The organism is Salinarimonas soli (genome assembly GCF_008386575.1).
Lineage (GTDB): Bacteria > Pseudomonadota > Alphaproteobacteria > Rhizobiales > Beijerinckiaceae > Salinarimonas_A > Salinarimonas_A soli.
In genome coordinates this window covers 1-55,809 of record NZ_VUOA01000020.1, presented here as the reverse complement: position 1 = coordinate 55,809, position 55,809 = coordinate 1, and the positions used below count along the sequence as shown (strand labels likewise).

Genomic DNA, 55,809 nt, shown 5'->3' with positions numbered 1-55,809 from the left:
GCGCCGCCGGCGGCGAGATCGACATCGCGGCGATCGAGCGCCCCATTGAGGCGGCCCTCCTCGCCCTCCTGCGCGGCCTCGCCGAGTCCGACGGCTACAACAGGCTGGTGCTGGAGGCGGGCCTAGGGTGGCGCGACGTCGCCATGGTGCGGGCGCTCGGCCTCTATCTGCGCCAGATCCGCGTTCCCTACGGCCAGGACTACATCGCCGCGACGCTCGCCCGCCATCCGGCCATCGCGACCCGCATCGTGGCCCTGTTCTATGCCCGCTTCGACCCGCGCGCCGAGGACCACGGCCCCCGCGCCCCGGGCGAGGCCGCCGTGCGGGCCGAGATCGAGACCCTGCTCGCCGCCGTCACGAGCCTCGACGACGACCGCATCCTGCGCCACCTCGTGAATCTCATCGAGGCGGCGGTGCGCACCAACTTCTTCCAGATCGACGACAACGGCCTGCCGCGCACCACCATCGCCTTCAAGCTCGAGTGCGCCCGCGTGGAGAAGATGCCGCTGCCGCGGCCGCTCTACGAGATCTTCGTCTACAGCCCCCGGGTCGAGGGCGTGCACCTGCGCTTCGGCAAGGTGGCGCGCGGGGGCCTGCGCTGGTCCGACCGGCCGCAGGATTTCCGCACCGAGGTGCTGGGCCTCGTGAAGGCGCAGCAGGTGAAGAACGCCGTCATCGTGCCGGTGGGCGCCAAGGGCGGCTTCGTGCCAAAGCGCCTGCCCCCGGCCTCCGACCGGGCCGCCTGGATGGCGGAGGGCACGGAGAGCTACCGCATCTTCATCCGCACGCTCCTCCAGCTCACCGACAACATCGTGGGCGAGCACATCGTCCCGCCCGCCGACACCGTGCGCCACGACGGCGAGGACGCCTATCTCGTGGTGGCGGCCGACAAGGGTACCGCCACCTTCTCCGACACGGCGAACGCCATCTCGATCGAGAAGGGCCACTGGCTCGGCGACGCCTTCGCCTCCGGCGGCTCGCAGGGCTACGACCACAAGGCCATGGGCATCACGGCGCGCGGCGCCTGGGAGGCCGTGAAGCGCCATTTCCGCGAGATGGACGTCGACATCCAGACCACGCCCTTCACGGTGGCGGGGGTGGGCGACATGTCGGGCGACGTGTTCGGCAACGGGATGCTGCTCTCGCCTGGCATCCGCCTCGTCGCCGCCTTCGACCACCGCGACATCTTCCTCGATCCCGATCCGGACCCCGCCCGCTCGCTCGCCGAGCGCACGCGGCTCTTCGCCCTGCCCCGCTCCAGCTGGGCGGACTATGACGGGAGCCTGATCTCGGCGGGCGGCGGCGTGTTCTCGCGCTCGGCGAAATCCATCCCCCTGTCGGCTCCGGCGCGGGCGCTGCTCGGCCTCGACAAGGCCGAGGCGACGCCGGCCGAGGTGATGAACGCGATCCTGAAGGCGCCCGTGGACCTCCTATGGTTCGGCGGCATCGGCACCTATGTCCGCGCCACCTCCGAGACCGACGAGGCCGCGGGCGACCGGGCCAACGACGCCATCCGCGTCACGGGCGCCGAGATCCGCGCCCGGGTCATCGGCGAAGGCGCCAATCTCGGTCTCACCCAGCTCGGGCGCATCGAGGCGGCGCGTGCGGGCGTCCGCCTCAACACGGACGCGATCGACAACTCGGCGGGCGTGAACACCTCCGACGTCGAGGTGAATATCAAGATCGGCCTGAGCGTCCCTGAGCGCGACGGCCGCCTCGACGAGACCGCCCGCAACAGCCTGCTCGCCGAGATGACCGACGAGGTCGGCCGCCTGGTGCTGCGCAACAACTACCTCCAGAGCCTCGCCCTTTCGCTGTCCGAGGTGAAGGGCGCGGGCGATCTCGGCTTCGTCCAGCGCCTGATGCAGGGGCTGGAGCGCGAGGGACGCCTCGACCGCGACGTGGAGTTCCTGCCCAGCGACGCCGCGCTTGCGGAGCGCGGGCGCCAGGGGGTCGGCCTCACCCGGCCGGAGCTCGCGGTGCTGCTGGCCTATGCCAAACTCTCGCTCTACGACCGGCTCCTGGAGAGCACGGTGCCCGACGATCCCTATCTCGGCCGGGAGCTGGAGCGCTACTTCCCCGACGAGATGCGCAGGCGCTTCCCGGACGCCATCGCGGGCCACCGCCTGCGCCGCGAGATCATCGCGACCCAGCTCTCCAACGCCATCGTCAACCGGGGCGGGCCGACCATCATCAGCCGGCTCGCGGATCAGACCGGCGCCGACGCCCCCACCATCGCGGCCGCCTATGCCGCGACCCGGGACGCCTTCGGCCTCGTGGAGCTCAACGGCGCGGTCGACGCCCTCGACGCCCGGGTGGCGGGCGCCGTGCAGCTGCGGCTCTACGGCGAGCTGCAGGACCTCCTCATGAACCGGATCGTCTGGTTCATCCGCAACGTCGACTTCACGGCCGCTCCCCTCGACGACGTGGTGGGCCGCTACCGGGACGGCATCGCGGCGCTCGCGGGCGGCCTCGACCTGGCCTTGAGCGCACCCGCAAGGGCCGCCCTCGACGCCCGCGCCGGGGCGCTCGCCGCGCAAGGCGCGCCCGCGGATCTCGCCCGCCGCATCGCCGCCCTGCCGATCCTCGTGGCGGGGCCGGACGTGGTGCTCGTCGCCACCCGCACGGGCCATCCCATCGCCGAGATCGCCTCGACGCATTTCGCCGTCGACGACGCCTTCCGCCTCGGCGCGCTCGCGGAGGCCGCGCGCGGGGTGGTGGTGACGGACTACTTCGACCGCCTGGCCCTGGACCGGGCGGTGGACGCCATCGCGGCCGCCCATCGCCGCCTCACCGCCGAGGTGGTGGCCCATGGCGGGCACGGCCCCGACGCGGTGGCGGCCTGGAGCGCCGCCCGCGGCGCCGACGTCGCCCGCATCCGGGCCGGGGTCGAAGGCATCGTGGCCTCGGGGCTGACCCTGTCGAAGCTCACGGTGGCCTCGAGCCTGCTCGGCGACCTGGCGCGCGGATGAGCGCCACGCCCCCGAGCCCAGGCCCCGCGGCCGCCGACCCCGTCTCGTACCCGCCGCGGCGCGCCATCGCGGGGTGGGCCCTGTTCGACTGGGCCTGCCAGCCGTTCTTCACCCTCGTCACCACCTTCGTCTTCGCCCCGTTCTTCGCCGCCGCGCTCACCCCCGATCCGGTGGAGGGCCAGGCGCTCTGGGGCTACGCGACGGCGGCGGCGGGCCTGTGCCTGGCCCTGCTCTCGCCGGTGCTCGGCAGCGTCGCGGATGCCGCCGGTCCCCGCAAACCCTGGATCGCGGCCTGCGGCGCCGTGCTGAGCGTCGCCTGCGCGGCCCTGTGGTTCGCAGCACCCGGGGCCGCCTTCGCGGTGCCCATCGCCCTCGTGGCCTTCGCCTTCGCCACGATCGCGGCCGAGGTCGCGGCCGTGTTCAACAATGCCATGATGCCTTTCCTCGTGCCCCCTGAGCGCCTGGGGCGCCTGTCGGGCCTGGGCTGGGCGCTGGGATATGCCGGAGGGCTCCTCTCCCTCGTCATCGTGCTGGGCTTCCTCGCCGCGACGCCCGAGACGGGGCGCACCTATTTCGGCATCGAGCCCCTGTTCGGCCTCGACCCCGCGGTGCGCGAGGGCGACCGGATCGTGGGGCCGCTCTCGGCCGCCTGGTTCCTGGTCTTCGTCATCCCGATGTTCCTCTTCACGCCCGACGTCCCCCGCACCGGCCGGCGCTGGCGCGAGGCGGCGTCGGAGGGGGTCGCGCGCCTGCGCGACACCATCGTGGAGGCGCGCCGCGACGGCGGGATCATCCGGTTCCTCGCCGCCAACATGGTCTACCAGGACGGCCTCGTGGCGCTCTTCGCCTTCGGCGGCATCTACGGCGCGGGCGTGTTCGGCTGGGGCGCGACGGAGCTTGGCGTGTTCGGGATCCTGCTCACGATCACGGGCACGATCGGGGCGCTGATCGGCGGGCGGCTCGACGACCGGCTGGGGCCGAAGCGCGTGATCCTCGGGGGACTCGCGCTGCTGGCGCTGGTCTGCGTCGGCATCCTGTCGCTCGGGCGCGACCATGTGGGCTTCGTCGTCGCCACCGCGCCGCCAGCGCCGGGCGACGGGCTCTATGGCAGCCTGCCGGAGAAGTGCTTCGTCGCGCTCGGCCTCGTCATCGGCGCGGTGGCGGGCCCCGTCCAGGCGGGCTCGCGCAGCCTGCTTGCCCGCATCGTGCCGCCAGGGGACGCGGGCCGCTATTTCGGGCTCCTCGCGCTCTCGGGCAAGGTCACCTCCTTCATGGCGCCGCTCTGCGTCGCCCTCGCTACCGACCTCGCCGGCAGCCAGTCGGCAGGCTTGGCCGTGCTGATCGCCTTCTTCGCCGCAGGCGCGGTCCTGCTCGCGCCCGTGCCGGTGCGGCGCGCCTCAGCCTAGGGTGACGGCGGTGCCCGAGGCGGTCACCATCATCATGCTCTCGTTCGAGCCGACGGCCCCATAGTCGAGATCGACCCCGATCACAGCGTTGGCGCCAAGCCGCTGCGCCTCGTCCATCATCTCGCGAAGCGCCGTGTCACGCCCGCCGCGCAGCACCTTCTCGTAGGAGCCCGAGCGCCCGCCCACCACGTCGCGGATCGAGGCGAAGAAGTCGCGGAACACGTTGGCGCCGAAGATCGCCTCGCCCGTGACGATCCCGTGATAGGCGACGACCCGGCGGCCCTCGACGTTGTTGGTCGTGGTGACGATCATGACGGCTCCTCCTGTTGGCCTCCCTCAGATGGGCGCGGGGACAGCCCTTGCCAAGCTTGAGGCCTTAGGCGGTCGCCGCCTGCGGGTGGCGTTCGACGAGGGCGCGGCGGAGCTTCTCCAGGGCGCGGTTCTCGATCTGGCGCACGCGCTCCTTCGAGATGCCGAGCTTGTCGCCGAGGCTCTCCAGGGTCGCCTGCTCCTCCGAGAGGCGCCGCTCGCGCACGATGCGCAGCTCCCGCTCGTTGAGCACGGAGAGCGCGCCGCGCAGCCAGCGCAGGCGCCGGTCCCCGTCGATGGACTCGCTCACGGTCTCGTCGGGCAGGGGCGCGGTGCAGACGAGGAAGTCCATGCGCTCGGCCGAGGAGCCCGCCTCGCCCTCCAGCACGGGGGCGTTGAGCGAGGCGTCGGGCCCGGAGAGCCGGGCGTCCATGACCGCGACGTCCTCGCGCGAGACGCCGATCGCCTCTGCGATCTCGCCGTAGAAGCGGTCGGCGACCCGCTCCTCGCCGCCGCGGGTGAGCTTGGCGCGCAGGCGCCGCAGGTTGAAGAACAGGGCCTTCTGGGCCGACGACGTGCCCCCGCGCACGATCGACCAGTTGCGCAGGATGTAGTCCTGGATCGAGGCGCGGATCCACCAGGTCGCGTAGGTCGAGAAGCGCACCTCCCGCTCCGGCTCGAAGCGCGCGGCCGCCTCCAGGAGCCCGACATGCCCCTCCTGGACGAGATCGCCCATGGGCAGGCCGTAATGGCGGTAGCGCGCCGCGATGGCGATCACGAGACGCATGTGGGAGGCGGCGAGCCGGTGCAGCGCGGACTGGTCGTGGGTCTCGCGCCAGCGCACGGCCAGACCCCGCTCCTCCTCGCGTTCGAGGAACGGCGCGTCCATGGCGGCGCGTACGAAGCGTCGACGGATCCCGGCACTGTCCCCCATGGGGTCCTCCCTGCGCGTTTATACGCAGTTCTACGGAGGACCCGCGGATTTGGATCACCGCCCGAATCAATCGTGGCGAAATAAATCAGGGAGGCGTCGCGGCAAGGGTTCAGGCTGGAGATGCCCCAGACGGATTTGCATGGCTGCCATGCAGGCGTCGCGACAGGGCTCGTTACCACACGACCAGACAGGCGCAAAGAAAAACCCGGCCGAAGCCGGGTTTTTGAACCTGAAGAATGAGACGGGCGTGTTTACGCCGCCTCCTCCTGCATGTCGTCCGTGTCGGCCTCCACCTCGGCCTCAGCCTCGGCGCCCTTCACGCGGCGCGGCGACTTGGCGAGGCTGCCCTCGATGAGCTTGAGGGCCTCGGTCTCGGTGATGCGGTTCACCGTCGAGATCTCGCGCACGACCCGGTCGAGGGCGGATTCGTAGAGCTGGCGCTCGCTGTAGGACTGCTCGGGCTGGGCCTCGGAGCGGTGCAGGTCGCGCACGACCTCGGTGATGGCGAGCAGGTCGCCCGAATTGATCTTCGCCTCGTATTCCTGGGCGCGGCGCGACCACATGGTGCGCTTCACCCGGGCGCGGCCGGTGAGGGTGTCGAGGGCCTTCTGCACCAGGTCCGGCTCGGCGAGCTTGCGCATGCCGACGGTCGCGGCCTTGGCGGTGGGAACGCGCAGGACCATCTTGTCCTTCTCGAAGCTGACGACGTACAGCTCAAGCTTGAAGCCGGCGATCTCTTGCTCTTCGATCGCGGTGATGTGCCCGACGCCGTGGGCCGGATACACGATCGCTTCGCCAGCTTTGAACGCTTGACGCGGTGCAGTCTTCTTGACGGTCGTCATGCGAGGAAGGCCTCCTGCTGCATGTCCGTGGCTCGATCCACGAACGTCTCGCCGCGCGGGGATGCGTCGGCGCAAAACTCATCAAGCGGCGGTCCGGCGAAGGAATCCGCCCCTTGTCCCCAGACTTGGGCCAAAACGACAAAAGCCCTGAGCCCTTCGTCAGGATAGGATCTATCCATGGCGGGGGCCGCGTCGACCTCTCTTCGGCGGTGGTGGTGCTCTGTGCGGCGTGACGCGTCGGGGCTCAATCGACGGCAGATGTGAAAAGTACCACACATCGACGCAAAAATCAAAAGGTTGCAGCGCGGCATTGACGGGAAAATCGCCGATCCGCGGGATTTGCGTCGAATCGCCCCCTCGCAGGGGGCCTAAAGGCGCAGCCAAGCTCGAACGTGACGGCGCGCGCCGGAGCGGCGCGTCAATCGCCCTCGCCGGGATTGGCGGAGAAGTACTTGTCGTACTTGCCGGGCTGGCCGTCGAAGGACTTGGCGTCGGCGGGCGCGTCCTTCTTCTGGGTGATGTTGGGCCAGCTCTTGGCGAGATCGGCGTTGATCTTCAGCCACTGCTCCAGGCCCGGCTCCGTGTCGGGCTTGATGGCCTCGGCGGGGCACTCGGGCTCGCAGACCCCGCAATCGATGCACTCGTCGGGGTGGATGACGAGCATGTTCTCGCCCTCGTAGAAGCAGTCCACCGGGCAGACCTCGACGCAGTCCATGTACTTGCACTTGATGCAGTTCTCGGTGACGACGTAGGTCATGCCCTTGGGGTCCTCTGGTACGCGGGACGGATCTGGCGCGATCCTAACGGGACGCGCCGGGCCCGGCGAGGGCGCATCGTGCCACGGCCGGGGTGAAAAAGGCGTCTAGCGGCTGCGATTTTGCGGCGCAAGCCCGCGGGCCGGCTTACGACGAAGCGGCATCCTCGTAGAGCTCACGCGCCTGCGTCGCCGATCCCCGGCGCTCGCCGAGATCGATGACCCGCACCGCCGCCGTGCCATGCGGGGCCGCCACCGTGACCACGTCGCCCACGGCCAGGGCCTTGGCGGCGTTCTCGCAGCGCTGGCCGTTCACCCGCACATAGCCGTCGGTCACGAGGCGGGCCGCCATGGAGCGGGTGCGCGCGAAGCGAGCGTACCAGAGCCACTTGTCGAGCCGCTGCCGGTCCTCGCGCACGCCCAGCCTCGCTTAGCGCTTGTCCCGCTCCAGCTGCGCCTTGAGCTCGAGGAGCTTGGCGAAGGGGGAGTTCGGATCGGGCTGGCGCTCGCGCCGCTCCGGGCGCGGGCCCTCGGGGCGACGATCCTCACGGGGGGGACCGCGCCGGTCGTCGGGGCGCCCGCCGCGAGGCGGCCGGTTGTCCGGGCGACCGCCCTCGGGGCGGCTCCCTTCAGCGCGGCGCTCCTCGCGCGGCGGGCGGTCGCCCTGCGGACGATCGCCACCGGGCCGGTTCTGGGGCGGACGGTCGGGACGGGGGCTGCGATCGTGCCGGGGCCGCTCGCCCCGGGGCGCGCCGGAGCGCTCGCCACCCTCGGGGCGCGCGCCCGGTCGGCGCTCGCCGCGGGCGGGGCGGCGGTTGTCGTCGCGTTGATGGCGGTGCTGGCGCCAGACCTCAATGAGCACGGGCTCGGCGGGCGTGTCCGGCTGAGGCTCGGCGGCGGCCTCGACGGGCGCGGCCGCAGGCTCGCCGATGGCTTCCGGGGCCGGCGCGGCCTCTGCGGGCGGGGCTTCGGCGGCGGACGCGGTCTCGTCCTGCGGGGCGGCTTCCACGGGAGCCTCGTCCAAGGGCGCGCTCTCCTCGGGCGTGCTCTCCCCGGGGGCCGCGGTCTCGGCGGGCGAGCCTTCGGCCTCGACAGGCGCCGCCACCTCGCCCGCCGACAGGTCGGGGCTCGGGGGCATGTCGGGGGGCACGTCGGACGACGCCGCCTCGGCGGTCTCGGCAGGCTCCGGCGCCGCCTCGGCGGCCGGCGCGGCCGCGTCCGGGCGCGTCACGGGGGTGGTCGGGGCGGCGGGGATGATCGCCACGGTGATGGCGGGGCCCGGACGGCGGTCCACCACGTAGCCGAGCGACTTCAGGATGGACGCGAAGTCCTCGCCCGAGCAGCCCACCAGCGAGGTCATGCCGACGGTGGGCACGAAGCCCTCCCCGTCGGCCGCGCCCGCGGGCGGCTCCCCGGCCGTCACGCCGGGACGATAGGCGATGGCCGGGCGGATGAGGTCGGCGAGCCGCTCCAGGATGTCGACCCGCACGGCGCGCGCGCCGCAGACCCGGAAGCCCGCGGCCCGGTAGAGGCCCTTGGCGATGGCGGTGTCCACGGGGATCGAGGTGCGGCCGGAGCTCGCCAGATGGGCGATGTCGTCGAGCCCCTTCTGGTCGAGGCCGCCGTTCTGGAGCGCCCAGAGCTGGGCCGCGAGCAGGCGCGGCGCGGGCTTCAGGAGCGCCGGGAGATAGATGTGGTAGGCGCCGAAGCGGATGCCCTTGTTGCGCAGGATGCCCCGGTCCTCCTGGGACAGGGAGCGCACCTCCTGCTGCACGCGCGAGCGCTCCAGCACGCCGAGCGCCTCGGCGACCTGGAAGGCGATGCCGCGGGCGATGCCCTGGATCTCGGCCGAGCTCTCCAGCTCCAGCACGGGCCCGAGCACCCGCACGATATGGGCCTTGAGCCAGGCCCGCAGGCGCGTCTCGACCTTCTCGCGGGCCGGGCCCGTGAGCTGCTCGTCGGCGAGGATGCGGATCTTGGGGTCGAACAGCTTGTCGCCGGGCTCCAGCTTCGCGACCGGATCGCCCGTCCAGCGGATCGTGCCGTCGTTCGACAGGACGAGGGCGGTGTCGGCGGCGCTGGAGAACCGCTCGGCCCGCGTCTCGATCTCCCCCGCCAGCGCCTTCGAGGCGGCGTTGCGCAAGGTCTTGGTCTCGGCGTTGTCGGCCTGGGGATCGGGCACGAACTGGAAGCCGTGCAGGTGGCCGACATGCTGACCCTCGACCGTCACGTCCCCGGCCGCCGAGATTTCCGCTTCGAGCATCGTGTTCTCTCTCAACCGTCGCATGAGGACGCTGGTCCGCCGGTCGACGAAGCGGCTGGCAAGGCGCTCATGCAACGCGTCCGACAGCTTGTCCTCTACCCCACGGGTCACCGCCTGCCAATGCTCCGGATCGCGAAGCCAGTCCGGACGGTTCGCCACGAAGCTCCAGGTGCGCACCTGAGCGATGCGGTTCGACAGGGTGTCGATGTCCCCGTCCGTCCGGTCGAGCATGCTGAGCTGGCGCTGGAACCAGTCCGGCGGGATGGCGCCCTCGCGCATGATGAAGCGGTAGAGCGTGGAGACGAGGTCCGCGTGGCTCGCCTGCGCCACCTTGCGGTAGTCGGGCACCTGGCAGACCTCCCACAGGCGCTCCACCGCCTTGCGGCCCCGCGCGAGATCGCGCACCTCGGGCTCGCGGGCCACCACCTCGAGGGCCGCCACGTCCTCGCCCGTGGGGGCGCGAATGAGCCCCTGTTCCCGGGGCTGCTCGGCCAGGCTCTCCTGGAGGGCGGCGAGCGTCGCGAAGTCGAGGTCGGGGTTGCGCCATTGCAGGATGCGCAGGGGCTCGAAGGCGTGGGCCTCCACCTGCTGGACGAGCTCGGGCTCGAAGGGCTCGCAGCGCCCCGTGGTGCCGAACGTGCCGTCGCGCAGGTGGCGCCCGGCGCGGCCCGCGATCTGGCCGATCTCGGCGGGGTTGAGGGCCCGGAACTGGAAGCCGTCGAACTTGCGGCTCGCCGCGAAGGCGACATGGTCGACGTCGAGGTTGAGCCCCATGCCCACCGCGTCGGTGGCCACGAGATAGTCCACGTCGCCGGCCTGGTAGAGGTCGACCTGCGCGTTGCGGGTGCGGGGCGAGAGCGCGCCGAGCACCACCGCCGCGCCGCCGCGCTGGCGCCGGATCAGCTCGGCGATGGCGTAGACCTCCTCCGCCGAGAAGGCGACGATGGCGGTGCGCGAGGGCAGGCGGGAGAGCTTCTTCTCGCCCGCGAAGGTGAGCTGGGAGAGACGCGGGCGCGTCACCACGTTGACGCCGGGGATCAGCGCCTCGACCAGCGGGCGCATGGTGCCGGAGCCGATGAGGAGCGTCTCCTCGCGGCCGCGCTGGTTGAGGAGCCGGTCGGTGAAGACGTGGCCGCGGTCGAGGTCGGCGGCGAGCTGGATCTCGTCCACCGCCACGAAGGCGACGTCGAGGTCGCGGGGCATCGCCTCGACGGTGGAGACCCAGTAGCGCGGGTTCTGCGGCTTGATCTTCTCCTCGCCCGTGACGAGGGCCACCGCGTCCTTGCCGGCCCGCTCCACGAGGCGGCCATAGACCTCGCGCGCCAGCAGGCGCAGCGGCAGCCCGATGATGCCCGACGAATGCGCCAGCATCCGCTCGATGGCGAGGTGGGTCTTGCCCGTGTTGGTGGGGCCGAGCACCGCGGTCACGCCGCGGGCGCGCACCTGCGGCGGGAGCGATCGGCGGGCGAGCGAATGGAGTTGGAGCAAAAGATCGGTCCAAGACCGCCGGGCAGGGCCGCGGGGGCGGGCCTGCTGCGTGAAATAGGCGTCCCGGCGGGCGGCGCATCGGGAGCGGTGGTCGTGTCCCCTGATATGGGGTCTGCCGCCACAATCGCCAGCGCGGCCGGGCGGTTCCGTCGAGGCGAGGGGTGCGGGCGGATCAGTTCTTGGCCCGCACCGGGCGGCGCACCGAAGCTGTGGAGGCGGGCGACAGCTCCCAGCGGGAGGCCTCGACCACGCTCATGCCCACCATGGTCTCCACCGCGATCCGCAGCGGCGCGAGCACGCGGGTGCCCTCCAGCGGCGCGAGCCAGACGGACATGTTGCGGTTCTCGGCCATGAACTTCACGGCCGCCTTGTCCGGGCGGTGGCCCGCGATCGGCACCCAGCGCACCTTGCACACGAGCACGTCGCCCTTGAAGCCCGGCTTCTCGACCGCCCGCGTGCCCTCGTAGGACAGGACGATGTTGAAGCGCGAGGCGCCGTCGAAGACGGGGATCGTGCGGGCGCACTGGGCGGGGCTCAGGGGCTCGCCGGCGGCCATGGGCATGATGAGCGCGCTCACCGGATCGACGATGCCGCGCCGGTGAGCATCCACCACCGGGACCCGGTCCTCCTTGACGTCGAGGGGCGGGGTGATGTCCACCGCCGCCACGTTGCCGGACGACAGGCCCATGCGCACGGTGCGGCTCTCGGAGGAGTTGCGCGAGGTCACGGCGAAGGACGCCGGCATCACCCGGCCGTTCGACACCGAGCCCGTCGAGGTGGCCGCGCCCCGTCCGTTGACGAAGAGGCCCACGAGGCCCGTGAGCTTGGCGTTCACGTCGAGCTTATAGCGGTCGCCCTCGATCGTGCTCGCCACGTCGGCCTCGCCGATGGGCAGGCCCGCGAGATAGATGCCGTAATCGGCCGAGAAGGTGGCGGCGGTCGCCGGGGCGAAGGCGGTCGCCCCGAGGGCGAGCAAGACGGCGGCAAGACGCGCAGATGACCGCATCGGGCGGAGGTCCTCATCGGGATCAGGCGCTGGTTTCGCGCGCGAATCGGGTGAAATCGTGACACGGATGGTTTGCAAAATCCTAATGCGCACCCTGCGGCGCTTGGGCGCCGGGGCCTGCGGCGCTTGGGGCGCCAGGGAACGGGGCTTGCCGGGACGTGGGGCCTCGGCCGGCGGCGCATCCGGCCTTGACGCGATGGGGCGATCCGCCTATAGCGGGCGCCTTCCAGGGACTTTCGGTGTCCGGCTGGCCGGCCTTGCGTGCGCGTGAGGGCGGGATCATCCATCGGCCGCACCGTCGAGCAATAGGACGAGAACCATGTCGCGCCGCTGCGAGCTGACGGGCAAGGCCGTTCAGGTCGGCCACCTCGTGAGCCACTCCAACCGCAAGACCAAGCGCCGTTTCCTGCCCAACCTCGTGAACGTGACGCTGCAGTCCGACGCGCTGGGCCGGCGGGTGCGCCTGCGCATCGCCGCCGCCTCGCTGCGCTCGGTCGAGCACCGCGGCGGGCTCGACGCCTTCCTCATGAAGGCCAAGGCCGACGAGCTCTCGACCAACGCGCTGACGCTCAAGCGCGAGCTCGAGAAGAAGCTCGCCGCGCAGTAAGCGCGTTATCCCAGCCATCGACGCTGTGGGGCGGCCGTCGGGCCGCCCTTTTCGTTTTGGGAGCCCTTCGATGAAGTCGCGCGACACCCTCGTCGCCGTCGGCGCCATGGCGCTGGTGGTGCTCGCCTCGAACATCCTGGTCCAGTACCCCGTGGCGGGCCTGGGAGACTATCTCACCTGGGGTGCGTTCAGCTATCCCGTGGCCTTCCTGGTGACGGACCTGTCGAACCGGCGCTTCGGGCCGGCCGGCGCGCGCCGGGTGGTCTATGCGGGCTTCGTGGCGGCGGTGGCGCTCTCTATCGCGTTCGCCACGCCGCGCATCGCGCTCGCCTCCGGGGCGGCCTTCCTGTCGGCGCAGCTTCTCGACATCGCGATCTTCCAGCGCCTGCGCCACCGCGCCTGGTGGATGCCGCCTTTCGTATCCTCGGTGGTGTCCTCGGCCCTCGACACAGGGATCTTCTTCTCGCTCGCCTTCTATTGCGGGCCCGTGGGCGGCACGACGATCTCGGGCGCGCTCGCCGCCGCCGGGATCGCGGATACCTGCCAGGCCCTGCCCTGGGTGAGCCTCGCGCTCGCGGACTACGCCGTGAAGCTCGCCCTCGCGGCGCTCGCCATCGCGCCCTACGGCGCGCTCCTGCGGGTCACCCGCCCGGCGGGCCTGCGCTGACGGGCCCCGGCCCGGTCACCCCACGAGCTCGAATTCCAGCAGCAGCGTGCGCTGGATCATCGAGAAATTGTCGTCGGACACGAGGGTGAGGATCGTGGCGGCGCCGTCCCGGTGGACGGCGAGCCCCTCCATGTTGTCGATCTGGTAGCCCGCGTCGGCCTGGAAGATCACGGGGCCGTCCACGAGGGCGCCCGCGTGGATCGCGTCGGCGGCGATGCGCCGGATGCGCACGGCGGGACCGGTGAGCATCGTGAAGCGCCGCTCCAGGAGGAGCACCTCGCCCGAGGGCAGGAAGGCGAGGTCGGTGATCTCGAAATCCCCGGAGCGCGCCACCTCGAAGCGCCCCCGCTGCGGCCCCGTCAGGATGTAGCCGTGGGTCGGGGTCGCTTCACCCGCTCCTGCGCGCTCGGCCACCGCGATCACGGCGCCGGCCAGCGCGCCGCCTTTGGGCACCACGCCCACGGCCTCAAAGCTCTTGTTGGCGGACAGCGCCGGCCGTCCGCCCGGAACGGGCACGTTCGTGCCGCGCGCCAGCACGCCGGCCCCCGCCCAGTCGAAGCGCATCACCTGGTGGACCCGCTCGATGCCCACATAGGCGACGCCGTCGGCGATGGCGAGGGACTCGGTGTCGTAGGCGGGACCGTCCGCCAGCGCCGCTCCGCCGGGCCCGAGGATGGGACTGAGCCGCGCCCCCTCCAGGCCGGCGAAGCGCCCCTCCTCGTCGCTCACGACCGTGGCCGTGAGCCAGGCGCCCGCGTCCGTGACGGCGACGAGGGCCGTCCCATCGGACGAGCGCCACAGTCCCGAGAGGCCGCCGAAGGCCGGATGGGCGCTGCGCAGCACCGCGCCGCCGCGAAACAGGAGCGAGCCGACCTGCCGGCCGTCCCGCTCGCCGAGCCCGAAGGCCGTGATCGGCGTGGCCCGCACCTCGATCGGGGTCGCAGCGCCGGGCACCCCGTTCGGGCGGGCGAAGGCGGCATGGCGCACGGCGAGCGCGGCCGCAGCCGCCCCGCCGCCGAGCGCCAGGCAGGCGCGCCGCGTGAGCCTCACCGCCGGCCGCCGGCCGCCCGGCGCGGGGCGGCGCTCGCCGCTCCCGCGTTCTCCTCGAACAGCTCCGCGAGCTTCTCCGTCATCACGCCGCCGAGCTCCTCGGCGTCCACGATGGTGACGGCGCGGCGATAGTAGCGCGTCACGTCGTGGCCGATGCCGATGGCGATGAGCTCCACGGGCGAGCGGGTCTCGATCTCCTCGATGACCCAGCGCAGGTGCCGCTCCAGGTAGTTGCCGGGATTCACCGACAGGGTGGAATCGTCCACCGGCGCGCCGTCGGAGATCACCATGAGGATGCGGCGCTGCTCCGGGCGCGCCAGAAGGCGCTTGTGGGCCCAGTCCAGCGCCTCGCCGTCGATGTTCTCCTTGAGGAGCCCCTCGCGCATCATGAGGCCGAGATTGCGCCGGGCGCGGCGCCAGGGCGCGTCCGCCTGCTTGTAGACGATGTGGCGCAGGTCGTTGAGGCGCCCGGGATTGGGCGGCTTGCCCGATTGCAGCCAGCTCTCGCGCGATTGCCCGCCCTTCCAGGCCCGGGTCGTGAAGCCGAGGATCTCGACCTTGACGCCGCAGCGCTCGAGCGTGCGGGCCAGGATGTCGGCGCAGGTGGCCGCCACCGTGATCGGGCGCCCGCGCATCGAGCCCGAATTGTCGATGAGCAGGCTCACGACCGTGTCGCGGAAATTGGTGTCCTTCTCCATCTTGAAGGAGAGGGGCTGGTAGGGGTCCATGACGATGCGGGGCAGGCGCGCCGGGTCGAGCGCCCCCTCCTCCAGATCGAACTCCCAGGCGCGGTTCTGCTGCGCGAGCAGGCGCCGCTGCAGGCGGTTGGCGAGGCGCCCCACCACGCCCTGGAGGTGGGCGAGCTGCTTGTCGAGATAGGCGCGAAGGCGCGTGAGCTCGTCCGCGTCGCACAGCTCCTCGGCGAGGATGATCTCGTCGAAGCGGGCCGTGAAGGGCTTGTAGTCCGGGCCGCGGGGCTCGTTGGGCCGGGCCGGCGGCGGGCGCCAGGCGTCGGAGGCCTCCTCCGAATCGACCTCGTCGGCCTCGTCGGGCAGCTCGCCCGAGGGGGCGTCGGCGGCCTCCTGGGCGCCCTCGTCCATGTCCTGGCTCGCGTCGTCGGTCACCTCGACCTCGGCGCGCTCGCCCTGCGACTGCTCCTCGGACTCGCCCTCGGACTGCTCCTGGTTCTCGGTCTGCTGGTTCTCGTCCTCGTTCTCCTCGTCCTCGTCCCGATCGAGGGCGGACTGGTCGTCCATGTCGAGGGAGACCAGGAGATCGCGGATGGAGCGGGCGAAGGCGCGCTGGTTCTCGATGGAGCCGGCGAGCCCGTCGAGGCTCTTGCCGGCGCGCTCCTCGATATGGTCGCGCCACAGGTCCACGATCTTGGCCGCGGCGGGCGGGGCCTTGAGGCCCGTGAGGCGCTCGCGCACCATGAGGGCCACGGCGTCCTCGATGGGCGCGTCCGCCCGGTCGGTGATGTCCTCGTACTTGGCAGCCCGGTGATAGCGGTCCTCGAGCATCGCCGAGAGGTTCGAGGCGACGCCCGCCATGCGCCGGGCTCCGATCGCCTCCACCCGCGCCTGCTCCACCGCGTCGAACACCGCGCGCGCCGCCTGGCCCTCGGGGGCGAGGCGGCGGTGGGTGGCGCCGTCGTGGCAGGCGAGCCTGAGCGCCATCGCATCCGCGTTGCCGCGCAGGATCGAGACGTCCTGGCCCGTGAGGCGGCGCGGCGGCTCGGGCAGGCGCGCCTTGTCGCTCATGAGCGCCGGGCGATCGGAGGCGAAGGTCACCTCCAGGTCAGGCTTCTTCGCCAGCGCGCGCATGCAGCCCGCCACCGAGCGCTTGAGCGGCTCGGTGGGGGACTCTTTCCGTTCGCCGGGCTTGCGGTTGGAGATGGACATGCGTCTCGATCCTGATGGAACCTGCGTCGGTAGGGGACCGCCTTCGTGCGAACCCCGCTAAGCGACGTTCAGACCCGTCAGCTCAGCGCCACGTTCACGGCGCTCTCGGGCAGCTCCTTGCCGAAGGAGCGCTGGTAGAACTCCGCCACCAAGGCCCGCTCCAACTCGTCGCACTTGTTCACGAAGGTGACGCGGAAGGCGAAGCCGATGTCGCCGAAGATCTCGGCGTTCTCGGCCCAGGTGATCACGGTGCGCGGCGACATGACCGTCGAGAGATCGCCGTTCACGAAGGCGTTGCGAGTGAGGTCCGCCACGCGCACCATCTTGTTGATCGTGTCGCGGCCCTCCGGCGTCCCCTGGAAGTGCTTCGCCTTCGACAGGACGATGTCCACCTCCCGGTCGTGGGGGAGGTAGTTCAGGGTGGTGACGATGGACCAGCGGTCCATCTGGCCCTGGTTGATCTGCTGCGTGCCGTGATAGAGGCCCGACGTGTCGCCGAGGCCCACCGTGTTGGCGGTGGCGAAGAGCCGGAAGCTCTGGTGCGGCTTGATGACCCGGCGCTGGTCGAGAAGCGTGAGGCGGCCCGACTGCTCCAGCACGCGCTGGATCACGAACATCACGTCCGGGCGGCCCGCGTCGTACTCGTCGAAGACGAGCGCGATGTTGTTCTGCAGCGCCCAGGGCAGGATGCCGTCCTTGAACTCCGTGACCTGCTTGCCCTCCTTGAGCACGATCGCGTCCTTGCCGACGAGATCGATGCGGGAGACGTGGCTGTCGAGGTTGACGCGCACGCAGGGCCAGTTGAGCCGCGCCGCGACCTGCTCGATATGGGTCGACTTGCCCGTGCCGTGATAGCCCGTGATCATCACCCGGCGGTTGCGGGAGAACCCGGCCAGGATGGCGAGCGTGGTCTCGCGGTCGAACAGGTAATCCGGGTCGAGCTCCGGAACATGCTCCTCGGAGCGCGAGTAAGCCGGCACTTCGAGATCGCTGTCGATCCCGAACACCTGGCGGACCGACACCTTCATGTCCGGCAGGCCCGGGACGGTCTCGTTGGCTGTCAGCATGGAGCTCTCTTTCTGCGGCTTCGGGCGGCAGGGCATCCCGCGCGGACCGCACGGGAGCGGACCGCCCAAGCTTTACCTAACGTTGGTGGGTGCCCCGCGCAACGCTCTCATAACGCAGGCGGGGCGTCGCGGGTTGCGGGCGGCGGCGCGTCCGGGGCCGTGGCGCGTCAGCACAAGCCCGCCGCCTTCAGCGTGTCGTGGGCCCGGATGATGTCGCGGAGCCGGTCCTCGAAGGAGCGGTCGCCGCCATGGGCGTCCGGGTGGAACTTCTTGACGAGCGTCTTGTACTGCGAGCGGATCGCGGCGGCGTCGGCGGTTTCGTCGAGCCCGAGCACGTCGAGGGCCTTGCGCACCGGGCCGCTGTAGCGCGGGGGGACGGGCTCGGCCCGGCGCCGCCTCTGAGCCTCGCCGATGCCCTCCTCGCGCAGGACGCCGAGGGGATCGGAGAAGTCCCAGTCGCGGGGCGGCGCCTTCTCGGCGTCCCGGGGCTTGCCGGCGGGGTTCACGCCCATGGCCCAGGTCGGCCGGTGCCCGATGACCGCGTCCTTCTGGTAGGCCACGACCGCGTCGTCGCTCATCCCGGCGAAATAGTTGTAGGACGCGTTGTACTCGCGCACATGCGCGAGGCAGAAGCGCCAGTACTGCCCCTCGCGCCCCCGGCCCTTCGGCGCCCGATGGTCGCCCGGCTGGCCGCAGCCCCCGCGCTCGCACAAGGGCCCCTCCGGCGCGCTGGCCTCCTCGCAGGAGGGGCGGATGCGGATGCGATCGAAGAACGGCGAATTGAAATCCATGGTCGGTCGATTATGAGACAAGGGACGGCCCCGGCAAGGGCCCTGCGGTCGCAGAGCCGATGTGACGTTCGAAACGGTCGGATCGCCGGGGATGGTCGCTCCGGCAGGCGGTCGACAGGTCGGCCATGCCGGGGGCGACGGCCTCCGGCTCACGATTCGCTGATGAGGTACGCGATGACGATGAAGGAACTGATCGAGAAGGGGCTGCGGGACGCCCTGCAGCCGAGTCTCCTGGTCGTCGTCGACGAGTCCCACCTCCATGCGGGCCACGCCGGCGCGCGCGAGGGAGGCGAAACTCATTACCGTCTGAATGTGGTGGCGGACGTCTTCGCGGGCAAGAGCCGCGTGGAGCGCCACCGCCTCGTGAACGACGCCGTGAAGCCCGCCTTCGAGCGGGGGCTGCACGCCCTCGCCATCAAGGCGAACGCGCCCGGTGAATAGAAGCCGCTAGCCCCGCGCCGCGATAGCGTCCGCGAGCGCCACGGTGCGCCGCGCCATCTCGGCGTGGAGCCGCTCCACCATGCGCCCGTCGAGGGAGATCGCGCCCTTCGCGGCGTTCTCAGGTTTCTCGAAGGCCGCGATGATGGCCCGCCCGTGCTCCACCTCGTCGGGCGCCGGCGCGAAGGTCTCGTTCGCCGCCGCCACCTGATTCGGGTGGATGAGGGTCTTGCCGTCGAAGCCGAGGTCCCGCCCCGCCTCGCACTCGGCGCGAAAGCTCCTCTCGTCGGACAGGGCGTTATAGACGCCGTCCAGGATGTCGAGGCCGTAGGCGCGGGCGGCGAGGATCGCCGTGGCGAGCCACGGCAGCATCGGGGCACGGCCCGGCACGAACCGCGCGCGGGTCTCCTTGGCCAGATCGTTGGTGCCCATGACGAGGCAGGACAGGCGCGTGTCGACGTCGTGGGCCGCGCTCGCGATGGCCTCCGCCCGCAGGATCGCGAGCGGCGTCTCGATCATGGCCCAGACCCGCGTCCGCTCGGGGGCGCCAAGGCGCCTGAGCCGCGCGCCGAGCGACACGAGCGTGTCGGGATGCGACACTTTCGGGATCAGGATCGCGTCGGGGGCGGCCCCCGCGGCGGCCGCGAGATCGGCCTCGCCCCAGGGGGTGTCGAGCCCGTTGACGCGGATCACCACCTCGCGCGGCGCGTAGCCCCCCGCCCGCACCGCGGCGCAGACCGCCTCGCGGGCGGCCTCCTTCACGTCCGGTGCCACCGCGTCCTCGAGGTCCAGGATCAGCGCGTCGCAGGGAAGCGTCCGGGCCTTTTCCAGGGCCCGGGCGTTGGAGCCCGGCATGTAGAGGACGGAGCGGCGCGGGCGGATCGCGGTCATCGGGTCATCCTTCCGGTTCGGCTGCGGCTGGCTTAAAGCCGGGGTGACGGAGGGGCAAGGCATGAGCTGGATCGCTGGGCTCGACGGCTGCCTGACGGGCTGGGTGGCGGCGCTGATGCGCCTCGACGGCGCGGAGCCCCCACGCGTCCGGGTGGTGGAGACGGTCGCCGAGATCGCCGACGCTCCCGAGCGCCCGGCGATCGTCGCGGTCGACATCCCGATCGGGCTCCCTGAGCGGATCGAGGGGCCGGGCCGCAGCCCCGAGCGCGTCCTGCGCCCGCTCCTTGGCGCCCGCCGCTCGTCCGTGTTCTCCATGCCGGCCCGCGCGGCGGTCTACGCGCCCGACTATCGAGCCGCTTGCCGCGAGGCGCGCGCCCGCTCCGAGCCCCCACGCGGCATCACGATCCAGGGCTTCAATATCCTCCCCAAAGTGCGCGAGGTGGACGAGCTCCTGCGCGCGCGGCCCGAACTGAGGGAGCGGATCCACGAGGTCCACCCGGAGGCGGCGTTCTGGGCCATGAACGGCGAGATCCCCCTCGACTCGCGCAAAGTCGAGGCCGCCGGCCTCGACCAGCGCCGCGCGCTTCTCCTCGCCTCCGGCCTCCCGCCCCATCTCGTCGGGGCCCCTCCCCCGCGCGGCGCCAAGACCGACGATCTGCTCGACGCGCTCGCCGCCCTTGTCGTGGCCCGCGCCATCGCGCAAGAAAGGGCCCGCTCCTTCCCCGAGCCGCCGGAACGGGACGCCCATGGCATCCCGGTCGCGATCTGGACGCTCGACATCCGCAGGGATCCCGCATGACCGCTCCCGTGACCCCCGAGTCCATCCGCGCCGCCTATGAGCGCATCCGCTCCCATGTCCGCCGCACCCCGGTGCTGGAGCTTGCCCCCGGCGCCTTCGGCCATGACGGGCCCCTCTCCCTGAAGCTGGAATTCCTCCAGCACGCGGGCTCGTTCAAGCCGCGGGGCGCCTTCAACACCCTGACCTCGCTGCCCATTCCGCCCGCCGGGGTCGCCGCAGCGTCGGGGGGCAATCACGGGGCGGCGGTGGCCTATGCGGCCCGGACCCTCGGCGTCCCGGCCCACATCTTCGTGCCCGAGATCTCCTCGCCCGCGAAGGTGGAGGTGATCCGCCGCATGGGGGCCGACATCGTCATCGGTGGCGAGCGCTACGCCGACGCGCTCCAGGCCTGCGAGGCCCACATCGCCCGCACCGGCGCCCTTTCGGTCCACGCCTACGACGCCGTGCCCACCATCGAGGGCCAGGGCACCGTGGCGCTGGAATGGGAGGAGCAGGCGGACGGCCTCGACACCGTGCTCGTCGCGGCAGGCGGCGGCGGGCTCATCGCCGGCATGGCGGCGTTCTGGCGCCGCCGCGTGCGGGTGGTGGGCGTCGAGCCGCGGGGCTCGCGGGCGCTGCACGCGGCGCTGGAGGCGGGCGGTCCCGTCGACGTGGACGTCCGCTCCGTCGCCGCGGACTCGCTCGGCGCCCGCAATGTGGGGGCGCTGGTGCACGGCATCTGCCGCGACCACGTCGACCACGTGGCCCTCGTGGACGACGAGGCGATCGTCGCGGCGCAGGGCGCGCTCTGGCGGGAGCTTCGCATCGCGAGCGAGCCCGGCGGCGCAACGGCCCTGGCTGCGCTGATCGGCGGCGCCTACCGGCCGCAACCCGGCGAACGGGTCGGCGTTCTTCTCTGCGGCGCGAACGTGGACCTGGCGCGCCTCGCGGAGACCACATGACGCCCGAACTCCCCCCGCGCGACATCGCCCGCGCGCTCATCATGGACGCGGAGAACCGGGTCCTCCTCATCGCCTACGAGACCGCCCGGGACATCGATCCGGCCCGCCCGGGGATGCGCCAGCTCTGGCTCCTGCCCGGCGGCGGCTTCGAGCCGGGGGAGAGCGCCGAGGACGCCCTGCGCCGCGAGCTCGCCGAGGAGGTGGGCCTGCGCGACGTGGAGCCGGGCCGGGTCGTCGCGGTGCGCGAGGGGCCCTTCACCCTCTTTCGCAACCATTATTTCGGCCGCGAGCGCTATTTCCTGGTGCGGGCGAACCCCGCCGACATCGACACGTCGCGCCTGGCCGAGACGGAGAGCAACCCCGTCCTCGACACCCGCTGGTTCACGCTCCAGGCGCTCCAGATGAGCGATCTGGCCATCGAGCCCCGCGGCCTGCTCGAGGTCATGACCCTCATCATCCACCGCAAGCTCGGCCCCGAGCCCGTGGACCTGTCGAACCCGCCGCAATCGATGCAGGGGGCAGTGTAGGGCGCTCCAGCTGTCATCCCCGGCCGGAGCGCGCTTGTCGCGCGGAGGGGAAGGGGATCCAGCGCAGGAAATGCTGCCGCGCAGCGGCTCAGCTCGGCTGGCAAGGGCCCTGGACGGGCCTGAGGCGCGCCTGCGGCGCATCAAGTTGTGCTGGATCCCCTTCCCTTCCGCCGCTCCGCGGCTCCAGCCGGGGATGACAGCTGGGCCGCGCCTCACCCGTGTCCGACATCCAGGTGATCCGCACCAGGCGCTTTCGGGCCTCCAGGGCGCTTGCCGCTTGCGGATTCCGCCGCCCTCGTCCTAAACCGCCGCAGCACGCGAACGAGGGGCGATCACATGGCCACGCACAAGCTACTTCTCCTGCCCGGCGACGGGATCGGCCCCGAGGTAATGGGCGAGGTCGAGAAGATCGTGCGCTGGTTCGACACGCAAGGGATCGCCTCCTTCGCGATCGAGCGCGACCTCGTGGGCGGCGCGGCCTACGACGATCACGGCGAGGCGATCAGCAACGCCGCCATGGACCGGGCCCAGGCGGCCGACGCGGTGCTGTTCGGTGCGGTCGGCGGGCCGAAATGGGCCGACGTGCCCTACCGGGCCCGGCCCGAGGCGGGGCTCCTGCGCCTGCGCAAGGATCTCGGCCTCTTCGCCAACATCCGCCCCGCGATCTGCTATCCGGCGCTGGCCGACGCCTCGTCCCTGAAGCGCGAGCTCGTCGAGGGGCTCGACATCGTGATCGTGCGCGAGCTCACGGGCGGCGTCTATTTCGGCGAGCCCAAGGAGATCGTCACCCTGGAGGACGGCTCCCAGCGCGCCGTCGACACCCAGCTCTACACCACGGGCGAGATCGACCGCATCGCCCGCGTCGCCTTCGATCTCGCCCGCAAGCGCCGCAACAAGGTGTCCTCGGCCGAGAAGAACAACGTCATGAAGTCCGGCGTCCTGTGGAAGCAGGTGGTCACGGGCGTCCACAAGGCGGACTACGCCGACGTGGAGCTGGAGCACGTGCTCGCCGACAATTGCGCCATGCAGCTCGTGCGCCGGCCCAAGCAATACGACGTGATCGTCACCGACAACCTGTTCGGCGACATCCTCTCCGACGTCGCCGCCATGCTTACCGGCTCGCTCGGCATGCTGCCCTCCGCCTCGCTCGGCGCCGAGGATCCGGCGACGGGCGCCCGCAAGGCGCTCTACGAGCCCGTCCACGGCTCGGCTCCCGACATCGCGGGCCAGGGGCTTGCCAACCCCATCGCCATGATCGGCTCGTTCGCGATGGCGCTGCGCTATTCCTTCGGCCTGATCGAGGCCGCCGACATGCTGGAGCGCGCCGTCACGAACGCGCTCGCCTCCGGGCTTCGCACCCGTGACATCGCAGCGACGGGCGCCAACGCGGTGGGAACGGCCGAGATGGGCGACGCGGTGCTCAAAGAGCTGCAGGCGGCGGTTCGCTAAGACGCGCCCGCCATGGCCTGGATCTATCTGGCGCTCGCCGGCCTCTTCGAGGTCGGCTGGGCCGTGGGGCTGAAATACACCCACGGCTTCACCCGCCTGGTGCCGAGCCTCCTCACGGGGCTGAGCATGGCGGTGAGCCTCGGGCTCTTGGGCCTCGCCCTCAAGTCCCTGCCGCTCGGCACGGCTTACGCGGTCTGGACCGGCATCGGCACCGTGGGCACCGCGCTTCTCGGCATCGCGCTCTTCGGCGAGCCCGCGGCCGCGGCCCGGCTCGCCTGCATCGGGCTCATCGTGTCGGGGATCGTCGGCCTCAAGCTCCTGGCTTAATGCGTTAGAATCCCCGGCGGAGCAGGTCGGCGGCGCTGATGGGGCGAGCCGTGCAGGCACGCGTCGAGGCGTCGGCCCCCGCGAGCGCGGCATCGAGGGCGGGATAACCAAGAGGACGCACGGCCCGAACCGCGTGAACGAGGCAGGCCGCGCGGCTGGGCTGCGGGCTTTGGCCCATCTGCGGGCAGTGCCGTCCCTCGACGAGGACCGGTCCGCCGTGGCGGGAACGGAAGGTGACACAGATGCGACGCCGCCCGTTGACGTCCAAGGGCACATCGAAGGCGTCCATCACGCCGTAGCGGGTGTCGATCTCCCATCGGCGGCCCGAGGGGCCGTTCACGATCGCCAGAAACTCCTGATCGGCCGATTTGGCGCCACGTCGCATGGCGAATGGCCGGCTTGCCGCCTCGTCCGTGTGGGCGGTCATGAAGCTCACCTCCAGGAACTCGCCGGCATCGCTGGGCGTACCGAACGACAACGTTTCCAGGCGCTGCCCGGGGCCGGTCGTCAGGACCTCGCGGCTTGGGCGCGCGGCGCCGAACTCGCCTCCGCGCAGCTCGAAGGCGGGGGCCTGCCACGCCCCGAGCGGGAGCGAGCGCCAGATGTTGTACCCTCCTGCCAGCAGAAGCACGAAGACGAGGGCGCCGAGCGCGTAGAAGATCACGCGCACGGTCGAGGACATGGTTGAGCCGAGAATGAGGAACGCGTTCACGGACCGATCCGGGAGGGCATTGTCGCCCGCCCAGATTGGCACGCCGCGCGTCACCTAACGTTTAAGTCGAACCCTGAGATTCGAGGCGATCAGCGGAACCCGTCCGGCGCCACGTAATCGACAGGGCCGAAGGGATTGCGGGCGCCGACGAACGGCCCGTTGGTGATCGGGTCGGGCAGCACGCCCTCGCCGAACCGGTCGCGCTGGTTGATCCAGGGCGGGCTCGACAAATAGCTGCGGGTGCTCACGGCGGCGTAGTTGCTGCCATAGGTGCCCGGCGCCACCACGTTGCCGGCGTCGAGATAGCTGCGCGGGCGCACGTTGAGGATGAGCGCGTCGCCGTCGCGGCTTCGGCGGGTCTGGGCTTCGGCCGGGACGGCTGCGGCGAGGGCCGCGAGGGCGGACAGGGCAAGGACGATGCGGCGCATGGCGCGTGACCTCCGGGGGACGACAAGGGCATAGGATCAAGGTCCGTATGGGCCGAAAGTTCCCCCTCGCCCATGTTGCGGCGGCTCCCGCGCGTGATAGCGTTCGGGCCTCCCCGCCTGGGGCAAGAAACGCCGACGCGACCAAGGGACGGACCGACGCCATGACCACCATCGAACGCTCGCTCGACGAGCTCTACCGCGACGATCCGGAACGCGCCGACGCAGAGGTCTTCGGCCGCCGCACGGGGGCGAGCCGACGCGGGTTCCTCGGCGGCGCGGGGCTCGCGGCGCTCGGCGCGGCGGTGGGCGGCGCGGTGCCATTCTCGGCCCAGATGCCAGCAGGCCTCGTTCCCGCCGCGCTCGCGCAGGGCGCGCCGGCTGCAGGTGGCGCCCCCAAGGGCCCCCAGCCCCTCGACTTTCCGGGCAAGAATCCCGGCCTCGTGGTGCTCGGCGACCGGCCCCTCGTCGCCGAGACGCCCGAGCATCTCCTCGACGACGACACCACCCCGATCGCGAAGTTCTTCATCCGCAACAACGGCAACATCCCCGAGCCCGCCGGCGACCCGGCCGCGTGGCGGATCAGGGTCGAGGGCGAGGTGAACCAGCCCCTCGATCTGACCCTGGCCGAGCTGCGCTCGCGCTTCCAGCCCAAGACCTACCGCATGGTGCTCGAATGCGGCGGCAACGGGCGGGCCTCGTTCACGCCCCAGGCGCGCGGCAACCAGTGGACCAACGGCGGCGCGGGCTGCGCCGAGTGGACGGGCGTGCCGCTGGCCGAGGTGCTCAAGGCCGCGGGGCTCAAGGACTCGGCGCGCTACACGGCCCATTACGGCGCCGACCCGCACCTCTCGGGCGATCCCACGAAGGAGACACTCTCGCGCGGCATGCCGATGCAGAAAGCCATGGAGGAGCACGGCCTCGTGGTGTTCGCCATGAACGGCGAGCCCCTGCCCCACATCCATGGCGGCCCCGTGCGCCTCGTGATCCCCGGCTGGCCGGGCTCGCTCTCCCACAAGTGGCTCACCCGCGTGGTGGTGCGCGACCGGGAGCACGACGGCCAGGGCATGACGGGCACCTCCTACCGGGTGCCCGCCTCCCCGATGATCCCCGGCGGCAAGGCGGACGAGAAGAGCTTCCGCATCCTCGAATCCATGCCCGTGCGCTCGGTCATCTCGAACCCCGCCAACGGCACGCGCCTGCCCGCGGGCACCCGGGAGCTCGCCTTGCGGGGCGCTGCCTGGGCGGGCGACCTGGCGGTGAGCGCCGTCGACGTCTCGACGGATTTCGGCGCCACCTGGAGCCGTGCCGAGGTGACGGCGCCGCGCAACCGCTACGACTGGCACCGCTGGACGGCCCGCGTCGCCCTGCCCTCCGACGGCTATTACGAGATCTGGGCGCGGGCCACCGACAGCGGCGGCCGCATGCAGCCCCACGTCGCCGGCAACTGGAACCCGCAAGGCTACGGCGCCAACGCGATGCACCGGGTCGCGGTGCTGGTCGGCTGACGCGATGCTCAAGACCCTCCTTCTGGCGGCGCTCGCCGCAACGCTCGCCGGGGCCGCGCATGCGCAGGCTCCGGCTTTCGCGCCTCGCGACGAGAGCGTCGAAGCCTTACCCGCCGGTCCCGGCCGGGAGGAGACCTTCGGGCTGTGCTCGGCCTGCCACGCCTTCCGGCTGGTGTCGAACCAGGGCATGAGCCGGGCGGCCTGGGACGACACCCTCACCTTCATGACGCAGCGCCACAACATGCCCGACGTCCAAGGCGCGGAGCGCGACGCGATCCTCGATTATCTGGCGGCCCATTACGCCCCGCGCACGCAAGGGCGCGGGGGCTGGACGAACCCGTTCGCGCCCCAATAGCCCGGGCTTACGGCACCCCGACCCGGAAGCCCGGCCGGAGGCTTGGCGCCTCGAGCCAGCTCGTGGAGCCCGCGCAAGCCGGGTTGCGGTGCTCGTCGGCGGCGGCGAAGAAGGCGCGCAGGAGCAGGTCCTCGTGGGGCGCCCGCAGGGTCAGGCGGTCGAGCAGGCAGGCGAGGAGCTGCCGGTCGGCGGGGCGCGAGGGCACGCCGCAGACCCAGCCGCTGAGGCGCAACGCCGCCTCGGGATGGTCGGTGCGAAAGGCGATGCAGTCGCGCTCCACCGTCTCCTCAAGGGCGACGTCCGCAGCCTCCGCCGGGCCGAACTTCGTCATGAGGGTATCGGGGGCGCCGCTGCGCGTGACGGCGAAGCCGGCCTCCGAGGCGCGGCGCACGAGATCGATGAAGAAGCTCGGGGCAGGCTCCTCCGGGTCGCCGGCCCGCACCGCAAGCCGCAGATGCAGCCCCTCCCCCGAGAAGGCGCCGTAGGCGAGCACGTCCTCGCGCCCGCCCTCGCGATGGCGGCGCGCGGCGTGGACGAGGGGCAGCCCGCGCAGCTCGGGCGCCGCAACCGCGAAGAGCGGCGTGGCATGGGCGATGGGTAGCCAGGCGGCGGGGGGAGCGAGGAGCACGGCGTCGGCCGGGGGCGGCTCGTCCCGGGGCACGGGGACGGGCCGCAGCACAACGAAGGCGAGGCCCAGCGCCACGGCGAGGGCCGCGACGCCGATGGCCGGCGCCCCGCCCTCCCCCCGGCGCGGGCGCGCGCCCTGCAAAGGCCTCTCTCGGCTGGCGGTTCGCAACGTCCGTCCTCCCAGGGGCCCTGGCGCCCGGTGGGAACAATGCGACGTGTCCCGTTGAGGCTTCGGTTACCAGGATCGGCGGATTGGAGTCACGGTGAATCCCCCGTCAGCGCGGCGCCGCCCGGCACACGATCCGTCAACCATGACGCCCCATCCCCACCTTGCGCTCAGGCCCCGTTCGCCATATACGTCCGCCTCCCCGGCCCGCGAACACGCGCCGGGGCCCGCACGGATCCGTTCCGTCGCTGCGGAGGGGTGGCCGAGTGGTTGAAGGCGCACGCCTGGAAAGTGTGTATACGGGCAACCGTATCGAGGGTTCGAATCCCTCTCCCTCCGCCAGTTCCGTCTGACAAACCACTCTCCGCGCCTGACCGAGCCCGCTGTAACCCTTTGCTGCGGGCTATTTTTTGCCTAGGGCTCTGGACTACGCTGACGAGCCGCAGCGTGAAAATGCTCTCTATTTGCCCCATTCTCTCCAAAGCTCTGGACTGCGGCCGGTTAGTACGGTTTCGCAGACCTCTTCGATTTCAGGGACTTACGAGCGAACGCAGCGATGCGGGTTCGATGTTGCGATCGGGCAGGAGAGCGAGCCTGGTGTCGAACTTGGCGCTTTTGGGTCCTGGCAGCTCTCTGCCCTAACTCCTTCCCGCTACTCCGGAACGTTCATCAGGGGCTACTTGATTAGCTCTGAGCGACCGAGGTTGGCCGAAAGCGGACTGCCCGCTTCCGAGTGGATGCTTAAGGAAACCAGACGCAGCGTAACGCATGTCAGCCTCTCGCTTGTGAGAGAGCCGCGAGACTTGTCGCGAGATCGGCCTGCCGGAACGGCTTGACGAGCCGCGGGAGGTCGTGGGCGACGCCTTCCACGTCCGCATAGCCCGATATGATCAGCACCCGGTCGTGGCGCAGTCGCCGACGCACCTCGCGAGCGAGCTCCGTCCCGGTCATGCCCGGCATCAGATGGTCCGTCACGACCACATCGGGCACTAGGCCGTCGCCGAGCAGTCGCAGCGCCTCCTCGGCGGACGTGGCCTCGACGACCTGGTAGCCGAGCTCGGCGAGCATGTCGGCGGTGCTCACGCGCACGAGCTCCTCGTCGTCGACCAGAAGCGCGATGCCCGCGCCGACGTCGACCTCGGGGCCGATGGCCCGCTCGACCGGCACGCTGCCGCTCGACGTCGCCGGCAACCACAGTTCGACGGTCGTGCCGAGGCCAGGTCTGCTGTCGATGAGGAGTACCCCACCGAGCTGGGCCGCGAGCCCGTGAGCCATCGACAGCCCGAGACCCGTACCCTGCCCCACACCCTTGGTGGAGAAGAACGGCTCCACGGCACGCTTCAACGTCGCCTCGTCCATCCCCGTGCCCGTGTCGGCGACGGACAGGCGAACGTAGCGGCCGGGCGTCAGGCCCGAGAGGTGGCCGCGCCCGACGTCGTCGGACCGGGCCGAGATCGTGAGCTGGCCGCCCTCCGGCATGGCGTCACGCGCGTTCACGGCAAGGTTCAGGATCGCCATCTCGAGCTGATTGGGGTCGGCAAGTGCGGCCGGCAGATCGCTTGCCGCGTCCACCACCACCTTGATCTTGGGTCCCGACGTGCTGCCGATGAGATCGGCCATGCCGGCGACGAGGGAGCCCACGTCGACCGGCTGCGGCTGCAGCGGTTGGCGACGCGCGAAGGCGAGAAGCCGCTGGACGAGCACGCGGACGCGCTCGGCGGAGGCGAGCGCTCCCGCGATCAGCCGCTGCTCGCGCTCGCCGCCCACGCCCCTGCGCTGGAGAAGGTCGAGGCCGCCCATGATGGGGCTGAGCAGGTTGTTCACATCATGGGCAACGCCGCCGGTGAGCTGGCCCATCGCCTCCATCTTCTGTGACTGGCGCAGGGCCTCCTGGGCGTCGGCGAGCTGAGCTTGCCCCCGGATGCGGTCGGTCACGTCGATCGCGAACTGGTAGATGCCGATCTGCTCGCCGGCGTCGTTCCAAAGGGGTCGGAAGTTGACCTCGTAATAGGGCCGGACGCGGTCCGAATCGCCGTAGGCCTCGACGAAGGTGACGTTCTCGCCGCGCATGCCCTGCGCCCAGCCGGCGCGCACCTGCGCCTGGTGCTCGGGCTGGTCGGCCAAGAGGCTGAGCATGTTGTCGCCGGCCCGGGGCCGCACGCCGTAGATGCGCTCGAACGCGTCGGCGTTGGCCGTGTTGATGGCGAGGATGTTGTGGTCGAGGTCCACCGCCAGCACCATGACGTCGGTGACCTCGACGATCTTCGCCAGGAGATTGCGCTCGGCGGTCCGCTCGGCAACCCGTTCCTCCAGGGTCGCGTTGAGCTCGCGCAGCCGTCCCTCGGCGAGCTTGCGCTCCGAGATGTCGTTGAACAGGACGGCGACCCGGTGCCGCGACGGCTCCCCCGTCCGGAACATGTGCACGTCGTACCACCGCCCCAGGGGCTCGACATAGTTCTCGATGCGCACCGGCTCGCCGGTCAGCAGGACGTGGCCGTTCGCGTCGATCCAGTGCTGCTCGATGCCGGGTGTGAGCTCGCTCACCCATTTACCGACGGCATCGACGAGGCCCGTATGCCGCTCGAATGCCGGGTTGGCCTCCAGCACGCAATAGTCGACCGGCTTGCCACCCTCGTCGAACCTCACGTCATGGACCGAGTATCCGACGTCGACGTTCTCGAACAGCGCGCGGTAATGCGCCTCGCTCTGGCGCAGCGCGCTCTCCCCCCGGGCGCGTTCGACCGCCGCCCAGGTCCGCGCCGCGACCTCCTCCACCAGCGCCACCTCGTCCGCCGTCCAGCGATGGGCGTCGCGAAAGTTGACGTAGAGCGTGGCGGTCAGGCGCCCGTCGCGAACCAGGGGCACCGACACGAACGAGCGTGTCTCGATCGCGGCCCAGGTCGCCTGAACCTGCGCGGGCTCCGCCCTCACGTCGTCGCAGGCCTCGGTCAGCCCCTGCCGCTGACGCGTGACGCTCTCGGGGCCGAACTCGCCGAGGGCGAACGTGCCCGTCAGGGGGTCGACGCCGTCGACGAAGCACGCGTCGAAGACGATCGTCGCGTCGTCCGCCTGCACCTCGCCGTAGCCGGCTCGGCTGGCGCCGAGCTCACGCCCGAGCGCCTCGACGGCCGCCGCCATGACGGCGCGCGGCTCGGTCACGCCGCGAAGGCGCTCCTCCAGCGCAAGCCGGAAGCCCTCGCGCCGTTCCGCCACCACCTTACCCGTGGTCTCGATCACTGTGTCGAGGAAGCCCGCGACGGCGCCGCTCTCGTCGCGGACGGGGCTGTAGCAGAAGGTGAAATAGGCCTGCTCGGCGTAGCCGTGCCGCTCCACGACGAGGGGGAAATCCTCGATGAAGGTCGACTCGCCGGCGAAGGCGCGATCGGCGATGGGACCAATCGCCTCCCAGGCTTCGCTCCACACCTCGTCGAAGGGCCGGCCGAGGGCCTCGGGCTTGGCCCCGAGGATCGGGCGGAAGGCGTCGTTGTAGAGGGTGATCAGGTGGGGGCCCCAGACGAGGCAGCTAGGAAACTTCGAGCCGAGCACCATGCTGACGGCCGTGCGCAGGCTCTGCGGCCACGTCCCTAGGGGCCCCAGCGGCGAGGCGGACCAGTCCTGGGCCCGCATCAACGCGCCCATGGCGCCCCCACCGGTGAGGAACGCTGGGGCAGGTGAAAGGCTCGGTCGGGGCAATGGCATCGAGGAGGGCTCGCGAAGAAACTGAGGCAGAGTTAGTTGAACGACGACAACGCCGCTACGGGCCGATGTGCGCGTCTCCGTTTCTCGGAAAGCCTGCGCCTATACCCCTGTTAAGCCAACTGGATGCGCAGCAGGGTGAAATCGACCACCTGCTCGGTTGAGGGTAGATTGAACTCGGCGCAGGTTCTTGACACCGGTCGGTGTAGGTGAGCGCCAACCTTTTGATCTCACCCAACGTTGTCCCGCCAAGCACTTGCGGCCTCGATCGGCGTCCGAATCCCTCGCAGATCGACGCTGAAGTCTGCTTTCCGGAAACGCCCCACACTGGGGTCAATGGCCGAGATGGGCGCGAAGCAGACCTTCACACGGCGGCGAGCGCAGGCCCCTGTTCGGCCCACACTACCGGGAACGGCTTCATCAGCCCCTCACGGGTGATCCGCTGCTGATCATACCTCCCGTCCAGGATTGCTTCCACGATCTCAGGCGACAGCAGCGTCAAGCGCAGTACGCGCGCAAGGTAGGACGAGTTGATCCGCTCGGCCCGGGCTAGCTCCTCAATCGTGCCGTACACGCCGCTCTCCAGCAGCCCCTGCCAGCGGTGCGCCCGCGCCAGCGCCTTCACGAGCGTGCTGTCGACCCGGCTTGGGAGCGGCGCCCAGACCGGCGCTCCCGCAGGTGCTATCACCCGCTTGCGCCCGCCTCTGCGCCGAAACACGAGCGGCACCTCGATCCGCACCAGCCGCTCGTCCGGACTCAGGCGCGCACCGCCGCTCATGCCGCACGCTCCGCGACCCGCTCCCGCCTGAGATCACCGACAACGCTCGTCAGCCCCTCCGTCCTGAGCGCGATGCTGATCCCGTCCGTGCCGACGTCCACCCGCGCCACGAGCAGCCCCACGAGGCGCGCCTGCTCGGCCGGGAACAGCTCGTCCCAGAGCCCATCAAGGTTGGCGAGCGCCAAGCGCACCTCAGCCTCGCTCATCGTGACGCCCGCATCCCGCACCGCCCGCCAGGTCCGCACCACGATCTCAGGGCTGGCCAGCAGCGCCCGCACCTGCGCCACCACCGCGGCCTCAACCTCGCCGGCCGGCACCCGTCCCACCGGGCAGGCATCACGTGCCCCCTTCAGCACCGCCTGGCTCACATAGTAGCGGTATAGCCGCCCGTGCCGGCGCGTGTGGCTCGGGCTCATGGCGTGCCCCGTTGGCCCGAAGATCAGCCCCTTCAGCAGAGCAGGCGTCTGTGCCCGCGTCGTCCCGGCCCGTGTACGCGCGCCCTCGGCCAGGATGGCCTGCGCCTTGTCCCACAGCTCGCGCGGCACGATCGCCTCGTGCTCGCCCCTATGCGCCAAGCCCTTGTGCACTGCCTCGCCCACGTACACGCGGTTATGCAGCAGCTTGTAGAGCTGGCCCTTGTCGAACGGCTTGCCACGCTTGTTCACCGTGTCGCTCGCCCGCAGCTCCTCCACAAGCCGCGTCGCCGAGCCCAGCCGGACGAAGCGCTGCACGATCTGGCGCACCAACGCGGCCTCCGCTTCGTTCACCACGAGCTTGCGGTCGCGCACGTCGTAGCCCAGCGGTGCCCAGCCCCCCATCCACATGCCCTTGGCCCGCGAGGCCGCGAACTTGTCCCGGATGCGCTCGCCGATCACCTCGCGCTCGAACTGGGCAAAGGACAGCAGCACGTTGAGGGTGAGGCGCCCCATGCTCGAGGTGGTGTTGAAGGCCTGGGTCACGGACACGAAGGTCACGTCGTGCGCCTCGAACAGATCGACGAGGCGAGCGAAGTCCATCAGCGAGCGCGAGAGGCGGTCGATCTTGTAGACCACCACCACGTCCACGAGCCCACGCTCGATGTCGGTGATGAGGCGCTTGAGCGCGGGCCGCTCCAGGGTGCCGCCCGAGACGCCACCGTCGTCGTAGCGGTCGCGCACGGGGGTCCAGCCCTCGGCACGCTGGGACAGGATGTAGGCCTCGCAGGCCTCGCGCTGTGCGTCGAGCGAGTTGAAGGCCTGCTCGAGGCCTTCCTCGGAGGACTTGCGGGTGTACACGGCGCAGCGGCGCTTGCGGACGGTCGGAGCAGGCGTGGAACGTGCGACTCGGGTCACGGGCGCGCTCCCGGGTTCTTGAGGCCAAAGAAGGTCCAGCCGTTCCAGCGCGTGCCGGTGATGGCACGAGCGACCGCCGACAGGCTCTTGTAGGGCCGGCCTGCGTACTCGTAGCCGTCCGGGGTCACGGTGCAGGCGTGCTCGACGCCCTGCCACTCGCGGATCAGGCGCGTGCCGGTGATCGGGCGGTCTGCGTCAAGGCGGCGCTTGCGGACGTGCGGCTTGCCGCCGTCGAGCTCCTCTCCCAGCGCGACGAGGCGGGCGCGCGTCTCGGGCTTGAGACCGCCGAGGGCGAGTTCCTGGATGCGGTAGGCGAGCCTGCTCTCGAGATAGCGGCGGTTGAAGGGCGGCGGCTCGGAGCCGAACAGGGTGCGCCATTGCGCCTTCAGTTCCGGGGTTGGAGTGGTCTTCAGGGCGGCGAGGCGGGCCAGGACTGACCCAGCGTCTCCCGGGTTGGTGGTTGGTGCAAGGGCGCTCATTGGTGTGCTCCTCTCTTGGGGAGCACACGAGCGCTCGGGTGGGCGAGACAGTCCAGCGAACCGTCTCCGCCGTCCTCTGGATCTCGGGTGGGTGTCTCGGATCGGAGACGGATGAGAGCGAGGGCGAGCAGGGCTGCCACCTCGGCCAGACGCTCGTCCGCGCTCATCTGGTCGGGCGGGACGCTGTTCGAGCGATATATCGGGCGGGGGTTCAGAGGACTCATACCCGACCTCTACCCACCGCACCAGCAAACCGTCTCACGGCAGGGATTCGACTCCGATCGCGCGGCGGTGCTAGAACGAACTGCGAACAAATTTGCCCTAGTAGATCATGCGGTCGCTGATCGACACCAACTCCGCATTTGTCCCGCTCGTCGCCTGTGCCGCTTTGTGGGCTCAGCGATCCGGAATGCCGCCGAAGATGGTTCTTCGGCGCGTGTGCGAGTGGGCGATGGTTGGTGCGTTTCCCGACAAGGCGTTCGTCGATCCTGGCGGGCTCACGATCGAGCCCTTTGACATCTACATGGCGGCTCGAGTGCTAACCGAGGGAAACCCGCTCTTCAGCACCATTAGCCTGGGAGGCTGGACCCTGAGCGGCCGCTCATACGACCCTGTGCTTCTAGAGAAAGTGCAGCTGTCGGTGGGTGACGTCCTGCGCTTCTGCGACCAGCTGAACGTCTATCCTCCCGATCCGCTCCTAACCCGCTTCCAGCGCTTCGAGATGAGGTTCGTGCTTCGCAAGGCTCTGGTCCCGCCACCGTGTCCGCACGCCGACGCTCACGCCGTGCAGCACATGAAGCGATCGTCTGCTACAGGCTCTGTCAATCGCCTGCGTGACATCCTCGAGGGCATCAAGGGTAACCGCAGAGTGCGGTCGCCTTACGTCCGCGTTGTGACGGAGCCGTTTCACGCCGAGGAGTGGAGCAAGATCTGGTGCGATGAGCTGGCGGAGACGCAGGCGACTGTCCAGGCCCACGGAGATGAGACGCACGCGAAAGCACTGGAGGATCTGGTTGCCCAATGGGATGCCTTCCTTCGATTCGAGACGATGGCTTGTGCCTCAATCTCGGTCGCTCCTACTGGTCCTGACGTGCGAGTGCGGCTCAGTACCAGCAGCACGTCTGTGACCGTCGATGGCACGAAGCTGCAACTCCCGGAGAAGCCGTTCCGCCTTCTCCTGGCACTCGCGAGGCGGGCCGAGAGGGACGACAACTTCGTCTCGCACCAAGCGCTCGCGGATCAGCTCTGGGGCTCATCAGCCCACCAGGTGTCCAGGCACCTGCGGGACGTCGTGCGTGATCTCCGGGGCCATCTGACCAGTGCCGGACTCGACCAAGCCAAGGTCCAGCAACTCGTGCAAACAGGTCCGACGCAGGGCTACCGGCTGAACGTCCCACGAGACCAGATCCGCATCGAAGAATAAGGCAGACGCTAAGCCCACGCGGCGCGCATGAATGCTCGCAGCGCAGGAATGAGACCCACACAGGCCCACAAAGCAGTCTTGTCGGAAGCCGACAGGCGCCCACACCTGTCCCACGCCCACCCCACCAAACCAGGATTCTAGGTCGGCAGTCTCGAGGCCTCAACGCCATCGAGGTTGCTCCCATGCCGATCTCCCCTGCCGACGCGAGCGTGCTGCAAAACGAGGCCGATCGCGCTGCCCGACAGGTCTGCCGCAGGCTTCGGCTTGCTCCCCACGATCGCGAGGATGTCCGCCAGGACCTGCTCGCGGACGTGTTGGCCCGCTTGAGATTCTACGACGCCCGGCGTGGCTCCCTCGGCGCGTTCGCAGGAACGGTGATGAAGCGCCGCGCCGCGCGACTTGCCCATCGCATCCAGCGCGATCGTGCTCGCCTCGCACCCATGTCGCTCGACGCTCCGGTGCCGGGCGGCGACGGGCTCACCTTTGCCGACACGATCTCGGAAAGCGATGGGCACGCCGCGACCGTCGGGCAGCCGTTCGACAGCTTTGCCATGGTGGACCGTCGTCTCGACTGCGAGTGCGCGCTTGGGCTGCTCGACGGCGCGGACCTCGCGCTCTGCCAGCAACTCGTCGACCAGACACCGACAGAGATCGCACGCGCCGGCGTGACCGCGCGGGCGAAAATCTACCGACAGCTCGCCAGCATCCGCCTGACCCTCACGGCTATCGGCTTCGCGGCCTGAGACGGTCAGCGACAGGCCTGGGTAGAGACGCATATGACCATCTCCAGCACCAACCCCGCCCTTCCGCTCACCGAAATGGAGCTATGTAGCTGGCTCGGTAGTGCCTTGCCGGGCGAGCGCCTCGTCTACCACCGCGGTCACCTGGCGCTTGATTGCAGCCCGACCACAGCCCGCCTCAGCGAGCAGGAGCGGAGCGCCCTCCAGCGTCTGGCCCGACGTGCCCTTCAGCTTGCTGACAAGGGGCTTGTCTGCCTTCTGCAACAGCGGCACGGGCCCGACGACTACAGCTACATCCTCGTCGCGTGTCCAAAGCGCAGCGGCCGTCGCTCTCCTGGCGTTCCGGCCAAGGTGACTCTCGTGCCGGAGGTCGCGTCATGACCTCCGACCGACTGCTGCTCACCACGGAGCTGGCTCGGCGTTGGCGCCTCAGCCCGCGAACGCTCGAGGGCTGGCGGCGCAAGGGGATCGGCCCACGCTTCGTATGTATCGGCCGCGGTGTGCGCTACCGGCTCGACGACGTCGCAGCGTTCGAGAACATGCCCTCGCAGGACGAGGATGCTCTGCATCGGGGGCGTCCATGAGCGTCGTTAGCGCCAGACGACCCACCGAGGTCACGCGGCTGCGGCCAGTGTGGAATGACGACGGGCACCTCACGAGCTGGGAGTTGTGGCCGATACCAGCCACGTGCGACGGGCGCGTCTCTTTTCCGGAATGCGCCCAGGATCCTCATGCCTCCTTCGGCCCACGACAGCCCGCCTCCGCTCAGTCGACCACTCGTGACTGCGGCAGTGCCATGATGCCGGGAGAGCGGCGATGAATGCCAGAGCTGATAGTGCCGCCGAGCTCACCGCGCTTAGGCTACGTCTGCGCGAGAACGGATACTGCCCGGTTCCAGTCAGCGGGCCTCATGTGAACGTCAAGGCCGCTGGCAAGCGACCCCTGATGAGCAACTGGCAGCAGCGATGTCTCGGGGCCGATCAAGGGGTCATCGAGCGCTGGAGCCGCAGCTACGCCATGTGCACCAACACCGGACTGCTTTGCGGCGAGCTTGTCGGCATCGACATCGATGTGCTCGATCCCGACCTCGCCTCGAACCTGACGCGACGCGCCCTCACGCATCTCGGGTCGACGCCCCTCCTTCGCATCGGCCGCGCCCCGAAAACGCTGCTCTGCTACCGCGTCAAGCTGCCGGTGGAAAAGGTGCAAACGCCAGAGTTCCGGTTCGGCGAGAACCGCGCCAGGGTCGAGATCCTCGCTACGGGCCAGCAATTCGTTGCTTTTGGTGTCCACCCCGAAACCCATGCACCGTATCAATGGACAGAGGCCTCGCCTGTCGATGTGCCCTTCGACGAGCTGCCGATCGTCGATCATGGCTTGTTGCGGACGTTCGTGAACGACGCCGCAGCGATTTTGCGTCTCGCCGGTGGCATGACAGCGACCGATGTGAGAACGCGAGGGCGCGAGCAGCAACGCCACGAGCGAGCTGGCCGTCGGGCGGCCGGCATGCGGTTGGGCACGCCGCCCGATCCGGCGACGGTTGCTGACGCTCTCGATCACCTCCCGAATAACTTCGACTACGATGGGTGGGTCAGGATCGGCTTCGCACTCTATGACGCGCTGGGCGAGGCTGGTCGCGATCTCTGGGAACGATGGTCGGCGCGCTCGCACAGGAACGATACAGATCTAACCGCGGCCAAGTGGTCGACCTTCGCAGCGGGCCGGCAGGTCACCGTCGGTACCCTGTTCTGGCACGCGGCCGAACACGGCTGGCGCCGGCCTTCGGCTCGGGAGCGCGCCTCGCAGGCCATATCGAATGCCGCATCGGCCACTGAGCAGCACCGCCGGACGATACGGCTCGGCGGTGGCGACCTTCCGGCCGTGGTGGCTGCGGCTGAGCAGGCGCTGATCGACAGCGAGATCGGGATCTACCAGCGCGGCAATCTCATTGTGCGCCCAGCCGCGGCTCCCGTCATCATCGCGGACGGCCGCAGCGTGCCGGCCATGCGGCTCGTCTCCGTTCGCACGCCCCACATGGCTGATCTGATGACCCGTGTGGCGCGGTGGGAGCGCTTCGACCTGCGATCCAAAGAGTGGGCTCCCATCGACTGCCCGCAGCGTGTCGCGGAGACCTACCTCGCACGAGAGGGCGAGTGGAGGGTTCCCGTACTCGCCGGGATCGTCAACTGCCCCGTGCTTCGGCGCGATGGTAGCCTCTTACAGACCCCGGGGTACGACAGCGCCACTGGTCTTCTCTTCGAACCACAGGGCGTGACCTTCTCGCCGATCCCGGAGCAGCCGGACCGTGCGGCGGCGGTGGATGGCCTCGCGGAGCTTCGCGCTCTGCTCGCCAGCTTCCCCTTCGTGACGGACGCCGACCGTTCGGTTGCCCTCTCCGCCATCCTGACGGCCATAACACGGCGCTCGCTGCCGACCGCTCCCATGCATGCGTTCTCGGCGCCGGCTGCGGGCTCGGGCAAGTCGCTTCTCGTCGACATCGCCAGCGCCATCATGGACGGACGCCGAGCAGCCGTGATGGCCGCGGGTAAGACGGAGGAAGAGGCCGAGAAGCGTCTTGGCGCGGCGCTTCTTGCAGGCGACGCCATCATCAGCATCGACAATGTCGAGCGCCCGCTGGGTGGCGAGCTCTTCTGCCAGAGCCTCACCCAACCGAGCCTCAAGGTGCGGGTGCTCGGGATGAGCAGACTAGCGGATGTGCCGTGCAATGCCGCCATGTTCGCTACCGGCAACAACCTTGTCCTGCTCGGAGACATGACCCGCCGAACGCTCCTGTGTAGCCTGGACGCCGGTGTCGAGCGGCCCGAGACACGTGCGTTTGAGACAGATCCGGTGGAGATGGTGCTTGCCGACCGGGGCCGGTATGTCGAGGCGGCCCTGACGATCCTGCGTGCCTTCCACCTCGCAGGTCGGCCGCAGCAGACCGCTCCCCTTGGATCCTTCGTCGATTGGTCGCGCTGGGTTCGAGGCGCCCTGATCTGGCTTGGTGAGGCAGACCCATGCGAGTCCATGGACAAGGTGCGCAGCGCTGACCCGCGGCTTGAGAGCCTGACGGCGGTCGTGACGCAGTGGGAGGAGGTGATCGGCAGCGAGCGGGTATCGGTCAAGCACGTTATTGACCGGGCCATCGAACTCGAGGAGGCTTCCCTCGGAGACGGCCTGTACGCCGCTCGCAAGCCGCGCCCCTACAAGCATCCTGAATTCCGTGAGGCGCTGCTGGCCGTTGCTGGCGAGGGTGGCGCGATCAGCAGCCGTCGGCTGGGGCGGTGGCTTGCCTCGAACCAGAACCGCCTCGTCGGGTGCTACAAGATCGTCGCCGACGGGATCGTCGAGGGCATCACCCGCTGGCGCTTGCATCGCGCCTGACAGCTCCCGCAGCGCGGACTCGGCAGAACTCTGTTCGTTGGCTGTGCTGCCGATAACACGCCACCGCGGTCGGCCCAGGGCGTGCAGCCATGCTCGCCCGCCGCACCGTGGCTGCGCGATACTGCCGGCGGTGGGTTTTGGTGCCTTTCGGTGGGTTAGCTCCGACCAACGCGAGAAAGTGTCAACAACGCCGATCATGCGATGGGAGCGCGAACGCGCGTTCGTGTTGTGACAGTTTTGGGAAGGGGCGCAGCCTAGTACACCGAAAGGCACCGAAACACACCGGAGCATTGATCGGCAGATAACCCCTGCAAACACCGACAGAGAGGCGAAATATCTCTTCGCGCAGCGTGAAGTAACGTAGACAATCGTAGATCTGTCGCGTAGACGATCTGCCGCTCGCGTGAGATGATCCAGGGCATGAACTTCGACATTGCTGACGGACACTGAGGGGCCGGGGGGCGGTCGAAAGTCAGGGACCTTTCGAGCACGGACCGGCGCCCTTCCTTCGTCTGCGATAAACGCGAAATTGGCTCTGGGGGTCCCCTGCCCTCCCCCGCCCCGCAAAGCCCGGCCGTGTAAGGAGATCTACCCCATGAGCGCCCGTGTCGAAGCCCCGGATCACTCGACCAACTCCGCAGACGAGCGGGGTTCGGCTGGGGCTCAGGCCGGAGCGGCGGACGCGCTCGCGATCAGCTATCGAGCCCTCGACAGCCTCATCCCGTATGCCCGCAACGCTCGCACCCATTCGGACGCGCAGGTCGCCCAGATCGCCGCCTCCATCCGGGAGTTCGGCTGGACCAACCCGATCCTCGTCGACGGCGCGAACGGCGTCATCGCCGGGCACGGCCGTCTGCTTGCCGCGCGCAAGCTCGCGCTCACCTCCGTGCCCGTGATCGAACTCGCGTCGTTGAGCGAGGCGCAGAAGCGCGCTTACGTGCTGGCCGACAACAAGCTCGCCCTCAACGCCGGCTGGGACGAGGAGGTGCTCGCTCTCGAGGTGGCCGACCTCGTGGCGCTCGGTGTCGACGTCGAACTCACCGGCTTCGATGCCGCCGACCTCGACCGCATCTTGGGTCGGGAGCATGGCGGCCTCACCGACCCCGACGAGGCGCCCTCCCCCGCAGCCCAGCCCGCGAGCCGAGCGGGCGACGTGTGGCTGCTTGGGGTACACCGGCTGGTCTGTGGTGACGCCACTGACCCGAACATCGTTGCTTGTGCCCTGAACGGGGTGGTGCCCCACCTCATGATCACCGACCCTCCCTACGGCGTCTCCTACCAGCCCGGCTGGCGCAACGAGGTCATCCGGACCGATGGCAGCCGGGTGGCGGCTCGGGCCATGGGTGAGGTGATGAACGACGATCGGGCGGACTGGCGCGAGGCATGGGCGCTCTTTCCCGGCGAGGTGGCCTATGTCTGGCACGGCGCCCTGCATGCCCCTGTGGTGGCCGGGTCGCTCGAGGCGGCAGGCTTTGCCATCCGGGCCCAGATCATCTGGGACAAGACGCGTCTGGTGATCGGACGTGGTGACTATCACTGGCAGCACGAGCCCTGCTGGTACGCGGTCCGCCGCGCTGGCCGGGGGCACTGGGCGGGTGACCGCAAGCAGACCACCGTGTGGGCTATCCCGCACCTGAAGAGCGAGACGGGGCACGGCACGCAAAAGCCGGTCGCCTGCATGCTGCGCCCGATCGAGAACAACTCGAGCCCGGGTCAGGCCGTGTACGAGCCGTTCTGCGGCTCGGGCACCACGCTCATCGCAGCCCAGATGAGCGGGCGCGTGTGCCATGCGATCGAGCTCGACCCGGCTTACGTCGACGTGGCGGTCCGACGCTGGCAGGCGTTCACGGGCGACGCCGCGGTGCTGGAGGGCACGGGCCAGAGCTTTGCCGAGATCGAGGCCGAGCGGCGGTCCGGCGCGGAGGCGGCGGCATGATCGGCTGGTTTGCCTATGTGCGGCATGCCGACGTGCCCGCGCGTGAAGCGTGCGGCTGGGTCGTGGTGGACGACCTTGGTCCCGTGCACGGGCACTGGTCGGTGCTGATGCGGTGGACGGGTGAGGGTGAGCCCGGGGAGATCGACGATGCGGGGACGTAAGCCCACGCCAACGGCGCTGAAGGTGATCCACGGCAATCCCGGCAAGCGGCCCCTGAACCGACGCGAGCCGCGGCCCGGGGTGGCTGTGCCGACCTGTCCGGCGCACCTGAACCCGAGCGCCAAGGCGGAGTGGAAGCGGGTGGCGCGGCAGATGGTGCTGCTGGGCATGATCACGGAGCTCGACCGGGCGGTGCTGGCCTCCTACTGCCAGGCGTATGGGCGCTGGGTGGAGGCGGAGCGCAAGCTGAAGGAGACCCCGATGGTGATCCGGCTTGCGTCCGGGGTGATCCAGCAAAGCCCGTGGCTGGCGATCGCCAACAAGCAGGTGGAGCTGATGCAGCGGTTTGCGGCGGAGCTGGGTCTCTCGCCGGTGTCGCGCACGCGGGTGGCGGTGCGGCCGATTGGGCCCAAGCCGTGGGAGGACACAAGGGGCGAGTATACCGGCCTGCTCGCGGGCGTGCCGCCCGATGTCGAGGCTTACCTCTCGGGCCGGTACAAGCCCTGAGTGACTGCACCTGTACGACGGGTCAGATCAGGCGCGATCGAGCCAGTGAAGGAGGAGCAGGAAGCTCACGATCAGGAGCACCGCGACGGCGCCTGCGATCATCAGTGAGTTCGTCGCCCGCTCGACGCGAGCGTCCATGGCGGCCCGCGCCTGCTTTGGCAGGAACGGGGCGATGCGGCTGCGCACCGCAAAGAGGATCATCAGGAAGGCTGCGGCAAAGGACAGGATCTTCAACAGCACGGAGGAACCTCTCAGCCCAAATTGCCAGCTCGGCCGGCTTGGTCGGGGGCAGGCCGCCCAACGCGGATGATTACCTCCCCGGCAGGTACAAGCCTGAGTCCGCCAGCCGCCGCAGTTGGCACGTCAGCTCTCCAGCTTGTCCGTCCAGCGGCGGTTCAAGCGTTGTCGCTTCTGCTCGGCGCCCCGGCTTCGCTCCTCGTGGTATTGCATCAGCAGTGCACCGCAGCCTAGGAGGGCGGCACCGCAACCGGTAATCACGACAAAGAGGACGATGATGGGTGTGCTCATGCGATGAGCTTGCAGCCGCCGTCCTAACGGTACTTTGCCCTGATCATCGAAACACCGGGCTTTCTCCTCAAATTAGCGAGGAAAGTGCCAGCGTCTCCAAACCTGACCCGCCTTCGCTGACGTGGGCCGCCTCGCAGCAGTCGTTTTGGCGGACGGCAACTTTGCCGCGGAGCCAGGCAGAACCTGATCGGGCAGCCTTCGTTAGCGATTGTGGCAGCGGTCGTGAAACGAGAGCCGGTGGAGTGAGGTCCACCGGGGAGAGATCTGCATGCTTGAGATCCTGTGCCTGTGGCTCGTCTGCGTGGCTATCGTCCTGGAAGGTGCGTACCAAGCTCCGGTGATCGACCAGACCCCGCCTCGACTCAGACGACCCCGACGAGCCAGAGCAACTCCCATACGAGGAAGCAGGTCCAGCCCACCGTCATGGCGCCCCCGAATGCGAGAGCGAGGATCGGCCACACGGGATCCGTAGGCTGTTCGGCAGAGGCTATGGCTGGAGCGTCCACATTCGGCTTGCTGGGCATGGCCGTGGCTCTGACGCATTTCACCGCTCACGACGGTATAGCCGTGAGCCGTAAGGGCCCAAGGGCCTCACGCGTTGTTCTAGGTTAATCGTCGCCGAGCCGCCATCCTCTGAACGGAGGACCAGCCAGCTCCATCGTGGTTCAGGACGCCCCAGGCCGAGGACGCTGCCGTGCCCCGCTATCGCCCCGCAACAAAGTTTACGGGCAGACGGGCTCTCACCGGCGAGCCTTGAGTTAGACGTGGGGTAGCCAGGAGCACCAGAGACTGGCACTCTCATCTGATTGCTGATCGAGGGAATTGCACCCCAAGTGATTCTTCCTGACGCGCTTGTCAGGGTGCCACCACCTCTCTCCAGGGCGGCGCCGGACCGCGCGGGATCCGACCTGAGGTTTTGAGCCATGGGCGAGTTCGCGATCGAACGGTCTGAGCACGCCGATCTCCTGACGGATCGCTACGCGCTGCGCTGCGAGCGCGCTGTCGGCATGGGGCAGAGGTGGAACATGTCCGCCGCAGTCTGGTCGGCGCCAGCGGGCTTCGACACGCCCAACAAGGAGGACGATCTCCCACACCACATCCTGACCTACCGCCTACAAGGCCCGCCGGTCCGCGGCCGTCGCTACGGCGGCGTCATTCACCAGGACAGCATGGAGGCTGACTCGGTTTCGATCGTCCCCGAGCGGATGCCGGTGCACTACTGGGCCGACGGCCCGGTCCGCTTCATCCACCTGTACTTCTCGAACGCCCTCATCCGCACCCTCGCGCGGGAGTGCTACGGCGGCGCCGGCGACAGGCCGGATCTGTTGCGCGACGACCGAGTGTTCGGAAACGACCCGCTGCTCCGCCGCTTGAGCGACGCCTATCTCGACCGTGCTTTCGACTGGCGGGATCCGCCGTCCACCCTGGAGATGGACAGCCGCGCCCTCGTGCTCGGCCTCCGGCTGCTGCAACGGCATTCGACGCTCACCCTTCCGGAGCCGGCGGCTGCGGACAGCCGGCTTGCGCCGCACCTTGCAGAGAGCGTGAGGGAGTACCTCGACACGTGCCTCGACCGTGATCCGAGCCTCGCCGAACTCGCTAGGAGTACCGGCATTCCCGAGGTGAACCTGTCTCGAGCGTTCACGGCGAGCACGGGGATGCCCCCCTGGCTCTGGCTCACCAAGCGACGCATCGAGCGAGCGAGGAGCTTGCTCTCGGATCCCCGGCTTTAGCGGCCGCTCCAAGCCGCAAAGCCTGGTAGACCTGCTAAGCCGCTAAGGATGAGCCAGGTAGGCGCCGCAGTGAGGTCGTGCCGGTTCGATATCGTTACGCATTGGAACTGGCGCGCCGGGAAAGGTGGAACTGCCATGGCAATCACGCCACGCCGTAGCGCCCGCACCAAAGGGGTTCATACGACACGGCCCCTCTTCGTGTGACCTGGCGCAACGGGAGCCAGCATCAACGCGGCAGTGCCGTGCGGGACCATTCCGACGCACCCCACCCCGGGACTGAACGTCTAGCCGATGCCAGGTGCAGGATCGCCTCTGCCGAAGCGCGCCTCCATCCGCGCCAGGATGCGCCGCAGATCGGCAACTTCGGCTTCCAGATCCCGAACTCTTTCGTCGAGCGATGATCGGTGTTTGAGAGCGGGCCCCTGCGCACGGTCGTCGAGGAACGAGACACCGACTGCGTTCTCTCGCCGCCAAGCGATCGTTGCCTGGTAGGTCGCCGCCTTCTGAGGCACCAACAGGTCGAAGCGATCCGGGATCGTGACCGTGTTGGTGAGCTCAAGCCGCGCGCCGCCGGCTGACCAGTCCCGGATCGTGCAATCGAGCGTCGCGTTGCCACCGTTGAATATGATCCGGCCTTGTAGAAATGCGCGCTGGCGGGGCGCTGAGCGGCTGTCTTGCATGGGCTTATCGCTCATCAAAATAGGATGCGGTTTTACGCGCAGGGGTAAAACCAGTTCCCGCTTACCCGTCCAGCTATCGATGAGTAGTTAAGCAATGCTTATTTTCGATGAAGCTTTGGTTGCCGCTCAGCCGACGCCCGTCGTGTGCGTGGTGATATTGCTCGTCACTGAGCCGCAACGTTGGCGGTCATAGCTCCAGTGCATGTCGCGTCGCCTGCAGCCCGTTTGGCCGCGTTTCGGCTAAAGCTGCTAATCTGCTAAGGACGAGGCAGGTGGGCGTAATCGAGACCTCCCAATCGGTGGATGTCGTGGAGGGGCAGCCTCGGCCGGGATGAAGCAGCCACACAGCTGCGACAATCTGCTCACCTTATTTACCAAGCAAATGCGCCTGTAGTCGTGCCCCGCCTGCGGTCTGGTGTGCAGTCGCGACCGCTTCGGGATCATAAAAATTTACATATCTGCGCCGTTTTGACTTCAGTTGTCCGTGTTTACTGAGTTTACGATGCAAGGTTACGATAAGAATGACAACTTGCTAAGGTAAGTGCGAACGTTGAGGGTTTTTCATGCTAATTTTATCTGTCGGCTCCCTTTTTTGTGGCACGTTACTCGGTACCCTGTTTCGGGTCTATGCGCTCGCGCTAATGAGCATCGCCGTCATGATCGCCCAGGGCGCTCGCTACACCGTCATGGACATCCCGCTCGGAGGTGTGCTCGTCGAGACCGTCGTGATGTGGTTCGCACTACAGGCAGGATTTCTGCTCGGCTCGGCTGCCGTCTTCTGGCTGACGGAACGGACCGCTGAAGATGGAAGCGCTGGCGTCCACCGTGGCGCCGAAGATTGTGGGCCGAACCAAAGCCGCGATGGGGCGTGACTTGCGTGACGGCGGAACGGTCATGCCGCTGTCCAACCCGGCGCTTCACATCCTTGAGGCCAGGGCGCCTTGTATGTTGCTAGCCGCTCAAGCGGCGACCACGAAAGGTGCGGCCGGAAGCGATTGAGAGTGGTTCGGGCAGCCTCGTCGCTGCTAGCGAGGGCATTGACCTACCCTGCTGACGCGCCAGATCGTGCAGGCATCACGGATCCGGAGTTACAAAACATGGTCGCCGAGGGTAGCCAGCGCGTACGGCTCATCCAACTTACAGCGGACATCATGGCGGCCTACGTGTCGCAAAATCACCTGACGCTTGCAGAGGTTCAGGAGTTGATCGGGTCGGTACATACCGCCCTCGTGGCGTTAGAGAAGCGACCTGCCTCGAAGCCAGCGCGCCCAGAGCCACACATACCGATCCGGAGGACGGTGACGCCCGACTTCCTGATCAGTCTGGAGGACGGGAAACCCTATCGCTCTCTGAGGCGGCACCTTCGCGCGCGAGGCATGACCCCGGAGGCGTACCGGTCGAAGTGGGGGCTTCCACACGACTACCCGATGGTTGCCGTGAACTACTCGCAGCAGAGATCACAGCGCGCAAAGGAGATGGGTCTCAGTCAGTTTCGTCGGAAAGCGCGGGCAAAGTAGGTCGCTTCGGGGGCGGCTAGGTTAGAGGCGTCCGTCTCGAGCTTATCCTCGTGCCCCGCATAGGGCAGGTGCTCCCCTTGAATGAATACGACTTACGCCTCCGAAAGCGTTGCCTGACATGGCTTTACGGCATCATAGGGATCGGAAAGCGGCTGGTGGACTCACATGACGCAGGAGTCCTGCCATGCTGCTAAAGCTGCTATTCCGCTAAAGATGAGGCCGGCACGCGACTACGGCTTGCGCTCCCGGGAAGCACCTGTTCTCGCCTGGACGCTTACGGGGTGCTCACCCGAGCGGTCGCTACGGAGCAAGCCTCACAGGACGAAAGCCGCATAGAGCACGAACATCACCCCTCCGGCTGCGCTTACGATGATCGCGCCGAGTGCGAGCAGCGTCCACATGGGCTCGCTCGGGTGGACCGGTGCCAGGCTGATGTGACGGGTCTGGGACGTGTCGTCTCGGGATAGCTGGTTCATGGGAGCGTCCTCGAACGAGGCAGTTAGCTCTCCGCCGGGGCCTGATCCGCCGCAGAACCTGAACATAACACAACTTCTATCAGCAGCAGCGACATCGGAGCAGATCATCTCTGACTGCGCTTGCTGCTCCGTTTCCAAGGTAGTTTTAGCCAGCGCCGGAGCTTCAGCCGCTTCAGGATGCTGGGATCGCGCTCATTCTCTCCCGCCCACATCAGCTCGGCCACGAGTCCGAGAAGCACTGCGGCCACAAGGGTGGTGCCGAGAAACGAGATGTGGGTGGCCGTGATCATTGCTGATACCTGCCACTCAGGCGCTAACGGGCCTTTACAGCCATTGTCGAGAAAGACAGCCTTCGCTGCAAATTTGTGGGTGTTAGGCGCGCTCTCTGCTATTTCGACTCGCGGCGCCCGCCCCCCTATCCTGCCAAGAGCTGATCCAAGTCGTGGCGGTCTCGCCGTGATGTACGCGTCGTCGCCCGGGACGAGGGATCAGGAGGCGCCGCTCGGGCCAGTGACGGACAGGATCATCGCAGCACTGGAGCGTCAAAAATTAACTGTTTCGGCAACCCAATCGAATTGCGAAGGATCCCGATAGTGCTGAAGTCGTTTCCTTCCGAGCGTATGCTCAGTACGTCGCGCAAGGTGTACTATGTTCCCGGTCGTACTCGCAGCCCTTACCGGAGGCCTCGGCACCGCCGGCTTGATTTCGTCATACCAAGGACTGTTTCTCGGAGCGCTGAGCTTCCCATTTGCCGGAGTGCTTTGGGGATGGATTGCGATCCGGCTCACGGCATGGCGCAGGCGCCGCGGAGCGATCGGGGAGGACGTCAGCAGGGTAGTCGCCGAGCTGGAGGAACTGTCTGCGGCCGATGGGCTGTTGCGCGTTCGGAAAGCGGGAAAGAAGCCTCCTGGAGTGAAGTGAGGTCAGAGCTCCCCGAGGCTCCTGCGGCTGCCACCCTGAACCTTCACCCGAGACGAGCGTCCCGCACTATCTCCCGAGCAGCCCGTGCGAGACGCAATTGGAGCTGCTGGACTGCTGGCGCCGGCAGCTTGAGGCGTTCCTCGAGCGCTGCGCGAGCGTCCTCATTGTGAGCCATACCAAACGCGGACAGAACCACCGCCTGCCGCACCGTGATCGCCTTGTCCAGCACGGCCGGGAAGTGCTTGGCCGAGTGCGCGATCATGAGGAACAACGCCGAGCCGTGGCGGCTGGTGATCGGCATGTCCATGCGCGTCATCAGCATGTAGGTCCACCGCCACCGTTCGAACCACATGGCGCATACGCCCTCACAGCCTGGCTAAGCTTTATCGTTGGCGGCAAGGGCGCGCAAACCTACCATCATGGTCGCGACGGCGTTCGTGGCGGTTGCCGCCCCAAGCGACTAACCTACTTTGTCCCGATCAGGGCCTTTTGCCCCTAGGCTGCGTGCCTTTCGTGCGCTTTCGACAGCTAATGTCCGATCTCGTGCGAACGCCCGCTTCTCGGCTGGAACAGCCGCACCGCCTCGAGAGGCAATGGCATAATGCCTTTCAGGTGACATCACCCGGAAACCACGGCGGGAGTGATCCAGAGGTACGCTGTTGCGAGCGAGGATGTTGCGCACGGCGTCCCGCGACACAGCGAAACGTCGAGAAATTTCCCCGGTGCTCATCTTCTCGTCCGTGTAGAGGCGGCATATCTCGGCCTCGTCCGCAGCCGGGGTTCGGCGCATCGTTTCAGTCCTTCCGAATGTCACATTGGGACGCCGCCCCGGCTGAGAGATCGCGGCCTGAACGGCAGGTGCACGCAGGTTGGAGGCGTCATCAACACTCGACGCGCACGAAGCTTGCCTCGTGCATTCGACATGAGCAATCCCCGTCCCTGTATCCCCTTATGGAGCGCCGGCAATGCGGATCGCTCATCGTCGACTGGCCCCTGTAGGCGCGGCCCCGTGCACCCGCGCCTACTGCTCTCGAGGGCGTTGCCATGATGGCAATTCCTCTGGGATGTGCGCCTCATGCTATGAGCCGGCCCTTTGCCGGCTCCGCAGTTATTCGCAGTCACTTATTCGGGGCGGTCTGCGGGCTCAGCAATCCAGTTACGACACTGGCAGCGCCCCGGCCTGCATCTGCGGCGTCCGCACAAGGTCTAAGCGGTGTCAGGATGGCCTCGGTGTAGGCTGGTCATGCAGCCGATTCGACCCCGCGCCGGCGCGGACCAGAGAACCACGTGAGCGATTTCCGGGCTGCCGAACGCGCCATCTATGACGCGGCCCTTGCGGCTTTGCGCAATCACTCGGCAGGGGTGGCCCCAATTTATGACTACCGGGACATCCGGATCGGCCACGCACTCAGCCGACTGTTAGAGCGCGCCAGGCAACCGCCGTTGAGGCTTGTACGGGTCGCCTGACGGCAAGGCGGACTGCGGATATGGCTACCCCTGTACGCCGCCGGCACGCGCGCCGGTTACCTGTTATCTGCCCGTCGTAACGGGTGAGCCGCCCCTTCAAACACTGGCCGCCCCATGTACCTCCCTGACCAACAAGGGGCAGCAATCTGAGGAAAAGGGACAGAGCACCCTGACATCCAATCGGGGCACCTGTTCAATCCAATTTAAGCCAGCTCTAACGTTCCCAGGGCTACGGTGCTGCTTCACAAGGAGCGGCTCGTGACCCGACAAATCTGGACGCTGTTGATTGTCCTTTTAGCCGCTCTCAGTGCTGTCGCACTGTTTTGGGTTTGGGGCATCGTGCGGGTTGGCAGCAGGCTTTGTGAGATCGCGACCATTCGCGATCAAGCGCCGGCTGCATCGCTGTGGTGGTGTGTGGAGCACTATGTCAACCGGTATCAGATCCTTGCGACTGCCCTCATCACGGTCTTGAGCGCGCTCTTTGTCGGCGCCCTCCTGTTTCAGCAGATCCGCCGCACAGAGGTGCAGATCAGGACCGCAGCGAAGCAAACTGGCGTGATGATCCAGCAGGCGGATGCTAGCGCGATCGAACACCTCCATCGCCGAGCGTTGGAGCTGCGCGAACTCGATGACGCAATCAAAATGTCGGTTGAGAGCGACGAACAGCTGACCCACACGGCACGGGCCGCCAAGGAAGCAATCGACGCGCTTCTGGCCGGCGTGGGTGGAGACTCGTCAGAGACGGTTGTGTCTTTAAACAGCATCCACAACGGGCGGGTTGACCCACGATTGCGGATCTCAAAGGCCGATCAGCGATTGAAGGAACTTGTGACAGAGGCCATGCTCCCGCCAAGCCTTGTCACATCGCTTTCGAGCTTCAACCCACAACTCTCATCCCGGGTGCGTGTTCATGCCCAGATCGCCGTGGAACTGTTCGATGCGATCGAGAGCTATCGGCGGGGAGATTTGGCGAAGGTGGCTCAGATCAGCAGAGATTTGGATGATCTCTATGACTCACTTACTGGAGTGAAGTTGAAGGAACTCGCCTCGATGGTGAAGGCCGGCATATACGCGAAGGACGCTCAATCGCGCTTCGAGGCATCGCTTAACCGGTTAAACGATACGGCAACACGCTGATCCGCTCCGCGGCTCTCGCTCGAACACGAACCAGGCGGTTGAGTTGGATCTCTGCGCTCAACACCTCTTCAAGCCGTCCCTCAGGCGCTCGTCGGCCACAAAAGTTAGGTTCCATGCGGGCCTGGAGGTAGAGGCATCCAGTGGCTGGGCTGGTGGTTGAAGGTCCCAAAGTCGGTAGCGATCCTCCATCTCCCTCGCGAGAGGACAAAAACGCCGGTGCTTGGCGCCGACCAGGCTCTGTGCCAGAGCAGGACCCGGCGGCCATCTTTCGGTGCCGTTTCAATTGCCTGCCATTGGCTCATCATCACCATCTCCACGTCGCGAGGTCAGGGTACCGCGCTCTGCGAACCGGTACGCGGTGGATGTGGCTATCACGGCCACACCTTGTCCGCTGAGTCGGTAGGCGGTTTTGGGCCCAGGAGTTGCCCTAAAGCTGTTGCGAGCTAATGAGTTGAGGCGTGTGAGTCCACCTCGTGGGCACCGATTACCCGCCCGACCACCAACGCCACCTGTATTTCACCTGTATTTTCAGGTGAGCGGGCGATCGAGGGCGTGTCGAGCTACCATGCCCGGCTGCTAAACCTGCTAATCTGCTAAGGATTTGACGAGCGGAGGGACTCAGCGGGTCTCAACCCCTGGCGTCTACCAGATCTCTTCATCCTCAATCCGGAACTTAGAACAGTCTCTGCTATCGATCACGACCGCCGAGCAGAGCGCCGATATAATTATTATTATGATAGCTATTGCGAACATCGTTCCACATTAAAAATTGACTCCCTATGATCTATCTACCGGGATACGCACTAGGGATGCCTGTGCATCCGTATCTTTACTGCCCAAAGTCATCAAGCATGCCGCACCCCGATTCGCCGCGGCCATCCTAGGCGGCTGGCAGCGTCCACAGATCGACATAATAGGCGTCGCACAGGTCGTGCGCCTCGACGAACTGCTCGTTAGTGCAGCCCTTGCCTCTGGCGAGTTCCGAGCAAGGGGATGCAAGCCCCGCGTATTCTACCTTCTCCAGCAGAGCCGCCTTGTCGAACTGCCACGAGGCGCCTCAAGTCTTGCAGGCGATCCGTACCTTAGCGGCCGGGTAGGTGGAGAGCAGGCGCTGGCCGGTGATCACTCGCTCTCACTATCGGGCTTTCGTCTAGCTGCATGCCACCTTGCCGAGTCCGCGAGCTGCTGCCAGTGGCTCGCCATGTTCAGCAGGACCTTTCTCGCCTGATCGCTCCTGGTCCGCGATGCCGCCTCGCGGCACTCATCCGCGCGCTTCTGGCATTCAAGAGCCTTCCGCTCATCCACAGCGCACCGCCGTAAAATGCATAAGGCTTACGTGGATCTCTCCCGCTCAGGGTCAAGGGCGCTCCTACCGCTTCGCCCGCCGCAGCTCCTTCGGCCGGTACATGTCTTGCTTGAGCCGGTCGGCCGCCGCAGCGCTCCGGGAACTAGTTACGCCGCCGATGAGCGACATGCGCCGGGCCAGGATCACGGAGCGCGGGGGGAGAGCACCTCGAAGCGTCCGGCTGCACCGGACGAGTCAACCTGAAAGGTGGTGGTCTCTCTGGGCGGCGGCGGCGCAGCCGTCGTAGGCTGCGGAGGATAAGGCGTAGGAGACCGGGACACGAGGCGGCTGAAGTCCTGAGTTTCCCGCTCCGCGTACGGCCTGCTCTGCTCGGAGAAGGTGCCCGCCCTGCCACTCGGGATGATAACCACAGCTCCCCCGGTGGCTGGTCTCGCGACCGGCCGCGTTGTCGATCCCATCCGGAACCCGCGCTTAGCCTCCGCGGGAGCACTCAGGAACAGCATACCGCCAGCGGCCAACAATGCCGCGGCCAGCCCGGCGGAGAGGCGTGGAGAGCGGTGCATCGAGACCTCCAGGGGTGATCAGTCGAAGCCTAGCGGATGAAGCTTCAGAAAAGCCCTGAGGCGCTCAGTCGAATTGTTCGAATTGAAACTCGCTCACACTCGTGGCGCCATTCCTCGGGCGAGGTGGGAGAAGGCGGTTCCGTCGCGCATGTGGGATCCGCTGAAATAGGAAGCCCCGCCGCGAAGGTCGGGACGCGGCGGGGCTCAGGGCCTGATACGCAACGCGGCCTCGAATGCCAGGATGGGCAGTCGCGGTAAACGCGAGGTTACCAGACCCGGATCAACGTCCAGAGCGGGGCGACCCCGGAGCTGTTAAGGCAGTGTTAACTATACGACCTCACCGTCGTCCTTTGCACCGTGAGCGATCGCAATGCGCCCTGTCATCTACCTGACCGACGAGAACCCCGTCGTCGCTCGCGATCTGGCCTCCGCGCTGACAAAGAATGGGTACGAGGTCGTCACACTGCCCGCACCCGAGATCGCGGCGAGCCTGAAGGCGCAGCAAGGCAGGGTTGTTCTCTTCGCGAACATCGACCGCGGTGGCCTTGATCTCGCGCGTGAGGTCCGAACCCTTCGACCTGACGTGGGCGTCATCTATTCCGCGGCCACACCGCAGAGGATCCCGGAGACAGCGCGGGTCCGTGGCGCGCCCATCGTGCGCTCGCCGGTCACGCCGAGCCAACTCGTTGGCGTTGTAGGGGCGCTGGCGAGCTGAAGCGTCAGCCCTGCAGCCACATGGCCCGCAGCAGCGAGAGCTCGCCCGTAGTGCTCATCTCGGCGCGGTAGCCATGCCAGCGGAAAGCCTCGATCGCGACCTGTTCTGGGCTGCCTCGTCTCTCGTCGGCAAGATCGTCGATGGTGGCGTGAAGCGGCTGCCGGAGATCCTCGGGCAGGGCGTCGTGCTCGAAGGCGCCGCAAGCGAGTGCCCGAGCGATGTAGGCCGTCAGCTCCTCCGCATCCATCTGCTTGATGCGGTTGCGGCTGCGCTCGCGGGTGATTTCCCAGATCTCTTCGTCAATGTGGTCAGCCATCGAGGTGCCTGTAGTTCGCCGCTCGACATTGTGGGGCTAGAGCCTGGTGGCAGGCAACGTCGCTTCTACTCGGCCGCAACCCTCTCCGAGCCATCCTCGAAGGCTGCCAAGGCGCGGGTTGCGGCAATGATGGCAAGCTGATGAGCGTCGGACAGCTTGTTGAACGAGCGCAGCAGGGTAACCGCGTTCCGGTTCATGAGCCCGGCACGAGCCTCCGTGACCTCACCATCATCGTCGTCACCGAAGAAGTAGCTGAGCGGCCGGTTCATGGTCGTCGAGATGATCTTGAGCCGTCCGGACGGGATGCGGTTCGTGCCCCGCTCATATTTCTGGATCTGCTGGAACGTGACGCCCAGAGCTTCGCCCAGCTTCTCCTGGCTAAGGCCGGCTTGGAGCCGGGCTTCCCGCAACCGCATCCCCATGGCCTTGTCCGCTGCGCTGATGCTCTTGGGATTCGCCTTCTGCTCGTCGCCGCTCTGCACTCTTTCACCTTTGGCCATTGCGTCGTCCCCCAAGTTGTTGTGTGCGGACTTGCGATCAGAGCGGACGATAACCCGTCCATGCCGTCGAGCACACGCAAAAATGGCGGTCTGTGCAGCTTGGGCGATGCGCAAGGATGGGCGAGCCCACGCAGTGCAAAACGACGAGGGCTAGCCCGTAATCGACCTCGTCACAAGAGGCTGCGGAGATCCTGTGCCGCAGCCTTCATCAGCGCATTCACAAAGTCACTGGCCGTGCTCTCGGCACCAAGACGGGATGGAAGGCTGACGGAGTACAAGCCCACCCTCAGCGGCGCGTCCGCACCATCGTAGGGCAGTGCGACAGGCCTCGCCTCCGCATCGAGGATCGTGACCAGCACTGCGCCGTCACCTTGCGCCTCGGCCAGCACCTCGTAGCACTGCCCCCTGTGCTCAAGGTGGGCCCGTCGCAGGAGACCGACCCCGCTCACTCCAGGTCCTTGCGCGGTCGGGTTGCCTGCACCTCGAGGTTAGCTGCGAGCTTATCGAGCTGGTCTGCGTAGGCGAGTTTCCGCCTGCGGTGATGCCGCAGACGCTCCCCTTCCGCTGCAACTCTCGTCTCCTCAGCTTTCGCCCGATAGAGCGCAGCCTTGACCCGTGCCTCCGCTGAGCCGTCGCTCATCCGCGAACCCTCGTTGCAAAGGCTCGCCGTAGCCGAGCGCTCGGCACTGCGCTGTATCGCAGGTTAAGCGATGCAAACTTGCGCACGGATCGGGGCAGAGGACGCGAGCGAGGCCGGGGCCATACCGATACGGCTTCGAGCTCCTGGGCTGCGGCGGCGTTACTGCTTGGCCATCGTGCCGTGCCGACGTTCACCAAAGTGCTGCATCCACCGAGCGCATGTGCACGCGCGGGGCTTCATTGCGCAGCATCCCTGTCGGTGCGCCACTCTCGTTCGAACGCGAACCAAGCCGTAACGAGGTGGTGCAGAACCTGACCCGCGAGCGGATCACCCTCTCGGATGCCCACCATCGTCTTAGCAGCCAGCCGTAGATCCGCGAGCGTGCGCGCCTCGCCTGCTGCCATTGGCAGCACGGACAGGTGAGCGGCTGCTTCTAAAATCATGAGAGCGCGACCCTCAATCGTCGGCCCGCGGGCTACTGCCCGATCAATCTGCGCAATCCACCGGTTCCGTTCGTCTGTCACTGATCAGCCCCGCGGGTGAGTTGGTTGAACGCGACCTCACCCATGTTCCTGATTTCGGCCATCAAAGGAAAACCCCACCGCGGTAAGTTCCGAACGCGGCAGGGCTCCAGGGCCTAATACGCAACGCGGCCCTACAAGCCAGCATCCCGCTCGACTGTGAATGCGGGGTTAGTCACTCGCTTGCGAGGGCAACGTTCACGATCGCTGGCCGCCACACCTCGCGTCGGGTTGCCCCGGCTGCGAGGTCCCTGTCGAGGTGGTCGCAGCAGCTGAGCCGCACGAGCATAGTTCGTGCCCCGTGGCAGCCCGAGTTCGTCGGCCTCTTCGTCCTTGAGAATGTCAGTGCACCAGGCGACCGCGGCAAATCCTTGGTACATCTCGCGCAGCACGTCAGCTTCAAGGCCGGCAAGATCAGTCGTCTGCGCAAGGCGGGCCGCATCAAGGAACCGGCGTCGTGACTCGGGGTAGCCTCTCACACTGTCTCCAGGCCGGCGCAATGGACTGATCGCCGGAACATGGCACGCGTGTCTCGTGAGCGCGAGCGTCCATGGCGCCGGGGTAGGTGGAGAGCAGGCGCTGGCCGGTGATCGATTCTTCGCCGCCCGCCGCCGCTCCTCAAAGCGGCACATTCCCTGACCAACTTCTCGGCAGTCATAACCGCCCAGCTTCCACACCGCGCGTACTTGCGACGGCAAGATCCTGAAACCTTTGTTGCGACGGTCAAAGAACGTGGCGGACAAAGCTGCCAAGCTCATGTGATCCGATCGTTAGCGCTCGCATACGGAGCATCTCCGGCGAGCGCTGCGCTCCAGCTGTAGTTCCAGATCACGACGGAGCCAGTCATGCCACGCATGTTGCCGTTTCCTTCCCGCCGCCTGTGGGCAGCCGCCGGTGCCGCTCTCAGCTCAGCACTCATTGTCTGCGGGAGCGTGGCCGTCGCGCAGCAGGACAAGTACACTATAAGCGTACCAGGTGGGCTCTCGTTCGCGGAGTTCCGAGGATACGAGGACTGGTCGGTGATTTCGCTGAGCAAGAGCGAGAAGCACTTCGCGGTCACCCTTGGCAACCCGATCGCGCTCGAAGCCTTCCGAGCCGGCATTCCGGACAACGGCAAGCCCTTCCCGGACGGCG

General features: G+C 68.3%; 51 protein-coding genes, 1 tRNA gene and 1 pseudogene (1 of these 53 only partly in view). 27 read left to right on the top strand and 26 right to left on the bottom strand.

The genetic code is table 11. The annotated features are described in order from the left end of the window. Together F0L46_RS11660 and F0L46_RS11655 are read left to right on the top strand one after the other, a co-directional pair. Positions 1-2,972 carry the 3' portion of an NAD-glutamate dehydrogenase gene (locus F0L46_RS11660; protein WP_149817662.1) on the top strand. Its footprint begins 1,852 nt before the window's first position, so only the last 2,972 of its 4,824 coding nucleotides appear in the window; its start codon lies beyond the left edge, outside the window; its stop codon occupies positions 2,970-2,972. Further along, positions 2,969-4,378: an MFS transporter gene (locus tag F0L46_RS11655; protein WP_149817660.1), complete on the top strand. Its 1,410-nt coding sequence runs from the start codon at positions 2,969-2,971 to the stop codon at positions 4,376-4,378. Before F0L46_RS11660 ends, F0L46_RS11655 begins: the two co-directional genes overlap by 4 nt. Here the strand turns inward: F0L46_RS11655 and F0L46_RS11650 are convergent. The 7 genes from F0L46_RS11650 to F0L46_RS11620 form a co-directional block, all read right to left on the bottom strand. Further along, on the bottom strand, positions 4,370-4,690 hold the full coding sequence (locus F0L46_RS11650; protein ID WP_149817658.1) for a heavy metal-binding domain-containing protein: 321 nt from the start codon (positions 4,688-4,690) through the stop codon (positions 4,370-4,372). The genes F0L46_RS11655 and F0L46_RS11650 overlap by 9 nt on opposite strands. A 64-nt stretch (positions 4,691-4,754) precedes the next feature. Further along, positions 4,755-5,621, bottom strand: coding sequence for an RNA polymerase factor sigma-32 (locus F0L46_RS11645; protein WP_149817656.1), 867 nt, complete (start codon positions 5,619-5,621; stop codon positions 4,755-4,757). 251 nt (positions 5,622-5,872) lie between these two features. Next, positions 5,873-6,463 carry a CarD family transcriptional regulator gene (locus F0L46_RS11640; protein WP_149817654.1) on the bottom strand — a complete coding sequence of 197 codons (591 nt, stop codon included), beginning with the start codon at positions 6,461-6,463 and terminating at the stop codon, positions 5,873-5,875. A 418-nt stretch (positions 6,464-6,881) separates the two neighbouring features. Then, positions 6,882-7,220 carry a ferredoxin FdxA gene (fdxA, locus tag F0L46_RS11635; protein WP_149817652.1) on the bottom strand — a complete coding sequence of 113 codons (339 nt, stop codon included), beginning with the start codon at positions 7,218-7,220 and terminating at the stop codon, positions 6,882-6,884. Between the two features lie 145 nt (positions 7,221-7,365). Next, positions 7,366-7,635 (bottom strand): RNA-binding S4 domain-containing protein, encoded by a 270-nt coding sequence (locus tag F0L46_RS11630; protein ID WP_149817651.1) that lies wholly within the window; start codon positions 7,633-7,635, stop codon positions 7,366-7,368. Between the two features lie 12 nt (positions 7,636-7,647). Then, complete coding sequence (locus F0L46_RS11625; RefSeq protein ID WP_149817649.1) at positions 7,648-10,968, bottom strand: helicase-related protein; 3,321 nt, start codon at positions 10,966-10,968, stop codon at positions 7,648-7,650. Between the two features lie 172 nt (positions 10,969-11,140). Next, positions 11,141-11,974 carry a DUF3108 domain-containing protein gene (locus F0L46_RS11620; protein WP_149817647.1) on the bottom strand — a complete coding sequence of 278 codons (834 nt, stop codon included), beginning with the start codon at positions 11,972-11,974 and terminating at the stop codon, positions 11,141-11,143. A gap of 319 nt (positions 11,975-12,293) precedes the next feature. Here F0L46_RS11620 and rpmB point away from each other — a divergent pair, with 319 nt between their 5' ends. Further along, positions 12,294-12,581 (top strand): 50S ribosomal protein L28, encoded by a 288-nt coding sequence (gene rpmB / locus F0L46_RS11615; protein WP_149817645.1) that lies wholly within the window; start codon positions 12,294-12,296, stop codon positions 12,579-12,581. 70 nt (positions 12,582-12,651) lie between these two features. Further along, a complete protein-coding gene (locus F0L46_RS11610) occupies positions 12,652-13,248 on the top strand; it encodes a queuosine precursor transporter (RefSeq protein ID WP_149817643.1) in 597 nt (198 codons plus the stop codon). A 15-nt stretch (positions 13,249-13,263) separates the two neighbouring features. Here the strand turns inward: F0L46_RS11610 and F0L46_RS11605 are convergent, their stop codons facing one another. From F0L46_RS11605 to F0L46_RS11590, 4 genes are all read right to left on the bottom strand, one after another. Next, on the bottom strand, positions 13,264-14,298 hold the full coding sequence (locus F0L46_RS11605; RefSeq protein ID WP_149817641.1) for an esterase-like activity of phytase family protein: 1,035 nt from the start codon (positions 14,296-14,298) through the stop codon (positions 13,264-13,266). Then, a complete protein-coding gene (gene cobT, locus F0L46_RS11600) occupies positions 14,295-16,199 on the bottom strand; it encodes a cobaltochelatase subunit CobT (RefSeq protein ID WP_149817639.1) in 1,905 nt (634 codons plus the stop codon). The genes F0L46_RS11605 and cobT overlap by 4 nt, the downstream gene beginning before the upstream one ends. A 77-nt stretch (positions 16,200-16,276) precedes the next feature. After that, entirely contained in the window at positions 16,277-17,266 is a 990-nt protein-coding gene (gene cobS, locus F0L46_RS11595) for a cobaltochelatase subunit CobS (RefSeq protein ID WP_438646671.1), read from the bottom strand. Between the two features lie 167 nt (positions 17,267-17,433). Continuing rightward, positions 17,434-18,057, bottom strand: coding sequence for a J domain-containing protein (locus F0L46_RS11590; RefSeq protein WP_149817637.1), 624 nt, complete (start codon positions 18,055-18,057; stop codon positions 17,434-17,436). A 174-nt stretch (positions 18,058-18,231) separates the two neighbouring features. Here F0L46_RS11590 and F0L46_RS11585 point away from each other — a divergent pair, with 174 nt between their 5' ends. Beyond that, positions 18,232-18,498 carry a BolA family protein gene (locus tag F0L46_RS11585; protein ID WP_149817635.1) on the top strand — a complete coding sequence of 89 codons (267 nt, stop codon included), beginning with the start codon at positions 18,232-18,234 and terminating at the stop codon, positions 18,496-18,498. Between the two features lie 6 nt (positions 18,499-18,504). On the opposite strand, the gene F0L46_RS11580 is transcribed toward F0L46_RS11585, so the two are convergent. Next, a complete protein-coding gene (locus F0L46_RS11580; RefSeq protein WP_149817633.1) occupies positions 18,505-19,386 on the bottom strand; it encodes an HpcH/HpaI aldolase/citrate lyase family protein in 882 nt (293 codons plus the stop codon). Positions 19,387-19,447: 61 nt separating this feature from the next. Here F0L46_RS11580 and F0L46_RS11575 point away from each other — a divergent pair, with 61 nt between their 5' ends. The 5 genes from F0L46_RS11575 to sugE all read left to right on the top strand — a co-directional run bounded on the left by F0L46_RS11575 (position 19,448) and on the right by sugE (position 23,429). Continuing rightward, positions 19,448-20,185: a DUF429 domain-containing protein gene (locus F0L46_RS11575; protein ID WP_149817631.1), complete on the top strand. Its 738-nt coding sequence runs from the start codon at positions 19,448-19,450 to the stop codon at positions 20,183-20,185. Next, on the top strand, positions 20,182-21,126 hold the full coding sequence (locus F0L46_RS11570) for a threonine/serine dehydratase (protein WP_149817629.1): 945 nt from the start codon (positions 20,182-20,184) through the stop codon (positions 21,124-21,126). The genes F0L46_RS11575 and F0L46_RS11570 overlap by 4 nt, the downstream gene beginning before the upstream one ends. Beyond that, positions 21,123-21,653 (top strand): NUDIX hydrolase, encoded by a 531-nt coding sequence (locus tag F0L46_RS11565; RefSeq protein WP_149817627.1) that lies wholly within the window; start codon positions 21,123-21,125, stop codon positions 21,651-21,653. The genes F0L46_RS11570 and F0L46_RS11565 overlap by 4 nt, the downstream gene beginning before the upstream one ends. Before the next feature lie 336 nt (positions 21,654-21,989). After that, a complete protein-coding gene (leuB, locus tag F0L46_RS11560; protein ID WP_149817625.1) occupies positions 21,990-23,102 on the top strand; it encodes a 3-isopropylmalate dehydrogenase in 1,113 nt (370 codons plus the stop codon). Positions 23,103-23,114: 12 nt separating this feature from the next. Next, complete coding sequence (gene sugE / locus F0L46_RS11555; RefSeq protein WP_149817623.1) at positions 23,115-23,429, top strand: quaternary ammonium compound efflux SMR transporter SugE; 315 nt, start codon at positions 23,115-23,117, stop codon at positions 23,427-23,429. A gap of 4 nt (positions 23,430-23,433) precedes the next feature. Here sugE and F0L46_RS11550 read toward each other — a convergent pair whose 3' ends face one another. Further along, positions 23,434-24,141 carry a hypothetical protein gene (locus tag F0L46_RS11550; protein ID WP_149817621.1) on the bottom strand — a complete coding sequence of 236 codons (708 nt, stop codon included), beginning with the start codon at positions 24,139-24,141 and terminating at the stop codon, positions 23,434-23,436. Between the two features lie 89 nt (positions 24,142-24,230). Next, positions 24,231-24,569, bottom strand: a complete 339-nt coding sequence (locus F0L46_RS11545) for a hypothetical protein (RefSeq protein ID WP_149817619.1) — start codon at positions 24,567-24,569, stop codon at positions 24,231-24,233. A 161-nt stretch (positions 24,570-24,730) separates the two neighbouring features. Here F0L46_RS11545 and F0L46_RS11540 point away from each other — a divergent pair, with 161 nt between their 5' ends. Then, positions 24,731-26,074 carry a sulfite oxidase gene (locus F0L46_RS11540; protein WP_149817617.1) on the top strand — a complete coding sequence of 448 codons (1,344 nt, stop codon included), beginning with the start codon at positions 24,731-24,733 and terminating at the stop codon, positions 26,072-26,074. Between the two features lie 4 nt (positions 26,075-26,078). Then, positions 26,079-26,429 (top strand): hypothetical protein, encoded by a 351-nt coding sequence (locus F0L46_RS11535; RefSeq protein ID WP_149817616.1) that lies wholly within the window; start codon positions 26,079-26,081, stop codon positions 26,427-26,429. A gap of 7 nt (positions 26,430-26,436) precedes the next feature. Here F0L46_RS11535 and F0L46_RS11530 read toward each other — a convergent pair whose 3' ends face one another. Then, positions 26,437-27,198 (bottom strand): hypothetical protein, encoded by a 762-nt coding sequence (locus F0L46_RS11530; RefSeq protein WP_149817613.1) that lies wholly within the window; start codon positions 27,196-27,198, stop codon positions 26,437-26,439. Between the two features lie 276 nt (positions 27,199-27,474). Between F0L46_RS11530 and F0L46_RS11525 the strand changes: the two genes are divergently transcribed. Beyond that, positions 27,475-27,564, top strand: a tRNA-Ser gene (locus F0L46_RS11525). Positions 27,565-27,993: 429 nt separating this feature from the next. On the opposite strand, the gene F0L46_RS11520 is transcribed toward F0L46_RS11525, so the two are convergent. From F0L46_RS11520 to F0L46_RS11505, 4 genes are all read right to left on the bottom strand, one after another. Beyond that, positions 27,994-30,861 (bottom strand): PAS domain-containing protein, encoded by a 2,868-nt coding sequence (locus F0L46_RS11520; RefSeq protein WP_240539963.1) that lies wholly within the window; start codon positions 30,859-30,861, stop codon positions 27,994-27,996. A gap of 421 nt (positions 30,862-31,282) precedes the next feature. Then, positions 31,283-31,696 carry a hypothetical protein gene (locus F0L46_RS11515; protein ID WP_149817609.1) on the bottom strand — a complete coding sequence of 138 codons (414 nt, stop codon included), beginning with the start codon at positions 31,694-31,696 and terminating at the stop codon, positions 31,283-31,285. Further along, positions 31,693-33,027: a recombinase family protein gene (locus F0L46_RS11510; RefSeq protein ID WP_149817607.1), complete on the bottom strand. Its 1,335-nt coding sequence runs from the start codon at positions 33,025-33,027 to the stop codon at positions 31,693-31,695. Before F0L46_RS11510 ends, F0L46_RS11515 begins: the two co-directional genes overlap by 4 nt. Beyond that, positions 33,024-33,506, bottom strand: coding sequence for a DUF2924 domain-containing protein (locus tag F0L46_RS11505; protein WP_149817605.1), 483 nt, complete (start codon positions 33,504-33,506; stop codon positions 33,024-33,026). Before F0L46_RS11505 ends, F0L46_RS11510 begins: the two co-directional genes overlap by 4 nt. A 331-nt stretch (positions 33,507-33,837) precedes the next feature. Between F0L46_RS11505 and F0L46_RS11500 the strand changes: the two genes are divergently transcribed. From F0L46_RS11500 to F0L46_RS11470, 8 genes are all read left to right on the top strand, one after another. Then, positions 33,838-34,929, top strand: coding sequence for a winged helix-turn-helix domain-containing protein (locus F0L46_RS11500; RefSeq protein WP_149817590.1), 1,092 nt, complete (start codon positions 33,838-33,840; stop codon positions 34,927-34,929). Positions 34,930-35,111: 182 nt separating this feature from the next. Then, positions 35,112-35,672 carry a sigma factor gene (locus tag F0L46_RS11495; RefSeq protein ID WP_149817588.1) on the top strand — a complete coding sequence of 187 codons (561 nt, stop codon included), beginning with the start codon at positions 35,112-35,114 and terminating at the stop codon, positions 35,670-35,672. Between the two features lie 33 nt (positions 35,673-35,705). Next, entirely contained in the window at positions 35,706-36,050 is a 345-nt protein-coding gene (locus tag F0L46_RS11490) for a hypothetical protein (RefSeq protein WP_188311933.1), read from the top strand. Further along, on the top strand, positions 36,047-36,253 hold the full coding sequence (locus F0L46_RS11485; protein WP_149817587.1) for a helix-turn-helix transcriptional regulator: 207 nt from the start codon (positions 36,047-36,049) through the stop codon (positions 36,251-36,253). Before F0L46_RS11490 ends, F0L46_RS11485 begins: the two co-directional genes overlap by 4 nt. A 232-nt stretch (positions 36,254-36,485) precedes the next feature. Continuing rightward, positions 36,486-39,053, top strand: a complete 2,568-nt coding sequence (locus F0L46_RS11480) for a PriCT-2 domain-containing protein (RefSeq protein ID WP_149817585.1) — start codon at positions 36,486-36,488, stop codon at positions 39,051-39,053. A 595-nt stretch (positions 39,054-39,648) separates the two neighbouring features. Next, positions 39,649-40,989, top strand: coding sequence for a site-specific DNA-methyltransferase (locus tag F0L46_RS11475; protein WP_149817583.1), 1,341 nt, complete (start codon positions 39,649-39,651; stop codon positions 40,987-40,989). Beyond that, a complete protein-coding gene (locus F0L46_RS26145; protein WP_188311932.1) occupies positions 40,986-41,150 on the top strand; it encodes a hypothetical protein in 165 nt (54 codons plus the stop codon). The genes F0L46_RS11475 and F0L46_RS26145 overlap by 4 nt, the downstream gene beginning before the upstream one ends. Further along, complete coding sequence (locus tag F0L46_RS11470; protein ID WP_149817581.1) at positions 41,137-41,655, top strand: phage terminase small subunit P27 family; 519 nt, start codon at positions 41,137-41,139, stop codon at positions 41,653-41,655. The genes F0L46_RS26145 and F0L46_RS11470 overlap by 14 nt, the downstream gene beginning before the upstream one ends. A 27-nt stretch (positions 41,656-41,682) precedes the next feature. On the opposite strand, the gene F0L46_RS11465 is transcribed toward F0L46_RS11470, so the two are convergent. Then, the gene (locus tag F0L46_RS11465; RefSeq protein WP_149817579.1) at positions 41,683-41,895 is read right to left on the bottom strand and encodes a hypothetical protein; all 213 of its coding nucleotides are present in this window, start codon (positions 41,893-41,895) and stop codon (positions 41,683-41,685) included. 123 nt (positions 41,896-42,018) lie between these two features. Continuing rightward, the gene (locus F0L46_RS26140; RefSeq protein WP_188311931.1) at positions 42,019-42,183 is read right to left on the bottom strand and encodes a hypothetical protein; all 165 of its coding nucleotides are present in this window, start codon (positions 42,181-42,183) and stop codon (positions 42,019-42,021) included. 923 nt (positions 42,184-43,106) lie between these two features. Here F0L46_RS26140 and F0L46_RS11460 point away from each other — a divergent pair. Continuing rightward, the gene (locus F0L46_RS11460; protein WP_149817578.1) at positions 43,107-43,916 is read left to right on the top strand and encodes a helix-turn-helix domain-containing protein; all 810 of its coding nucleotides are present in this window, start codon (positions 43,107-43,109) and stop codon (positions 43,914-43,916) included. A gap of 284 nt (positions 43,917-44,200) precedes the next feature. On the opposite strand, the gene F0L46_RS11455 is transcribed toward F0L46_RS11460, so the two are convergent. Next, entirely contained in the window at positions 44,201-44,596 is a 396-nt protein-coding gene (locus tag F0L46_RS11455) for a PilZ domain-containing protein (RefSeq protein WP_149817576.1), read from the bottom strand. Positions 44,597-45,159: 563 nt separating this feature from the next. Between F0L46_RS11455 and F0L46_RS11450 the strand changes: the two genes are divergently transcribed. Both F0L46_RS11450 and F0L46_RS11445 read left to right on the top strand, forming a co-directional pair. After that, on the top strand, positions 45,160-45,468 hold the full coding sequence (locus tag F0L46_RS11450) for a hypothetical protein (RefSeq protein ID WP_149817574.1): 309 nt from the start codon (positions 45,160-45,162) through the stop codon (positions 45,466-45,468). Positions 45,469-45,693: 225 nt separating this feature from the next. Further along, entirely contained in the window at positions 45,694-46,113 is a 420-nt protein-coding gene (locus F0L46_RS11445) for a Ros/MucR family transcriptional regulator (protein ID WP_149817572.1), read from the top strand. 314 nt (positions 46,114-46,427) lie between these two features. Here F0L46_RS11445 and F0L46_RS26135 read toward each other — a convergent pair whose 3' ends face one another. Continuing rightward, positions 46,428-46,589: a hypothetical protein gene (locus F0L46_RS26135; RefSeq protein ID WP_188311930.1), complete on the bottom strand. Its 162-nt coding sequence runs from the start codon at positions 46,587-46,589 to the stop codon at positions 46,428-46,430. A 964-nt stretch (positions 46,590-47,553) separates the two neighbouring features. Then, positions 47,554-47,832, bottom strand: a complete 279-nt coding sequence (locus tag F0L46_RS11440) for a hypothetical protein (RefSeq protein ID WP_149817570.1) — start codon at positions 47,830-47,832, stop codon at positions 47,554-47,556. Positions 47,833-49,235: 1,403 nt separating this feature from the next. On the opposite strand from F0L46_RS11440, the gene F0L46_RS11430 reads away from it, so the two are divergent. Both F0L46_RS11430 and F0L46_RS11425 read left to right on the top strand, forming a co-directional pair. Next, a complete protein-coding gene (locus tag F0L46_RS11430; protein WP_149817568.1) occupies positions 49,236-50,114 on the top strand; it encodes a hypothetical protein in 879 nt (292 codons plus the stop codon). Between the two features lie 2,239 nt (positions 50,115-52,353). Further along, positions 52,354-52,698, top strand: coding sequence for a DNA-binding transcriptional response regulator (locus F0L46_RS11425; protein ID WP_149817566.1), 345 nt, complete (start codon positions 52,354-52,356; stop codon positions 52,696-52,698). Between the two features lie 4 nt (positions 52,699-52,702). Here F0L46_RS11425 and F0L46_RS11420 read toward each other — a convergent pair whose 3' ends face one another. Further along, a complete protein-coding gene (locus F0L46_RS11420; protein WP_149817564.1) occupies positions 52,703-53,014 on the bottom strand; it encodes a hypothetical protein in 312 nt (103 codons plus the stop codon). Positions 53,015-53,079: 65 nt separating this feature from the next. Beyond that, a complete protein-coding gene (locus F0L46_RS27150) occupies positions 53,080-53,514 on the bottom strand; it encodes a helix-turn-helix domain-containing protein (RefSeq protein WP_438646670.1) in 435 nt (144 codons plus the stop codon). Positions 53,515-55,520: 2,006 nt separating this feature from the next. Here F0L46_RS27150 and F0L46_RS11410 point away from each other — a divergent pair. Then, a pseudogene (locus F0L46_RS11410) lies at positions 55,521-55,809 on the top strand (cytochrome P460 family protein); the annotation flags it as partial.

Excerpts from the sequence above, each read along its gene's own strand:
- F0L46_RS11655 (WP_149817660.1), top strand. The coding sequence starts at position 2,969 with ATGAGCGCCACGCCCCCGAGCCCAGGCCCCGCGGCCGCCGACCCCGTC.
- F0L46_RS11650 (WP_149817658.1), bottom strand. The coding sequence starts at position 4,690 with ATGATCGTCACCACGACCAACAACGTCGAGGGCCGCCGGGTCGTCGCC.
- F0L46_RS11645 (WP_149817656.1), bottom strand. The coding sequence starts at position 5,621 with ATGGGGGACAGTGCCGGGATCCGTCGACGCTTCGTACGCGCCGCCATG.
- F0L46_RS11640 (WP_149817654.1), bottom strand. The coding sequence starts at position 6,463 with ATGACGACCGTCAAGAAGACTGCACCGCGTCAAGCGTTCAAAGCTGGC.
- fdxA (WP_149817652.1), bottom strand. The coding sequence starts at position 7,220 with ATGACCTACGTCGTCACCGAGAACTGCATCAAGTGCAAGTACATGGAC.
- F0L46_RS11620 (WP_149817647.1), bottom strand. The coding sequence starts at position 11,974 with ATGCGGTCATCTGCGCGTCTTGCCGCCGTCTTGCTCGCCCTCGGGGCG.
- rpmB (WP_149817645.1), top strand. The coding sequence starts at position 12,294 with ATGTCGCGCCGCTGCGAGCTGACGGGCAAGGCCGTTCAGGTCGGCCAC.
- F0L46_RS11610 (WP_149817643.1), top strand. The coding sequence starts at position 12,652 with ATGAAGTCGCGCGACACCCTCGTCGCCGTCGGCGCCATGGCGCTGGTG.
- cobT (WP_149817639.1), bottom strand. The coding sequence starts at position 16,199 with ATGTCCATCTCCAACCGCAAGCCCGGCGAACGGAAAGAGTCCCCCACC.
- cobS (WP_438646671.1), bottom strand. The coding sequence starts at position 17,266 with ATGCTGACAGCCAACGAGACCGTCCCGGGCCTGCCGGACATGAAGGTG.
- F0L46_RS11590 (WP_149817637.1), bottom strand. The coding sequence starts at position 18,057 with ATGGATTTCAATTCGCCGTTCTTCGATCGCATCCGCATCCGCCCCTCC.
- F0L46_RS11585 (WP_149817635.1), top strand. The coding sequence starts at position 18,232 with ATGACGATGAAGGAACTGATCGAGAAGGGGCTGCGGGACGCCCTGCAG.
- F0L46_RS11580 (WP_149817633.1), bottom strand. The coding sequence starts at position 19,386 with ATGACCGCGATCCGCCCGCGCCGCTCCGTCCTCTACATGCCGGGCTCC.
- F0L46_RS11575 (WP_149817631.1), top strand. The coding sequence starts at position 19,448 with ATGAGCTGGATCGCTGGGCTCGACGGCTGCCTGACGGGCTGGGTGGCG.
- F0L46_RS11570 (WP_149817629.1), top strand. The coding sequence starts at position 20,182 with ATGACCGCTCCCGTGACCCCCGAGTCCATCCGCGCCGCCTATGAGCGC.
- F0L46_RS11565 (WP_149817627.1), top strand. The coding sequence starts at position 21,123 with ATGACGCCCGAACTCCCCCCGCGCGACATCGCCCGCGCGCTCATCATG.
- leuB (WP_149817625.1), top strand. The coding sequence starts at position 21,990 with ATGGCCACGCACAAGCTACTTCTCCTGCCCGGCGACGGGATCGGCCCC.
- sugE (WP_149817623.1), top strand. The coding sequence starts at position 23,115 with ATGGCCTGGATCTATCTGGCGCTCGCCGGCCTCTTCGAGGTCGGCTGG.
- F0L46_RS11545 (WP_149817619.1), bottom strand. The coding sequence starts at position 24,569 with ATGCGCCGCATCGTCCTTGCCCTGTCCGCCCTCGCGGCCCTCGCCGCA.
- F0L46_RS11540 (WP_149817617.1), top strand. The coding sequence starts at position 24,731 with ATGACCACCATCGAACGCTCGCTCGACGAGCTCTACCGCGACGATCCG.
- F0L46_RS11535 (WP_149817616.1), top strand. The coding sequence starts at position 26,079 with ATGCTCAAGACCCTCCTTCTGGCGGCGCTCGCCGCAACGCTCGCCGGG.
- F0L46_RS11520 (WP_240539963.1), bottom strand. The coding sequence starts at position 30,861 with ATGGGCGCGTTGATGCGGGCCCAGGACTGGTCCGCCTCGCCGCTGGGG.
- F0L46_RS11515 (WP_149817609.1), bottom strand. The coding sequence starts at position 31,696 with ATGAGCGGCGGTGCGCGCCTGAGTCCGGACGAGCGGCTGGTGCGGATC.
- F0L46_RS11505 (WP_149817605.1), bottom strand. The coding sequence starts at position 33,506 with ATGAGCGCCCTTGCACCAACCACCAACCCGGGAGACGCTGGGTCAGTC.
- F0L46_RS11500 (WP_149817590.1), top strand. The coding sequence starts at position 33,838 with ATGCGGTCGCTGATCGACACCAACTCCGCATTTGTCCCGCTCGTCGCC.
- F0L46_RS11495 (WP_149817588.1), top strand. The coding sequence starts at position 35,112 with ATGCCGATCTCCCCTGCCGACGCGAGCGTGCTGCAAAACGAGGCCGAT.
- F0L46_RS11490 (WP_188311933.1), top strand. The coding sequence starts at position 35,706 with ATGACCATCTCCAGCACCAACCCCGCCCTTCCGCTCACCGAAATGGAG.
- F0L46_RS11485 (WP_149817587.1), top strand. The coding sequence starts at position 36,047 with ATGACCTCCGACCGACTGCTGCTCACCACGGAGCTGGCTCGGCGTTGG.
- F0L46_RS11480 (WP_149817585.1), top strand. The coding sequence starts at position 36,486 with ATGAATGCCAGAGCTGATAGTGCCGCCGAGCTCACCGCGCTTAGGCTA.
- F0L46_RS11475 (WP_149817583.1), top strand. The coding sequence starts at position 39,649 with ATGAGCGCCCGTGTCGAAGCCCCGGATCACTCGACCAACTCCGCAGAC.
- F0L46_RS26145 (WP_188311932.1), top strand. The coding sequence starts at position 40,986 with ATGATCGGCTGGTTTGCCTATGTGCGGCATGCCGACGTGCCCGCGCGT.
- F0L46_RS11470 (WP_149817581.1), top strand. The coding sequence starts at position 41,137 with ATGCGGGGACGTAAGCCCACGCCAACGGCGCTGAAGGTGATCCACGGC.
- F0L46_RS26140 (WP_188311931.1), bottom strand. The coding sequence starts at position 42,183 with ATGAGCACACCCATCATCGTCCTCTTTGTCGTGATTACCGGTTGCGGT.
- F0L46_RS11460 (WP_149817578.1), top strand. The coding sequence starts at position 43,107 with ATGGGCGAGTTCGCGATCGAACGGTCTGAGCACGCCGATCTCCTGACG.
- F0L46_RS11455 (WP_149817576.1), bottom strand. The coding sequence starts at position 44,596 with ATGCAAGACAGCCGCTCAGCGCCCCGCCAGCGCGCATTTCTACAAGGC.
- F0L46_RS11450 (WP_149817574.1), top strand. The coding sequence starts at position 45,160 with ATGCTAATTTTATCTGTCGGCTCCCTTTTTTGTGGCACGTTACTCGGT.
- F0L46_RS11445 (WP_149817572.1), top strand. The coding sequence starts at position 45,694 with ATGGTCGCCGAGGGTAGCCAGCGCGTACGGCTCATCCAACTTACAGCG.
- F0L46_RS26135 (WP_188311930.1), bottom strand. The coding sequence starts at position 46,589 with ATGAACCAGCTATCCCGAGACGACACGTCCCAGACCCGTCACATCAGC.
- F0L46_RS11440 (WP_149817570.1), bottom strand. The coding sequence starts at position 47,832 with ATGCTGATGACGCGCATGGACATGCCGATCACCAGCCGCCACGGCTCG.
- F0L46_RS11425 (WP_149817566.1), top strand. The coding sequence starts at position 52,354 with ATGCGCCCTGTCATCTACCTGACCGACGAGAACCCCGTCGTCGCTCGC.
- F0L46_RS11420 (WP_149817564.1), bottom strand. The coding sequence starts at position 53,014 with ATGGCTGACCACATTGACGAAGAGATCTGGGAAATCACCCGCGAGCGC.
- F0L46_RS27150 (WP_438646670.1), bottom strand. The coding sequence starts at position 53,514 with ATGGCCAAAGGTGAAAGAGTGCAGAGCGGCGACGAGCAGAAGGCGAAT.